General features: G+C 64.6%; 46 protein-coding genes, 3 tRNA genes and 1 pseudogene. 17 read left to right on the forward strand and 33 right to left on the reverse strand.

Annotated elements, in window-relative coordinates; all coding sequences use genetic code 11:
- Both GTP44_RS22665 and GTP44_RS22670 read right to left on the reverse strand, forming a co-directional pair.
- A pseudogene (locus tag GTP44_RS22665) lies at window positions 1-646 on the reverse strand (hypothetical protein); the annotation flags it as partial.
- Between the two features lie 184 nt (window positions 647-830).
- A complete protein-coding gene (locus GTP44_RS22670) occupies window positions 831-2,171 on the reverse strand; it encodes a sigma-54 dependent transcriptional regulator (RefSeq protein WP_161021204.1) in 1,341 nt (446 codons plus the stop codon).
- 142 nt (window positions 2,172-2,313) lie between these two features.
- Here GTP44_RS22670 and GTP44_RS22675 point away from each other — a divergent pair, with 142 nt between their 5' ends.
- Window positions 2,314-2,931 (forward strand): 1-acyl-sn-glycerol-3-phosphate acyltransferase, encoded by a 618-nt coding sequence (locus GTP44_RS22675; RefSeq protein ID WP_160989745.1) that lies wholly within the window; start codon window positions 2,314-2,316, stop codon window positions 2,929-2,931.
- A gap of 6 nt (window positions 2,932-2,937) precedes the next feature.
- Here GTP44_RS22675 and GTP44_RS22680 read toward each other — a convergent pair whose 3' ends face one another.
- The 9 genes from GTP44_RS22680 to GTP44_RS22720 are packed head-to-tail and all read right to left on the reverse strand — an operon-like array spanning window position 2,938 to window position 8,919.
- The gene (locus tag GTP44_RS22680) at window positions 2,938-3,486 is read right to left on the reverse strand and encodes a HupE/UreJ family protein (protein ID WP_161021205.1); all 549 of its coding nucleotides are present in this window, start codon (window positions 3,484-3,486) and stop codon (window positions 2,938-2,940) included.
- 10 nt (window positions 3,487-3,496) lie between these two features.
- The gene (gene ureG / locus GTP44_RS22685) at window positions 3,497-4,111 is read right to left on the reverse strand and encodes an urease accessory protein UreG (protein ID WP_160989743.1); all 615 of its coding nucleotides are present in this window, start codon (window positions 4,109-4,111) and stop codon (window positions 3,497-3,499) included.
- A gap of 9 nt (window positions 4,112-4,120) precedes the next feature.
- Window positions 4,121-4,801 carry an urease accessory protein UreF gene (locus GTP44_RS22690; protein WP_161021206.1) on the reverse strand — a complete coding sequence of 227 codons (681 nt, stop codon included), beginning with the start codon at window positions 4,799-4,801 and terminating at the stop codon, window positions 4,121-4,123.
- Entirely contained in the window at window positions 4,802-5,323 is a 522-nt protein-coding gene (gene ureE / locus GTP44_RS22695) for an urease accessory protein UreE (protein WP_161021207.1), read from the reverse strand.
- A 36-nt stretch (window positions 5,324-5,359) separates the two neighbouring features.
- On the reverse strand, window positions 5,360-7,060 hold the full coding sequence (ureC, locus tag GTP44_RS22700; RefSeq protein ID WP_161021208.1) for an urease subunit alpha: 1,701 nt from the start codon (window positions 7,058-7,060) through the stop codon (window positions 5,360-5,362).
- Window position 7,061: 1 nt separating this feature from the next.
- On the reverse strand, window positions 7,062-7,370 hold the full coding sequence (locus GTP44_RS22705) for an urease subunit beta (protein WP_160989740.1): 309 nt from the start codon (window positions 7,368-7,370) through the stop codon (window positions 7,062-7,064).
- An 11-nt stretch (window positions 7,371-7,381) separates the two neighbouring features.
- On the reverse strand, window positions 7,382-7,684 hold the full coding sequence (locus GTP44_RS22710; protein ID WP_160989739.1) for an urease subunit gamma: 303 nt from the start codon (window positions 7,682-7,684) through the stop codon (window positions 7,382-7,384).
- A gap of 15 nt (window positions 7,685-7,699) precedes the next feature.
- On the reverse strand, window positions 7,700-8,569 hold the full coding sequence (locus GTP44_RS22715; RefSeq protein ID WP_161021209.1) for an urease accessory protein UreD: 870 nt from the start codon (window positions 8,567-8,569) through the stop codon (window positions 7,700-7,702).
- 14 nt (window positions 8,570-8,583) lie between these two features.
- Window positions 8,584-8,919: a hypothetical protein gene (locus GTP44_RS22720; protein ID WP_161021210.1), complete on the reverse strand. Its 336-nt coding sequence runs from the start codon at window positions 8,917-8,919 to the stop codon at window positions 8,584-8,586.
- On the opposite strand from GTP44_RS22720, the gene GTP44_RS22725 reads away from it, so the two are divergent.
- Both GTP44_RS22725 and GTP44_RS22730 read left to right on the forward strand, forming a co-directional pair.
- Window positions 8,903-9,412, forward strand: coding sequence for a Csu type fimbrial protein (locus GTP44_RS22725; RefSeq protein ID WP_161021211.1), 510 nt, complete (start codon window positions 8,903-8,905; stop codon window positions 9,410-9,412). The two genes, GTP44_RS22720 and GTP44_RS22725, sit on opposite strands and share 17 nt — an antisense overlap.
- A 242-nt stretch (window positions 9,413-9,654) precedes the next feature.
- Window positions 9,655-10,548, forward strand: a complete 894-nt coding sequence (locus tag GTP44_RS22730) for an NAD-dependent epimerase/dehydratase family protein (RefSeq protein WP_161021212.1) — start codon at window positions 9,655-9,657, stop codon at window positions 10,546-10,548.
- A gap of 5 nt (window positions 10,549-10,553) precedes the next feature.
- Here the strand turns inward: GTP44_RS22730 and GTP44_RS22735 are convergent, their stop codons facing one another.
- From GTP44_RS22735 to GTP44_RS22765, 7 genes are all read right to left on the reverse strand, one after another.
- The gene (locus tag GTP44_RS22735) at window positions 10,554-11,864 is read right to left on the reverse strand and encodes a DUF945 family protein (RefSeq protein ID WP_161021213.1); all 1,311 of its coding nucleotides are present in this window, start codon (window positions 11,862-11,864) and stop codon (window positions 10,554-10,556) included.
- 7 nt (window positions 11,865-11,871) lie between these two features.
- The gene (locus GTP44_RS22740) at window positions 11,872-13,650 is read right to left on the reverse strand and encodes a DUF885 domain-containing protein (RefSeq protein ID WP_161021214.1); all 1,779 of its coding nucleotides are present in this window, start codon (window positions 13,648-13,650) and stop codon (window positions 11,872-11,874) included.
- Between the two features lie 22 nt (window positions 13,651-13,672).
- On the reverse strand, window positions 13,673-15,856 hold the full coding sequence (locus GTP44_RS22745; protein ID WP_161021215.1) for a two-component system response regulator: 2,184 nt from the start codon (window positions 15,854-15,856) through the stop codon (window positions 13,673-13,675).
- Between the two features lie 56 nt (window positions 15,857-15,912).
- Complete coding sequence (locus tag GTP44_RS22750; protein ID WP_229257039.1) at window positions 15,913-18,444, reverse strand: ATP-binding protein; 2,532 nt, start codon at window positions 18,442-18,444, stop codon at window positions 15,913-15,915.
- Between the two features lie 111 nt (window positions 18,445-18,555).
- A complete protein-coding gene (locus GTP44_RS22755; RefSeq protein ID WP_161021217.1) occupies window positions 18,556-20,208 on the reverse strand; it encodes a SulP family inorganic anion transporter in 1,653 nt (550 codons plus the stop codon).
- A gap of 98 nt (window positions 20,209-20,306) precedes the next feature.
- Window positions 20,307-22,634, reverse strand: a complete 2,328-nt coding sequence (locus GTP44_RS22760) for a glycoside hydrolase family 95 protein (RefSeq protein ID WP_202424194.1) — start codon at window positions 22,632-22,634, stop codon at window positions 20,307-20,309.
- Between the two features lie 175 nt (window positions 22,635-22,809).
- On the reverse strand, window positions 22,810-24,303 hold the full coding sequence (locus tag GTP44_RS22765) for a GGDEF domain-containing protein (RefSeq protein WP_161021218.1): 1,494 nt from the start codon (window positions 24,301-24,303) through the stop codon (window positions 22,810-22,812).
- Window positions 24,304-24,466: 163 nt separating this feature from the next.
- On the opposite strand from GTP44_RS22765, the gene GTP44_RS22770 reads away from it, so the two are divergent.
- The gene (locus GTP44_RS22770; RefSeq protein WP_161021219.1) at window positions 24,467-25,306 is read left to right on the forward strand and encodes an SDR family oxidoreductase; all 840 of its coding nucleotides are present in this window, start codon (window positions 24,467-24,469) and stop codon (window positions 25,304-25,306) included.
- Between the two features lie 3 nt (window positions 25,307-25,309).
- Window positions 25,310-26,203, forward strand: a complete 894-nt coding sequence (ku, locus tag GTP44_RS22775; RefSeq protein ID WP_161021220.1) for a non-homologous end joining protein Ku — start codon at window positions 25,310-25,312, stop codon at window positions 26,201-26,203.
- Window positions 26,204-26,215: 12 nt separating this feature from the next.
- Here the strand turns inward: ku and ligD are convergent, their stop codons facing one another.
- Window positions 26,216-28,690: a DNA ligase D gene (gene ligD, locus GTP44_RS22780; protein WP_161021221.1), complete on the reverse strand. Its 2,475-nt coding sequence runs from the start codon at window positions 28,688-28,690 to the stop codon at window positions 26,216-26,218.
- A 154-nt stretch (window positions 28,691-28,844) separates the two neighbouring features.
- Between ligD and GTP44_RS22785 the strand changes: the two genes are divergently transcribed.
- The gene (locus tag GTP44_RS22785) at window positions 28,845-29,141 is read left to right on the forward strand and encodes a hypothetical protein (protein WP_161021222.1); all 297 of its coding nucleotides are present in this window, start codon (window positions 28,845-28,847) and stop codon (window positions 29,139-29,141) included.
- A gap of 69 nt (window positions 29,142-29,210) precedes the next feature.
- Here GTP44_RS22785 and GTP44_RS22790 read toward each other — a convergent pair whose 3' ends face one another.
- The 5 genes from GTP44_RS22790 to GTP44_RS22810 all read right to left on the reverse strand — a co-directional run bounded on the left by GTP44_RS22790 (window position 29,211) and on the right by GTP44_RS22810 (window position 36,380).
- The gene (locus tag GTP44_RS22790) at window positions 29,211-30,731 is read right to left on the reverse strand and encodes an efflux transporter outer membrane subunit (RefSeq protein WP_161021223.1); all 1,521 of its coding nucleotides are present in this window, start codon (window positions 30,729-30,731) and stop codon (window positions 29,211-29,213) included.
- Between the two features lies 1 nt (window position 30,732).
- Window positions 30,733-33,921, reverse strand: coding sequence for an efflux RND transporter permease subunit (locus GTP44_RS22795; RefSeq protein WP_161021224.1), 3,189 nt, complete (start codon window positions 33,919-33,921; stop codon window positions 30,733-30,735).
- 6 nt (window positions 33,922-33,927) lie between these two features.
- Entirely contained in the window at window positions 33,928-35,166 is a 1,239-nt protein-coding gene (locus GTP44_RS22800; RefSeq protein WP_161021225.1) for an efflux RND transporter periplasmic adaptor subunit, read from the reverse strand.
- A 141-nt stretch (window positions 35,167-35,307) separates the two neighbouring features.
- The gene (locus GTP44_RS22805) at window positions 35,308-36,174 is read right to left on the reverse strand and encodes an alpha/beta hydrolase (RefSeq protein ID WP_161021226.1); all 867 of its coding nucleotides are present in this window, start codon (window positions 36,172-36,174) and stop codon (window positions 35,308-35,310) included.
- The gene (locus tag GTP44_RS22810) at window positions 36,171-36,380 is read right to left on the reverse strand and encodes a hypothetical protein (protein ID WP_161021227.1); all 210 of its coding nucleotides are present in this window, start codon (window positions 36,378-36,380) and stop codon (window positions 36,171-36,173) included. Before GTP44_RS22810 ends, GTP44_RS22805 begins: the two co-directional genes overlap by 4 nt.
- A 134-nt stretch (window positions 36,381-36,514) precedes the next feature.
- Between GTP44_RS22810 and GTP44_RS22815 the strand changes: the two genes are divergently transcribed.
- Window positions 36,515-37,462, forward strand: a complete 948-nt coding sequence (locus GTP44_RS22815; protein WP_161021228.1) for a LysR family transcriptional regulator — start codon at window positions 36,515-36,517, stop codon at window positions 37,460-37,462.
- Entirely contained in the window at window positions 37,459-38,430 is a 972-nt protein-coding gene (locus tag GTP44_RS22820) for a D-2-hydroxyacid dehydrogenase (RefSeq protein ID WP_161021229.1), read from the forward strand. The genes GTP44_RS22815 and GTP44_RS22820 overlap by 4 nt, the downstream gene beginning before the upstream one ends.
- 1 nt (window position 38,431) lies before the next feature.
- Here the strand turns inward: GTP44_RS22820 and GTP44_RS22825 are convergent, their stop codons facing one another.
- The 6 genes from GTP44_RS22825 to GTP44_RS22850 form a co-directional block, all read right to left on the reverse strand.
- Window positions 38,432-38,896: an FKBP-type peptidyl-prolyl cis-trans isomerase gene (locus GTP44_RS22825; protein ID WP_160989719.1), complete on the reverse strand. Its 465-nt coding sequence runs from the start codon at window positions 38,894-38,896 to the stop codon at window positions 38,432-38,434.
- Window positions 38,897-38,943: 47 nt separating this feature from the next.
- Complete coding sequence (locus GTP44_RS22830) at window positions 38,944-39,276, reverse strand: VOC family protein (protein ID WP_161021230.1); 333 nt, start codon at window positions 39,274-39,276, stop codon at window positions 38,944-38,946.
- A 150-nt stretch (window positions 39,277-39,426) separates the two neighbouring features.
- A tRNA-Arg gene (locus GTP44_RS22835) sits at window positions 39,427-39,503 on the reverse strand.
- A gap of 69 nt (window positions 39,504-39,572) precedes the next feature.
- A tRNA-Arg gene (locus GTP44_RS22840) sits at window positions 39,573-39,649 on the reverse strand.
- A 67-nt stretch (window positions 39,650-39,716) separates the two neighbouring features.
- A tRNA-Arg gene (locus GTP44_RS22845) sits at window positions 39,717-39,793 on the reverse strand.
- A gap of 205 nt (window positions 39,794-39,998) precedes the next feature.
- On the reverse strand, window positions 39,999-40,304 hold the full coding sequence (locus tag GTP44_RS22850) for a hypothetical protein (RefSeq protein ID WP_229257040.1): 306 nt from the start codon (window positions 40,302-40,304) through the stop codon (window positions 39,999-40,001).
- Between the two features lie 134 nt (window positions 40,305-40,438).
- Here GTP44_RS22850 and GTP44_RS22855 point away from each other — a divergent pair, with 134 nt between their 5' ends.
- From GTP44_RS22855 to GTP44_RS22865, 3 genes are all read left to right on the forward strand, one after another.
- Complete coding sequence (locus tag GTP44_RS22855; protein WP_161021231.1) at window positions 40,439-41,257, forward strand: response regulator; 819 nt, start codon at window positions 40,439-40,441, stop codon at window positions 41,255-41,257.
- A 66-nt stretch (window positions 41,258-41,323) separates the two neighbouring features.
- A complete protein-coding gene (locus tag GTP44_RS22860; RefSeq protein ID WP_161021232.1) occupies window positions 41,324-43,516 on the forward strand; it encodes an ATP-binding protein in 2,193 nt (730 codons plus the stop codon).
- 244 nt (window positions 43,517-43,760) lie between these two features.
- A complete protein-coding gene (locus GTP44_RS22865; RefSeq protein WP_161021233.1) occupies window positions 43,761-44,738 on the forward strand; it encodes a diguanylate cyclase domain-containing protein in 978 nt (325 codons plus the stop codon).
- Between the two features lie 52 nt (window positions 44,739-44,790).
- On the opposite strand, the gene GTP44_RS22870 is transcribed toward GTP44_RS22865, so the two are convergent.
- Window positions 44,791-45,210, reverse strand: coding sequence for a hypothetical protein (locus tag GTP44_RS22870; protein WP_160989715.1), 420 nt, complete (start codon window positions 45,208-45,210; stop codon window positions 44,791-44,793).
- Between the two features lie 177 nt (window positions 45,211-45,387).
- Here GTP44_RS22870 and GTP44_RS22875 point away from each other — a divergent pair, with 177 nt between their 5' ends.
- Both GTP44_RS22875 and GTP44_RS22880 read left to right on the forward strand, forming a co-directional pair.
- Window positions 45,388-47,001, forward strand: a complete 1,614-nt coding sequence (locus tag GTP44_RS22875) for a response regulator (RefSeq protein WP_161021234.1) — start codon at window positions 45,388-45,390, stop codon at window positions 46,999-47,001.
- Between the two features lie 105 nt (window positions 47,002-47,106).
- Window positions 47,107-47,835, forward strand: a complete 729-nt coding sequence (locus GTP44_RS22880; RefSeq protein ID WP_160989713.1) for a sensor histidine kinase — start codon at window positions 47,107-47,109, stop codon at window positions 47,833-47,835.
- On the opposite strand, the gene GTP44_RS22885 is transcribed toward GTP44_RS22880, so the two are convergent.
- Both GTP44_RS22885 and GTP44_RS22890 read right to left on the reverse strand, forming a co-directional pair.
- Window positions 47,822-49,123 (reverse strand): NAD(P)/FAD-dependent oxidoreductase, encoded by a 1,302-nt coding sequence (locus GTP44_RS22885; RefSeq protein WP_161021235.1) that lies wholly within the window; start codon window positions 49,121-49,123, stop codon window positions 47,822-47,824. The genes GTP44_RS22880 and GTP44_RS22885 overlap by 14 nt on opposite strands.
- Window positions 49,124-49,155: 32 nt before the next feature.
- Window positions 49,156-49,620 carry a hypothetical protein gene (locus tag GTP44_RS22890; protein WP_161021236.1) on the reverse strand — a complete coding sequence of 155 codons (465 nt, stop codon included), beginning with the start codon at window positions 49,618-49,620 and terminating at the stop codon, window positions 49,156-49,158.
- A gap of 138 nt (window positions 49,621-49,758) precedes the next feature.
- On the opposite strand from GTP44_RS22890, the gene GTP44_RS22895 reads away from it, so the two are divergent.
- From GTP44_RS22895 to GTP44_RS22910, 4 genes are read left to right on the forward strand one after another with little or no spacing between them, the layout of a single operon-like run.
- The gene (locus GTP44_RS22895) at window positions 49,759-50,193 is read left to right on the forward strand and encodes a MarR family winged helix-turn-helix transcriptional regulator (RefSeq protein ID WP_160989710.1); all 435 of its coding nucleotides are present in this window, start codon (window positions 49,759-49,761) and stop codon (window positions 50,191-50,193) included.
- On the forward strand, window positions 50,190-51,728 hold the full coding sequence (locus tag GTP44_RS22900) for an MDR family MFS transporter (RefSeq protein ID WP_161021237.1): 1,539 nt from the start codon (window positions 50,190-50,192) through the stop codon (window positions 51,726-51,728). Before GTP44_RS22895 ends, GTP44_RS22900 begins: the two co-directional genes overlap by 4 nt.
- Before the next feature lie 10 nt (window positions 51,729-51,738).
- On the forward strand, window positions 51,739-53,184 hold the full coding sequence (locus GTP44_RS22905; RefSeq protein ID WP_229257041.1) for an efflux transporter outer membrane subunit: 1,446 nt from the start codon (window positions 51,739-51,741) through the stop codon (window positions 53,182-53,184).
- 9 nt (window positions 53,185-53,193) lie between these two features.
- Complete coding sequence (locus tag GTP44_RS22910; protein ID WP_161021238.1) at window positions 53,194-54,342, forward strand: HlyD family secretion protein; 1,149 nt, start codon at window positions 53,194-53,196, stop codon at window positions 54,340-54,342.
- The last annotated feature ends 131 nt before the right edge of the window (window positions 54,343-54,473 follow it).

Raw genomic sequence — 54,473 nt, forward strand, 5'->3', positions numbered from 1 at the left:
GGCCACGGTGGAGCAGATCGAAGTAATCAAGGGCGCGGCGGCGGCGCTGTACGGACGCGGCTTTGCCGGCGACCCGTTCACCTGCGTCGGCGAGCAGCCCGGCGCCACCCGCGCCGCCGCTACCACCGCTACTGCCGCCGGCATACGGCGAGCCATTGGACGCGCTGCCGTTGGTGGCGTAGCCGCCCGCTCCACCGCTGCCGCCGGCGCCGCTGCCGGACGAGCCGCCAACGCCGCCAACGCCGGTCGCATGACCGCCGGTGGCCGTGCCACCGGCGCCGCCCACACCGGCGCCACCGGTGCTGTTGCCGCTGTTGCTGGCGGCGTTGCCGATGTAGTCGACCCAGTTATCACGCACGGTGCCGGTCAGCGCGCTGTTGGCATTGGCGCTGGAGGTGTTGAACGCGTTGCTGAAGTTCGACGTCGCCGTGCCGCCGTTGTTGGCCGCCACGCCGGCCAGCGCGCTGGCGCTGGCGGCGCCGGTGCTGTTGTTATTGTTGTTCGCGGTGTGGGTGCTGCCGTCCAGCGAGGCGCTCGCCGTGTCGTTGGCGCTGACGCCAGCGCCGGTTTGCGAAACCGAGTTTTGCGCGTGAGCCTGCGCACCAAAGGCCAGCGCGATAGCCGCGCCGATCAGGATTTTTTTCATAATTGCTCCTACCTTGCAAAGAAAGTGAATGTAACCGGGGGCCGATCCTCCGGTCTCACTTCTTCCGCAAGCTTGGTGCCATGCGCGCCAAGCTATTGATCCGCAAGGCTTCCGCGCCGTGGCGCCGCCTGTCCTGCCGGCCGGCGCGACGCCCGCCGTCACGCCGCTGTGACAGCGCCACCGCTCATTCACTCTGGCCGTTGGTGTAACTGGCGCGCGACGCTCCATCGATGCCATGCTTGGCCAGCAGCCGGTAAAGCGTCATGCGCGATACGCCGAGGTCGCGCGCGGCCAGCGTGATGTTGCGGCCGGCGCGCAGCAGGCTGGCGTCGATGGCGTCGCGCTCGGCGCGGATGCGGGCGTCGTCCAGTTGCAGCGGCGCGCTGGCCGGCGCGGCCGACACCAGGCCCAGGTCGTGCGGCAGGATCAGGCGGCCCTCGGCCATCACCATGGCGCGCCGCACGCGGTTGATCAACTCGCGCACATTGCCGGGCCAGTCATGCTCGCGGATCGCCTGCGCGGCGCGGCCGCTGAAGCCTTTCACGCGCGGCGCGCGCTCGCTGGAGAACGTGCGGAAGAAATGCTCGGCCAGCGGCAGCAGGTCGTCCTTGCGTTCGCGCAGCGACGGCACATCCAGCGCCAGCACATTGAGGCGGTAGTACAGGTCTTCGCGAAAGACGCCGCGCCGCACCGCCTGCGCCAGGTCGACGTGCGAGGCGGCGATGACGCGCGCGTCGACCGCGATGCTGCGCGTGCCACCCACGCGGTAGATGGTGTGTTCCTGCAGGAAGCGCAGCAGGTTGGCCTGCAACTCCATCGGCAGGTCGCCGATTTCATCGAGGAAGATCGAGCCGCCCTGCGCGCTTTCGATCAGGCCGCGCTTGTCGCGCGCCGCGCCGGTAAAGGCGCCGCGTTCGTGGCCGAATAACTCGGACTGGATCAGTTGCGCCGGAATCGCGCCGCAGTTGATCGGCACAAACGGCCCCTTGCGGCGCGGCGACTGCGCGTGCACCGCCTGCGCCGCCAGCTCCTTGCCGCTGCCGCTCTCGCCCCAGATCAGCACCGGCGCGCTGGCCGCCGCCACCTTGACGATCTGCCGCCGCAAGCGCGTGATGGCGGCGCTCTGGCCGGTGAGCGTGACCTCGTCGCCGCCCTGCGGCGGCGCCGGCCCGGCACGCAGCGCGGCCATGCCGAGCGCGTGGCCCACGGCCTGCCGCAGCCGCTGATGATCGAGCGGCCAGGTGTGGTAGTCGTCACAGTGATCGCGCAGCAACTGGCACCACGCCGGCTGTTCCAGCAGCGACGGCGGCATCACGGCGATCCAGTGCGGGGCAAAATGATCGAGCAGCAAGGCGTTGAGATCGGCGCAGCTGTCGGTGTCCCGCACCAGCAGCAGGCCGACGGCGCAGGCGTGCGCCTTTAAATGACGGCACGCCTCGGCCAGTCTCTCCGTCCGCACCACCTGCCAGTGCGCCGGCAAGCCCGGCTCGCCGACGCCCACGCAGAGTATCGATTTCGTCGTCATGCTCGTTGGACGGGAAATGATGAGGAAAGTTCAAAGCTTGCCCCACCGCCAAGGCCAATATAGAATGCGCGCAGCTTTTTTGACCAGCTCGCTACAAGGCTGTCAATAGTGCAAATTATATAAGACCACAGGGTATAGTGAGATGACTGATGACGAACTGAAGCCGGCGGCGCTGCCCACCTGGCGCCGGCGCCTGCCGCTACAGATATTGAATCTGTTCGGCTGGCGTTTCCTGTACCGCCCGCTGCCCGGCCCGCGCGGCATCGTGGTGGTGTATCCGCATACCTCGAACTGGGACTTCGTCATCGGTCTGATGTGCAAATGGGCGATGCACCTGCCGTTCCGCTGGCTGGCCAAGGACTCGCTGTTCAAATCGCCGCTGGGCGGCTGGTTCCGGGCGATGGGGGGCGAGCCGGTCGACCGCAGCGCGCCGCAGGGCATGATCCGCTCGCAGGCCGAGCGCATGAACGCCGCCGACTGGTACTGGCTGGCCATCACGCCCGAAGCCTCGCGTGCCTATCGGCCCAACTGGAAGACCGGCTTCTACCATCTGGCGCTGGAAGCCGGGGTGCCACTGTGCCTGGTGTATATCGATTACCCGAACAAGACGCTGGGCATGGTCGACCATCTGCACCTGAGCGGCGACCAAGAGGCCGACATGGCCGCCATCCGCGCCATCTACGACGGCCACCACGGCCTGTATCCAAAAAACGAAGCGCCCATCGTGCTGCAGGAACGCCGCAGCGAAGAGCGCAACTAGGCGGTTTTACGCCGTCGCCGTCAGCATCACGCCGGTGGCGGCGATCGCCACACCGGACGCCTTCACCGCCAGCGCAGGGCTGACGCGGGCCAGCAGATTCCCGCCATACACCAGCAGCAGGCTGGCGGCCAGCAGGCCGCCGGCGCTGACCGCCTGCGGCAGTTCCTGACCATGCGCGTTACCGTGCAGGATGGCGAACACACTGACCATCACCGTGCCGGCGGCCGCCGGCAGCCGCGTGGCCGCCACCAGCAACACGCCCATCAACGCCACCGTCAATGCGATGCCAGTCTCCAGACCGGGAATGTGCAGTCCCAGCGCGCCGCTCGCCATGCCGATCAACAGCATGCCGATGAAGGTGGCCGGCAGCCATTGGGCGTTCGGCTGGCGCACGCTCCATGCGCCCACGGCCAGCATCGCCAGCAGATGATCCAGTCCGGTGAACGGGTGCATAAAGCCGGCCAGGAAGCCGTGCGTGTGCGCACTGTCGCCGGTGTGGGCGAAGGCGGCGCCGCTGGCGGCGGCCAGCGTCAATGCGGTGAGGGTCTTTTTCATGGTTGCTCCTTTACTGGTCCAGCAAGCCTTGTTGGCGGATGTAGTCGATGACGGCGCTGACGCCGTCGCCGCTGCGCAGATTGGTGAAGATGAACGGACGGCTGCCGCGCTGCTGTTTGGCGTCGCGCGCCATCACGTCCAAGTCCGCGCCGACGTGCGGCGCCAGGTCGGTCTTGTTGATGATCAGCAGATCGGAGCGGGTGATGCCGGGACCGCCCTTGCGCGGAATCTTCTCGCCGCCGGCGACGTCGATCACGTAGATGGTCAGGTCGGACAGCTCGGGACTGAAGGTGGCGGCCAGGTTGTCGCCGCCGGATTCCACCAGAATCAGGTCCAGGTTGGGGAAGTCGGCCTGCATGCGGGCGATGGCTTCGAGGTTGATCGAGGCGTCTTCGCGGATCGCCGTGTGCGGGCAGCCGCCGGTTTCCACGCCCATCAGGCGCTCGGCCGGCAACGCGTCGGCGCGCAGCAGGATCTCCATGTCCTCCTTGGTGTAGATGTCATTGGTGATGACGGCCATGTCGTAATGGTCGCGCATGCCCTTGCACAGCATTTCGCACAGGGCGGTCTTGCCCGAACCGACGGGGCCGCCGATGCCGACGCGGAGTGGATTGGATGGTGTCATAGTGCTCTTTCAGGATCGGTATAAACGGCTGTATTGAACTTCGTGCTGCATCGACAGCAGCGACAGGCCCGGCGCCCAGTTGCACATGTCGTCATCGCCGACGGTTTGCGCATGCCGGGCGGCGGCTTCGATCTCGGCGCGCAGCGACAGCAGCATGCGCTGGCCGGCCACCTGCCCCAGCGGCACCGACTTGACGCACACCAGCACCTGGTTCTCGGCCCAGGCGAACAGCATGGCCAGCAGCGCGGCGTGGTGCGGGATGTTCAACGCGGCGACGGCGCAGGCGAAGGCGGTGGGCAGCGCGACCTCGGTTTCGCCTTGCAGGTGGGCCAGCGTGTCGGCATCGGTAATGCCCAGCTCCGCGACCAGTTTGGTGAGCGAGTAGCCCATCTGGATGGTCTCGGCGCGGAATTCGCCGCTGTCGCGCGAGGCGATGAATCTTTCGTTCCAGTCGCTGACGGCGCGCCAGTCGCGGCGCGTCCAGGCGTGCATCAGGCGCCAGGCGATGGGCGCTTCCCACTGCGCCACCACCTCGTGCAGGTGGCGGATGATCCAGGCGCGCGCGGTATCGGCGTTGCGCACCTCGCCGCGCTCCAGCGCCGCTTCCAGCCCCTGCGAATAGCTGTACGCGCCGATCGGCAGCGCCGGACTGGCGAATTGCAGCAGATGGAGCAGCGCGGCAGCTTGCATTTACTTCGGATCGCCCGGACGGTGAATCTTCTGGCGCAGCGGGATAGGCGCCAGCGGACCCAGTCCGTGGTCGTGATGGTGTCCATGGCCGCCGCCGTAGGCGCCAGACTCCGGCTCGAACGCTGACAGCTGCTCCACCACCGTCGCGCCCAGGCCGGCCAGCATCTCCTTCAACACCGCATCGGCGCGGATGCGCAGGAAGCCGTCGCCCACCTGCGCCTGCGTGTGACGATTCCCGAGATGGAAGGCGCAGCGCAGCAGCGTGTGGGCATCGGCGCAGGTCACCTTGTAAGTCGGCTCCGGCGCGGCCACCACGCGAATCACGCGTTTGTCTTCACCGGTCAGCAGATCGCCATCGCGCAGCACCGTGCCACGCACGGTGAATACAGCGACCTCCTCGCCCGTATCCAAGGCCGCGCGCAGGCGGCACTTCTCGCGCAGTTCATAAGGCAGCACCAGTTGCGCGGCGACGTTGGCCGATACGGCATCGGCGTGCGCGACTTTAGTATGGAGTGTTAACATAATCGATAATCGATAATCTATAATCGGTCAGCAAAGTCAGAACAGGAAATAGCGCTGCGCCATCGGCAGCTTGACCGCGGCCTCGCAAACCAGCAATTCGCCATCGGCGCGCACTTCATAGGTTTCGGGATCGACATCCATCTTCGGCGCCAGGCCGTTATGGATCATGTCGGACTTGCGCAGCGTGCGCATGCCCTTCGCCACGATCAGCGTTTTATTCAACTTGAGCGCCTCGCCGATGCCGGCGTCATACGACGCCTGCGACACGAAGGTGAACGACTTCTTCAAGCCGCCGCCAAAGGCGCCGAACATCGGCCGGTAATGCACCGGCTGCGGCGTAGGAATCGATGCATTCGGATCGCCCATCAGCGCCGCCGCGATCATGCCGCCCTTGAGGATCGTCTGCGGCTTGACGCCGAAGAAGGCCGGCTTCCACAGCACCAGATCGGCGATCTTGCCCACCTCCACCGAACCCACCGCATGCGCGATGCCGTGCGTGATCGCCGGATTGATGGTGTACTTGGCGATGTAACGCTTGACGCGGAAGTTATCGTTGCGCGACGAATCCGGCGCCAGCGGCCCGCGCTGCTCCTTCATCTTGTGCGCCGTCTGCCAGGTGCGCATGATCACTTCGCCCACGCGGCCCATGGCCTGCGAATCGGACGACATCATCGAAATCGCGCCGATATCGTGCAGGATATCCTCGGCGGCGATGGTCTCGCGGCGGATGCGCGATTCGGCGAACGCCACGTCCTCGGTGATCGCCGCATCCAGGTGATGGCACACCATCAGCATGTCCAGATGCTCATCCAGCGTGTTGACCGTGAATGGCCGGGTGGGATTGGTCGACGACGGCAGCACATTGCCCTCGCCCACCGCCGCGATGATGTCCGGCGCGTGGCCGCCGCCCGCGCCTTCGGTGTGGAAGGTGTGGATGGTGCGGTCCTTGAACGCCGCCAGCGTGTCGGCCAGGTAGCCGCCCTCGTTGAGCGTATCGCTGTGGATGGCGACCTGGATATCCATCTTGTCGGCCACCGTCAGGCAATTGTCGATGGCGGCCGGCGTGCTGCCCCAGTCTTCGTGCAGCTTCAAGCCGATGGCGCCGGCGCGCACCTGCTCCTCCAGCGGTTCCGGCAAACTGACATTGCCCTTGCCGAGGAAGCCCAGATTCATCGGAAACGCGTCGGCCGCCTGCAGCATCGCGTGCAGATGCCAAGGCCCCGGCGTGCAGGTGGTGGCCGAGGTGCCGGCCGACGGCCCGGTACCGCCGCCGATCATGGTCGTCACGCCGCTCATCAGCGCTTCCTCGATCTGCTGCGGGCAGATGAAGTGGATGTGCGTGTCGACGCCGCCGGCGGTGACGATCATGCCCTCGCCGGCGATAATCTCGGTCGCGCCGCCGATCGCCATCGTCACATTCGGCTGGATGTCCGGGTTGCCGGCCTTGCCGATGCCGGCGATCACGCCGTTCTTCAAGCCGATATCCGCCTTGACGATGCCCCAGTGGTCGACAATCACCGCGTTGGTGATCACCGTATCCATCACGTCCGCCGCCACGCGCTGCGACTGGCCCATGCCGTCGCGGATCACCTTGCCGCCGCCGAACTTCACTTCTTCGCCGTAGGTCGCGTAGTCCTTCTCGATTTCGATAAACAGTTCAGTGTCCGCCAGGCGGATGCGGTCACCGGTGGTCGGGCCGAACATCTCCGCGTAGGCGCGGCGCGAGATGGTCACCATATCAGCTCAGTTTCCCCATGACTTTACCGTTGAAGCCATACACTTCCTGATCGCCATCGAGCCGCACCAGTTCCACGGTGCGCTGCTGGCCCGGCTCAAAGCGCACGGCGGTGCCGGCGGCGATATTCAGGCGCATGCCGTAAGCCTTCCAGCGCTCCAGCTTGAGCACCGAGTTGACTTCAAAAAAATGGAAATGCGAGCCAATCTGCACCGGACGGTCGCCCTGATTGGTGACCACCACGGTGGTGGTCTGGCGGCCCTCGTTCAGGCCGATCTCGCCCTCTTCAAGCTTGTATTCACCTGGGATCATGATGAACTCCTTTATGGGATGGGGTGGTGGACAGTCACAAGCTTGCTCCCATCGGGGAACGTCGCTTCGACCTGGATGTCAGGGATCATTTCGGGGATACCCTCCATGACGTCGGCGCGCGTGAGTATGCGCGTGCCGTCGGACATCAGTTCTGCGACAGTTTTGCCGTCGCGGGCGCCTTCCATGATGGCGCAGGTAATCAGCGCCACCGCTTCCGGGTAGTTCAACTTCAATCCGCGCGCCTTGCGGCGTTCCGCCACCAGGCCTGCGGTAAAAATCAACAACTTGTCTTTTTCGCGTGGCGTCAGGTCCATGTATTGTGTGCTCTTTCAGGTTTGCCAGATGCGCGGCGTGACCGCCTCGCGCTGCAACAGGTGCGGGCGCAGACGGCGCCAAACGGTCAGCATCAGGCGGCGCGCGGTTTCGCTGTCGTCGCCGAGATGGCGCGCCACCAGCACGCCCCTGGTGTGCGTGACGCCGAAAACATGCTCGCCATCGGCGGCGATGTCGGCGCGTATTTGAATCAATAACTCGTTCAACACGGCGGCGGGCAGCGGCTTGCCGGCCGCGATCAGCGTGGCGCAGACGGTGTGGCCGTTCAGCGCCAGCGGACTATCGAGGCGGCCGCCGACCATATCGCCCTGCTCCCACCAGATCAGCCGCCCTTCGCGGCGGATGCTGCTGCGCTGGCGGATGCGGCCCGCGTTGAACACCTCGCCCGAACCGCGCCGGCCCATGCACAGAATCTCGCAACCGAGGAAGGTGGCGCCGGCGGCCAGTTCCACATGCTGCTCCAGCACCACGTTAGCGGTATCAAAAAAGATCGTCTCTTGCGGCAGCCATTCCAGCGCGGCGTTTTCGTTGACATGCAGGTGTGCCGACTGGCGCGACACCTTGCCGTTCGCCCGGTACCACTTGGCCGCGCCGGGTGTGGTGATGAAGGCGTGCGCGTTGTCGCCCACGCCGATGTCGATTTCCAGCTGGTCACCGCCCACCACGCCGCCCGGCGGATGGACGATGATGGCCTGGCACACTCGCGGACCTTCCGCGTACAGCGCCTTCTGCACGCGCAACGGACCGTAGTGCATCTTGTCCAGCAGCCGTGTGGTGCCGGCGTCATCAACAAAGCCTAGCGTGAGGCCGGCCCGCCAGGCGCTGTGGCTGGCGGCAGGGTCACGCGATACGGTGCAGTCGGGCATGATGGCAAGAATGTTTAAATAATGTGCTGTCCTATGCAATCAGCATGCCAGCCAAACACCACGCCGTGCGCGCCACAACGCACCAACATATCGCATCGCGCACCATTGCGGTGCGAATTATCACGGTCAGAACGCTTTTTCTGCTGGCGCGTGGCGGCTGTTGTAAAAAAGTGCCGTACGGAAAATAAATTTGCCGATTTCCACGCTGTCAAAAGTACTGCCACATCCGGCAAAAGCAGCGTTTGATTTGTTGAGTAATACTGGACTTCATTGGAGTTCGGAAACAAAAGTTGTTCAGAACGCGCCAACAACCAACCTCGACAGGAGAACATCATGAGAAGCAAAACCATCACCCGTGCCGCACTCGTCGCCGCTTTCGGCGCCGCCATGGTGCCGATGCTGAGCGGCGCAATCACCACCAAAACCCAGACCTTCGACGTCACCCTGAAAATCATCGCCGACTGCATCATCGCCACCAGCACGCTGGACTTCGGCCAGTCGCAGGGGGTACTGGCGACCGCCGTCAACCAGACCAGCCAGTTGCAGGTAACGTGCACCAACACCACGCCCTACAATATCGGTCTGAACGCCGGCACCGGCACCGGCTCCACCATCGGCGCGCGCGTCATGAGCGGCACCGGCGCCAACACCAGCACTGTCGCCTACAACCTGTACCAGACCGCCGGCGCCACCAACTGGGGTAACACGCCAGGCAGCGACACCAAATCCGGCACCGGCACCGGCAGCCTGCAAACCCTGACCGTGTATGGCACGATTCCAGCGCAATCCACGCCGCAGCCGGACACGTACAAATCGACCATCACCGCCACCGTTTATTTCTAAGCCTTACACCTCTTCCGCCGCCAGCCCCATAAGCAGCTGACGACGCGACCAGCAGTCCCTCCGGCGCCCAAGCCCGCGCTAAAGTTTCCCCTCATATTTTAAGTACCGCCCTGCCCCGAGCCACACCGTTTACTTCTGATTATTGAAGCCGGCGCAAGGGAGCTTTGCTCCGTGACCTATTGGCACGCGTTCGTCGCGTCCCCATACTGTCTGCATCAGAAACAGACATCAAGGAGCAGGACATGAAAGTATTCGTCACCGGTGCGGCCGGTTTTATCGGCGGCTCGATCGCCGCTGGTCTGGTCAAGGCCGGCCATGAAGTTGTTGGCCTGGTGCGCCAACCAGAACAACTGGAAGAAGTGAAGAAGATCGGCGTGACCGGCATACTCGGCGCGCTGGATGATCGTGCACTGCTGAGCGCGCAGGCACGCGCGGCCAACGCCGTCATCAACGCCGCCAGCAGCGACAACCGCGCGGCGGTCGAAGCGCTGATCGAGGGACTGGCCGGTTCGGGCAAGGTGTTGCTGCACACCAGCGGATCGAGCATCGTCGGCGACGCCTCGGGCGGCGCAGGCACGGACCAGATCTACCACGAAGATCAGCTTCCCGAACCCACCGCCGACAAGGCCGCCCGCGTGGCGATCGACAACCTGGTGCTGGACGCCGCCAACCACGGCGTGCGCTCGGCGGTGCTGTGCAATACGCTGATCTACGGCCACGGCGCGCTGCCGCGCGACTCGGTGCAGCTGCCACGGCTGCTGAAGCAGGCGCGCAAGAGCGGCATCGTCCGCCACGTCGGCCCCGGCCGCAATATCTGGTCGAATGTGCACATTGACGATGTGGTGGATTTGTACCTGCTGGCGCTGGACAAGACCGACGCCGGCGCCTTCTATTTCGTCGAAAGCGGCGAGGCGTCGTTCCGCGACATGAGCGGCGCGATCGCCACAGCCCTGGGCCTGGGCGAGCCGCAGGACTGGCCGCTGGAACAGGCCAAAGAAGCATGGGGCGACGAAATGGCTTCCTATGGCCTGGGTTCGAACAGCCGCGTGCGCGGCGCCCGCGCCCGCAAGCTGGGCTGGCAACCACACCGCCCGCCGGTGCTGGAGTGGATCGCCAACGACATGCTGACCGCGTAAGCTGACTACTCGGCAGCCGGTTCCGGCTGCCTTTCCGGTGCGATTGGCGGCTGCGCCGCCGGCGGCAGCACTTTGCGGCTGAAGGTTTTCATGTGGGCCGCCGCATCGATCTCCTTACCATTGACAATCAGCTTGCTGTCCCTGATTTCGATGGTCGAGCGCAGCACCTGCTTGTCCAGCACGGCGTAACCGTCGCTGACGGCCTTGCCGATCAGCTGTTCGGCATCCGGCGCGGCGGCGCCCCCGTCCTTGGAGGCGAACACGCGCGCAAGGTCTTTCACCAGCGCCACCGGCACGCGCACTTCAAAGCGCGCCACCATTTTCTTGGCCCACAAGGCAACATTGCTGAAGTCCGCCTCGACTAACTTCTGGAAGCCGATACTGCCTTTGATCGAAGCCGTATTCCCGCGATAGGAAGCGCTGATATCGTCAATCACCAGCGTGGCGCCGGCGGCCATGGCGCGCTTGCCGAAGTCGGTCATCAGCCCGGTCAGCGCCTTGGTCTGCGCTGCCTGCGACAGATGGCTGTTTTGCTGCGCGCGCATGCCCTTGTCCAGATCGGCCAAGGCCTTGGCCGGCAGGTTCGTCAGGCGGAACGCGACATTGGTGCGTTCGATTTTTTCATTGCCAAACACAATCGCATCGACCGTGGTGCGCGATGCCATTTCCGCCATCGCGCCGCGCCGTGTCACATCCGAGCGCAAGGTAATGCCGTCCAGCCGCACGATCTCCTTGCTGTCGCCTTCGGCCCGCATGGCGCGCGCGGTGACGACGCCGATTTTGACCACTGCGTCGCCATACGCCACACCGTCCGCGCCACGCCGCTGCTTGCCGCTGAAACCCATGTTGACCACGCTGAACGAGCTGCCCGGCGCCGTCACCAGCAGCGACGGCCACGAACCGGTGCTGGTGACGGCGCTGCCGGCCCTGTCGGTGGTGAAGTTGGCCACCGCCTCAGTCCAGCTGAACTCGGTGCCGTTGGCCTGCTTGTAACTGTGCGCCGCCATCTTGCCGACATAATCGACCTGGCCTTTGGCGCTGCCGGACACGCGCTCCAGCGGGAATGGGCGCTCGGTGCCGAAGAGCCGCTTCAGCCTGGGGCGCAACTCGGGCGAGAACGCGAATTTGGCGTAATTGTCGAGCTGCCTGGTGAAGTTGGGCTCGTCCGGCAAGGCCTTCAGTTCGCTGACCAACTGCGCCAGCACGGGGCCGAACTCGCCGGCGGGTTCGGGCGGCCTCGGTTTGACGGGGTTGGCGACGGCAGGCATGGCCAGCAGCGCGCCGGCCATGGCGGCGGCGAGTAAGGTCTTATTCATTTCCATCTCACTCCAGGTCAGGATACGGGCTTTTGCCGCCTTCGGCGATGAACTGGTCGATGCGCGCCTCCAGCACCGGCAGCGGCACCGAGCCCAGTTGCAACACGGTGTCGTGGAAATTGCGGATGTCGAATTTCTGCCCCAGCGCCTGTTCGGCTTTCTTGCGCGCCTTGAGGATGCTCATCTCGCCCAGATAGTAGGACAGCGCCTGGCCCGGCCACGAAATGTAGCGGTCCACCTCGGTTTCGATCTCGTGCGTGGACAGCGCGGTGTTCTCGCTCAGGTAGTCCTGCGCCTGCTTGCGGGTCCAGCCCTTGCTGTGGATGCCGGTGTCGACCACCAGACGCGACGCGCGCCAGGCCTGATAACTCAGCATGCCGAAGGTTTCATACGGTGTTTCGTACATGCCCATCTCGGCGCCCAGACGCTCGGTGTACAACGCCCAGCCCTCGCCGTAGGCGGAAATGTAGGCGTTGCGGAACGGCGGACGGCCCTTCTGCTCCATCGCGATCGGCATCTGGAAAGCGTGGCCCGGCGCCGATTCGTGCAGTGTCAGCGCCGGCATGCTGTACAGCGCGCGCGACGGCAGGTTGTAGGTGTTGACCAGGTAGACGCCCGGACCGCCACGGCCCGAGGTGTAGAACGGCGCCTGGTCATCCGGCACCGGAATGATGGCGAAGCGGCGGCGCGGCAGATAGCCGAAGTATTTCGAGACCTTGCCGTCGAACTTCTTGGCCACCCAGGCGGAGCGCATCAGCAGCTCTTCCGGGGTTTTGGCGTAGAACTGCGGATCGGTGCGCAGGAATCGCAGGAAGGCCGGCATATCGCCCTGGAATTTCACCTGCTTCATCACGTCCAGCATCTCGGTGCGGATCTTGGCCATTTCCTCCAGGCCGATATTGTGGATCTGGTCCGCCGTCAGCGAGGTGGTGGTGAATTCGACGATCTTCGACTGGTAGTAGGCTTTGCCATCCGGCAGACTCTCGGCCGCCAGTTCTTCGCGCGCGGCCGGCACATACTCTTCGCGCATGAACTTCAGCAGCGACTGGTGGGCCGGGATCACCGAGGTGGCGATCACTTTGGCCGCCTGCGCACGCAGCTCTTCCTTCAGCGCGTCCGGCATCGAGGCCGGCATGTCCTTGAACGGCGCGTAGAACACCGTGTCCTGCGGGGTTTTCGCATCGGTCACGGAGGTGATCGATGCATCGCGCCCCACCAGCGTGATCTTCGGCGGCGTGAAGCCACGCGCCATGCCGGCACGCATATTGACGATTTCGTCGTTAAAGTAGCGCGGCGTGTCGGCCAGTTGCTTGAGGTAGGCGCGGTACTCCTTTTCCTTGCTCATCGGACGGCGCGCGGTGTAGGTCATATTGGACCAGAAGGCGGTGTCGGCGTTCAGCGGCTTTTCGTATTCCTTGAACTGCTGCGCGGCGATGAAGGCGGCGATCTGCGACTTGTACACCTGGTAGTTGATGCGCTCCGGCGCCGACAGGCGGGATTCCTTGATGCCGTCCAGCTTCTTCATCACGCCCTGCCAATAGACCAGGCGCTTGTTCTGGGTGGCGGCGTCGATTTGCGGCAGCGAGGTCGATATACCGCTGTCGTCATCGTCCTCACCGTCCTCCTGTTTCTGGCTGGTGCGCCATTTCCATTCCTGCGTGTAGACCGCCTTCAACTGCGCATCCGACGGACCGGGCTTGGCCGCCGCCGGGGTGGCGGCGTGCGCCGCGCTTAAACACAACAACAGGCATGCGCCGGCGATGGCGGTGTTGAACTTCTTTTCCATAACGCTCCAGAGGACAGGTTGATTACATATCTAACAAGTTGCGGCCTTCCCGCACCAGCGCGGCAAAGCCTTCGGCATTCAGCGGACGGCTGTAGTAGTAGCCCTGCATCTCGTCGCACCCGCGATCGGTCAGGAATTGCACCTGTTCGCGCGTCTCCACGCCTTCCGCTATGACCCGCATATTCAAATTGTGTGCCAGCGAGATGACCGACAGCGCGATCGCCGCATCGGCGCTGTTGGTGGTCACATCGTCAACGAAGGATTTGTCGATTTTGAGCACGTCGATCGGGAAGCGTTTCAGGTAACTGAGGCTGGAATAGCCGGTGCCAAAGTCGTCCAGTGAGATGCCAACGCCAATGTCCTTCAGGCGGCGCAGCGCCGCCACCGCCTTGTCCGGATCGCCCATCACTGTGCCTTCGGTGATCTCCAGGCCCAGATATTCAGGCGCCACGCCGAATTTGCGCAGCGTCGCTTCCACATAGGGCACGGTGGCGTCGTTGGCGAACTGCCCCGCCGCCAGGTTGACCGCCACCTTGATTTTGCCCAGCCCCTGGTCCTGCCACACCTTCATTTGCGCGCACACGCTCTCCAGCACCCACTCGCCGATGCTGTTGACCAGGCCATATTCCTCGGCCAGCGGGATGAAGCGGTTGGGCGGCACTTTGCCCAGCACTGCACTATTCCAGCGCAGCAGCGCCTCAGCACCGACCACGGCGCCCGTTTTCAGGCATACCTGCGGCTGATAATGGACCTCGAACTCCGCGCGCGCGATGGCCCCGCGCAGCTGGCTCTGAATCGCCAGCTTGTCGCGGATTTCGGCGTCCATACGTTCGGTGAAGATGGCGTAGTTGTCACGGCCGATTTCCTTGGCGCGGAACAGCGCCGTGTCGGCGTTGCGCACCAGTTCATCGAAGCTGTCGCCGTCACTCAGGCTGACGGCGATGCCGATGCTCGACGTGACGGTGATCTGCCGGCCATCGATCATCAGCTCCTTGCGCAAGCCAGCCAGGATGTTCTGCGCCAGCGCCATGGTGGCGCTCAATTGCGGATCGTCGGCGACGATGATCTGAAACTCGTCGCCGCCCTGGCGCGTCACGGTGTCGCCCTCGCGCACGGTCTCGCTCAGGTAACGGGAGACCACTTGCAGCGCCTTGTCGCCCATGTCGTGGCCATACGAGTCGTTGATGCTCTTGAAGCGGTCCAGGTCCAGGCACATGACGGCCACGCAGCGGCCCTCGCGGCTGGCGGCGCTAAGCGTCTGCGCAAAGCGCTGGCGCGCCAGCAGCCGGTTCGGCAGGCCGGTCAGGGCGTCGTGGTTGGACAGGAAATCGATCAGGTGCTGCTCGGCCTTGCGTTCCGTGATGTCCATGAACACGGCCACGTGGTTCATCACATGGCCGCTCTCGTCGCGCACCACCGAGGCGCTGAGCAGGCCCGGATAGATGTCGCCGTTCTTGCGGCGCGCCATGATCTCGCCCGACCAGTGGCCGGTCTTCATCACCGACTGCAGCATGGCGTCGAGGGCACTGGCGTCGTGGGCGCCGGCGTGCAGCATGCCGATGCTCTGCGCCAGTACCTCGGCGGCGCTGTAGCCGGAAATCTGCGTGAAGGCGGGGTTGGTGGCGACGATGCGCCCCGTGCGGTCGGTGACGACGATGGCGTCCTGGGTCGCCTCGAACACCTTGCTGGCCAGGCGCAGGAATTCCTCGTTGGCGCGGCGCTGCTCGACTTCCTTCGCCAGTTCGGCGGTGCGTTCGGCCACGCGTTGTTCCAGCAACGCGCGTTCATCGGCCAGCGCCTTCTGCGCGCGCCCCAGGCGCACATGGGCGTCGGTGCGGGCCAGGATTTCCTCGGTCTGGAACGGCTTGGCGATGAAGTCCACCGCGCCAAGCGCGAAGCCGCGCACCTTGTCGTCGGTGTCGTGCTGGGCGGACAGGAAGATCACCGGCACCTGGCACAGCGCCGGCGTGGCCTTCAGCCGGCGGCACACCTCAAAGCCGTCGATGCCGGGCATGCGGATGTCCAGCAGGATCAGCTCCGGCGGCCGCGATTGCGCGGTCCACAGGGCCAGCTCGCCGTTGGGGGCCTGACGCACATAGTAGCCGGCCTCCGTCAGCAGGTCGCTCAGCAGCTTGAGCGAGGCCGGCGTGTCTTCCACGATCAGCACTTCGCCCTTGGTGTGTTGTTCCGACAAATCCCGGTGCATGTAAAAATCTCTCGCCAAGTCAACTACTCTGGATTGCGTCCACTATCATATACCGCTCAGGCCAGAGGCTCCAGTTCATTCCCCGCCTGGTCCAGCAAAGCGCACAATTGCGGATACTGATGCAACTGCACCAGATGCCCGATGCCGGCCACCACGTCGGCCAGCGCCGGCGGCAACGGCTCCAGCAACGCCGCCACGCGCGCCAGATTCAGCTCCTGCAGGGCGGTCTTCAATTCGGCGCGCAGCGCCGGCACCAGTCGCCGCAGATCGCGGCTTGCCAGCGGCGCCGGCGCCATCTGGCGCGCGGCCATGCGGTGACGACGCACGAATTGCAGGTTCAGTTGCTGCTCCAGCACCGCGTACAACTGCTCCTGCTCGACCGGCTTGCGCATGAACTCATCGGCGCCGGCGGCCAATGCGTCCTCGCGCTCCTCGGCGAAAGCCGACGCGGTCAGCATCACGATGGCCGGCTGCGGGCCGTCCCGGTTGGCGCGGATCTGACGCGTGGCGCCGATGCCATCCAGCCCCGGCATGCGCCAGTCCATGAACACCAGGTCCGGCAGCCACACTTCAATCATGGCCAGCGCCTGCAAGCCATCGCCGACCACCGCCACATCAAAGCCGAGTGGCTTGAGCAGGCTTTCCATCAGCGCGCCGCTATCGGCATTGTCGTCCGCCACCAGCACGCGGCGCTGCTGCTGCGGCGCCAGTGGGCTGACTTCATCGCGGCGCACGGCGGGCGCCTCATCCGCCACCTGCGCCATCACGGCGAAGAAGAAGGTGGCGCCCTTGCCCGGCGCCGATTGCAGCGCCAGCGTGCCGCCCATCAGCTGCACGAACTCGCGCGAGATGGTCAGGCCCAGACCCGTCCCCTCCTTCGCGCCCGGCCCGTCGGCCTGGATGAACGGCTCGAACACGCGCGCCTGATCCTCTTCCTTCATGCCGGGACCATTGTCGATGACGGCAAACGCCAGCTCGCACTGGCTGCCGCGCGAAAGGCCGCGCACCTTCAGCGTGACCTTGCCCTGCGCGGCGAATTTGACCGCGTTGGACATCAGGTTCAACAGCACCTGACGCAGCTTGGTGCCGTCCACCCGCGCACTGGCCGGCAGGCCGACGCTGTCCAGCACCAGCTCCACGTTGTTCTGCATCGCGCGCATGCTGACCATGTCCATCACTTCCTGCAGCATGTCGTTCAGGTTGACCACTTCCGTTTGCAGCACGACGCGGCCGGCCTCGATCTTGGACAATTCGAGAATATCGTTGATCAACGTGAGCAGGTGCTGGCCGGAGCGGTGGATGATGGCCAGGTTGCGCTTCTCCTCCGGCAGCATGTTCTTCGAATCGGCCATCAGGCGCGAGAAACCGATGACGGAATTGAGCGGCGTGCGCAACTCGTGGCTCATATTGGCCAGGAAGGTCGACTTGGCGTGGTTGGCCGTCTGCGCCTGGCGCACCGCCACCGACAGCGCGTTGGTGCGCTCGGCAACCAGTTCCTCCAGATGGATGCGGTGGCGGCGCAGCTCCTGCTCCGCCACGCGGCTGGCGGTGACGTCGTAGTTGACGCCGACCATGCGCATGGCGTGGCCGTCGCTGTCGCGGAAGGTCATGCCATCGGCCTTTATGTAATGGACCGAGCCGTCCGGCCAGATCAGGCGATACTCGACGTCGAATTCGGCGGTGCCGTTGAGCGCCTGCTGCAACAGCATGCTGGTCGGCACGGCGTCGTCCGGGTGCACCATGCCGCGCCAGGCCTCGAACGGGTTATCCAGCTTGCGTCCCTCCATGCCATGCAGGCGGTACATCTGTTCGTCCCACACCATCTGGCCGCTGACGATGTTCCAGTCCCAGATGCCGATCGCCGCCGCGCTGGAGGCGATCTGCAGGCGCTCCTCGCTGGCGTGCATGGCCACGTAGCGACTTTCCATCAGCCGCACCATCTCGCGGATGGAGGCGTTCAGCGTTTTGAGTTCGCCGGTGTACCAGTCGCGCGGCGGCGAGGCGCCCGGATTCTGGCCGGCCTTCACACTGGCCGCATAGCGTTCGATATTGGTCAGCGGCTTGAAGATCAGTTGCCACAGCAGCAGGTAGAGGCTGAGCACCAGCGTCACGTCCAGCACGAAAATCAGGCCAGCGATGGTGTACAGGCGCTGGCGCAGTTGCTCGACCAGCAGTGCCGGCGAGGCGTAAACGGTGATGGTGCCGATATGCTGGCCAAGCGCCACAATCGGCCGCTGCTCGGCCAGCAGCTCGGGGTCGGACGGCAGGCGGTCGGCCAGCACCAATTGCGCCTGCGCGTTCCGGACCAGGATGAAAGGACGATTGCCGGCCAGCGGCGTCACCGCGCTGGCGTACAGGTCGCGGTTGCTCAACCCGCTTTTCATGATGGTGACGATTTGCGTCTCGTCGAAATTCCAGGCCGGCAGCGCCACGGCGACGGCCAGTTCATCGGCGCTGCTGGCCAGCGTGGTGCGCAGTTGCTCCCAGCGCTGCGCCCGTTCCAGCTGATAGAAATACAGGGCGAACGTGGTCAGAACCAGAGTTACGACGGCGGTCAACGTCACACTGACGAAGACTGCGATAGACATTTTTCCTGCACGGCGGGCAAGTCGGGCCAACATCGGAAACCATTATGGGGGTTGATCTGAACTGTTACCACTCAGATCATAGGTTCAAAATGCAAGCAAGTCCATGACTATTTATAGTAAGGCAACATCCTTTGTTTGGTGCAATTGATCTGAGGCATTTGCAGTGCTCAAAAACAGCGTGCCGTTCAATTGCCGCAACAGGCTGCTGTGGCGCAGCCGGTCCATGACCGGGCCCTTGACCTCGGCCAGATGCAGGCCGATGCCGCGCTGTTTCAGGCTCTGGTTCAGTTCCGACAGCGCCAGCAGCGCGGTGGTGTCGATCGAGTTGACCGCCGACATCACCAGCACCAGGTCGTGCGCGCTGCGGTGGGTGGCCAGTTCGCACTCGATACGCTCGTTGATCGCCTCCACGTTGCCGAAGAACAGATTGGCGTCGATGCGCAACATCAGCACCTCCGGCCGGGTTTCGGCCGGATAACGCTCGATGTTGCGGAAATGCTCGGTGCCGGCGATGCGGCCGAGCACCGCGATGTGCGGCCGGCTGGCGCGCCAGATCAGCGTGCCCATCGACAGCGCCACGCCAATGACCACGCCCGCCTCCACGCCCAGCACCAGCACGCCGAGGCAGGTGGCGGCCCAGGCCAGCGCGTCGCCGCGGTCATAGTCCCAGGCGGTGCGCAGGATGTCCAGTTCCAGCATGCCCAGCACGGCGACGATGATGGTGGCGGCCAGCACCGGCATCGGCAGCAGCGACAGCCAGCCAGTCGGCAGCAGCAGCGCGCAAGCCAACAGCGCGGCGGTGATCAGGCTGGCCAGCGGCGTGTTGGCGCCTGCCGCGAAATTGACGGCGGAACGAGACAGGCTGCCGGTCACCGGAAAGCCGCCGGACAGCGCGCTGGCCACATTGGCGGCGCCCAGCCCCATCAGTTCGTGATTGCTGACCAGCTTTTCGTTGCGCTTTTGCGCCAGCGCCTGGGCGCCGGACATCGACAGCAGAAACACCATGAAGCCGATCAGCAAGCCCGGTTGCAGCAAGGCGCCCCAGTGCTGGCTGGAGGTCGCCAGGTTCAGGTGCGGCAGGCCGGCCGCCACCGCGCCGGTGGTGCGCACGCCCATACCGGCCAGGCTGGTGAGGGACATCAGCGCGATGCCGCCCACCACCACCGCCATCGGCGCCAGCTTGGCGCCGATATCGGCCACCACCGGCGGCAAGCCGCAGCGCTTAAGCCATCCGGCCAGATACTGGCGCGCCAGCACCAGCAGCAGCAGCGAACCGACGCCCAGCGCCGCGCTGGGCGTGTGCGGATGCGGCGGCGCCGCGCCCAGCAGCGTCGGCAATTGGTCGTAGGCGATGACGAGGGCCGAGCCGACGGTGAAGCCGCTCATCACCGGACGCGAGAAGAAATTGGCCAGGAAGCCCATGCGCAGCAGGCCGCACAGCAGCAGCACCGCGCCGGACACCAGCGCCAGCTGCGCCGCCAGCACGCCGGCCAGCGCCGAGCCGGCCGGCGCCAGCGGGCCGATGACGGCGGCGGTCATCAGCGAAATGATGGCCATCGGGCCGACCGACTGGGTCATGCTGCTACCGAACAGCGCGTAGACGATGGGCGGCAGGATGCTGGCGTAAATGCCCACCACCGGCGACAGTCCCGCCACAATCGCATAGGCCATGCCTTGGGGGATCATCATCATCGCCACCACCAGCCCGGCGCTGATGTCGCCGGGAAGCTGGTCGCGCCGGTAGTGTTTCAGCCATTGCAGCATTGTTGTTCCAGAGGTACAGAAAGGCGGTAGTTTATCCCAAATACGTTTACCGAATTAACTTATCCGAAAAACACATAAGGAAAGCACACCGCCAGCCGTCACATTGTGGCGCGTCCCCGGGCATCGAGCGTCAGCTCGGTCAGACGGTCGGCGTAGCGGACCTTGATCTTGTGGCCAGGCTTGCCGCGCACCAGCAACTGGCGCAGTTTGCCCTCTGACCAGTCGAGGTCCAGCTCGACGCCGCCGCGAGCGCGGACGCCGCGCACGGCGCCCTCCGGCCACGCTTGCGGCAGCGCCGCCAGCAGGTGGATTTCGCCGCCCCACGACTGCACCAGCATTTCCAGAATCGCCGCCGCGCCGCCGAAGTTGCCATCAATCTGGAACGGCGGGTGCGCGTCGAACATGTTCGGGTACGTGCGTTCGGGGCCGAGCAGGCCTTGTAGAATGCTGTGGGCGCGATCGCCCTCGCCCATGCGCGTCCACAGCGCCAGCCGCCAGGCGGTGGCCCAGCCGGTCGATTTGTCGCCGCGCGTGTTGAGCGTAACCTTGGCGGCGGCGATCAGCGCCGGCGTGTCGCGCACGTTGATTTGCGCGCTCGGGTAGACCGCGTACAGGTGCGAGACGTGACGGTGATTCTGCTCCGGCGCGCCGACGTCCCAGTCTTCCAGCCACTCCTGCAACTGCCCTTGCGCGCCGATGCGGTCGGCCGGCAGGCGCGCGCGCCTGGCTTCCAGTTCGGCGGCGAAGGCGGCGTCGGTCTCGCCCAGCAGCGCGTGGGCTTGCTGCGCCCAGCCGAACAGGTCGCGCAGGATCTGGCGGTCCATCGCCGGCCCGGCGCAGGTTGCCACGCCTTTGTGATGCATGTTCTCCGGCGAGATCGACGGCGACGTCACCAGCCCCCGGCCCTGCGGGTCCTCGACCAGCGTGTCGACGAAGAACAGCGACGCGCCTTTGAGCAGCGGATAGATGCGCCGCAGGTAGGCGGCATCCGGGTGGTAGTCGTAGTGGTCCCACAGGGCCTGGCACAGCCACGCGCCGCCGCAAGGCCACATGCCCCACAGCGGCCCGTCGATCGGCGCGGCCGCGCGCCACAGGTCCGTGTTGTGATGCGCCATCCAGCCGCGCGCGCCGTAGCTTTCGCGGGCGGTCACGGCGCCGGTCACGCTCAGGTCCTCCACCATGCGCAGCAGCGGTTCGACGCACTCGCCGATGTTGGCCGATTCGGCCGGCCAGTAATTCATCTGCGTGTTGATGTTGATGGTGTACTTGCCGCCCCACGGTGGATTGACGCCTTCGTTCCACAGGCCTTGCAGATTGGCCGGCTGGCTGCCCGGCCGCGACGACGACAGCAGCAGATAACGGCCGTACTGCACGTACAGCGCGGCCAGTCCGGCATCCGGCTGCTGCTCGGCGACAGCGATACGCTGGTCGGTCGGGCGCGGATCGGCGACGCCGGAACCCAGCCGCAGCGACAGGCGACGGAACAGCATCTGGTGCGCATGCACATGCGCGCTGCGTAGGCGCGCATAAGGTTTGGCGGCGGCCGCCGCCGTCTGCGCACGCACCACCTGCACCGGATCGCCGCTGACATCGGCGTAGCTGACATAGCTGGTGGCGGCGGCCACCAGCAGCGTCACGGTGGTCGCGCCGCGCACCTCGATGCGGTCCTGGCGCGGCGTGATCGTGCCGTCGCCCAGGGCCTGCACGCGCACCGCGTAGCGCAAGGCGGAAGGGATGCCCTCGGCGGACTCGTTGCGGCCCTCGATCAGCAGCGCGTCGGCGCCATCGGGCTTCACCGACAGACCGGACGGGCGTTCGTCGGCGCGCAGCGGCTCGCGGTAGTCCCAGGACATGTTCGCCGTGGCGCCATCGGCGCCATACCTGGCTTTCATCGGGTGGCGGTAGCCAAGATCAAAATTGAGCGTGCCATTGGTGGCGGTCAGGCGGATCGCGACCACCTGATCCGGCACGCTGGCGAACACCTCGCGCTTGTACTGTGTTTTGCCGTCGCTGAAACGGGTGGCAGCGATGGCCGTGTCCAGGTCCAGCCAGCGGCGGTAGGCGGTGCCGGCGCCCACGCCCTGAAAATCCAGCAGCAGGTCGCCGGCGGCGCCGTAAGGCATCTGCTGTTTCGGCACGCCCATCATGGACGACGAAATCAGCTCGGCGGCCTCGGCGAACTTCGCCTGGTCGATCAGCGCCCGCACCTGCGGCAGCGCCGCCAGCGAACGCGGATTATTCGGATCATACGGACCGCCGGCAAACAGCGTGTCCTCATTGAGCTGGATGCGCTCCTGCGCGATGCGCCCGAAGCTCATGGCGCCAAGCCGGCCATTCCCGACCGGCAGCGCCTCGACCCACTGCGCCGCCACCTGCTGGTACCACAGCGATAAACTCTCCTGCGCGCCGCGCGTGGTGGCCTGCACGGCAGCCCGTGCCAAACCGGGAAAGGCCGCAGCCAGTCCCGCCGTTATCATAAAACCGCGTCGTGTCGTCTCCATGGGCCCTATTCTGCGCGAAGCCGGGCGACTTCTCAATTACGAAATTCACCAAGTCTGGCGCGAAATTGTACCTCCCGCGTCAGCGTTCATGCTAGGTATTTCAGAGCTGCGCCAGTTCGATGCAGTTGCGGCCGGCGCGCTTGGCGCGGTGCAGCGCCGTGTCGAGGCGAGTCAGCACCGACGCGCCGACTTCCTCCGGCCCCACCTGCGCCACACCCAGGCTGACGCTGACCGTGGCGCCATGGCCATGGCCGGCCAACGGCAGATCGGCGTCGCTGATCGCGGCGCGCAGCTTTTCCGCCAGCCGCAGCGCCTCGTTGCAGGTGGTGTGGGTCGCCACGATCAGGAACTCGTCGCCGCGCATGCGCGCCAGCGTGTCCGAGGTGCGCAGGCTGCCGGCGACCATTTCCACGATCTTGCGCAGCGCCCCCTCGCCCACCGCCGATCCATACAAATCGTTGGTCGAGTCGAAGCTGCCGACACCCAGCGACAGCACCGCCAGCGGCAGGCCATAGCGGCGCGCGCGGCGGATTTCGTTGTCCAGCGCGTCCTCGCCGGCGCGGCGGTTGGCGGCGCCGGTGGCCGCGTCCACGGTGCTTATCTGCGCCAACTGCCCGCACAACGCGTCGTTCTGGTGCCGCAACTCGCTCATGCACAGCGCATAGCTGATAAATTGCGCCATGCTGGCGAAGCACGCGAACTGCTCGCGCGAGAAGGCGATGTGGCGGTCAAACATCAGGCACACGGCGCCCATCTCCGGGCCGCCTGCCTCGGCGCGCAGCGGCAGCGCCAGCACCATGCGCACGTTACGGTCGTGCAGCGCCATCGCCAGCTCCGGATCGCCGGCCTTCTCCGGCGCGTCCAGCAGCACCATCTCGCCGCGCGAAGCGGCCATCAGCGGCGGAAAGAAGTCGCGCAGCGGCGATTGCAGCAGCCGGTCGCCTCGCCGCAGCAAGCGCGCCAGATCCAGATGATTGCGCGCCTCCTGCGCCACCAGTTGCAGATCGCCGCGCGCTTTCATGTGCAGCAAGGCGGTGTGACGCACACCGGGGAAGTTACACAGCGCCAGGCAGATTTTCGACGCCATCACCGACACCACGTCGATGCCGGCCAGCGCGCGCTGCAGGCTGCGTTGCACGGCCAGCAGATCGCGCAATTCCTTTTCCTTGTCCAGCAGATGCCGCTGCGCGACCGCGCCCGGATCGTCCGACTCGGCCAGAGCCTGGCGCACCGCGTGCTGCAACTCGTGGTCCAGCATCGGGCAGAGGCGATAGTCGAAAGGGCCATAGGCCATCAGCTCGGGCAACCACGCACTGTGCTCGTAAGCGCACAACAGCAGGACGCGTGCGCCGGCCCGGCCGCGTATCAGCGGGCCGAGGCCCGTCAGGTTATTCAGATGCTCAAAACCGTTCAGGTCCAGAATCAGCAGATCGGCCTCGCGCGTGGCGAGGGCGGTCATGGTGGCGTCTACATGCTCGCACAGCGCCAGTTGGGAAAACATCTGACCGCAACAGGCCTGGAATTCGGCGCGGCGCTCGGCACTGGGATTGTAAAAGACCCCCGTGCTGATCGCCCGGCTGTAAACGTCCGACATAATAGTACTCCCTAGCAATAATTGTTTTATTTTGGCGTCTGCCGTTAGTGTGCCACAAAGTATCTAATTAGCAATCTTTTTGCAATATTTATATGTGTGTCCGCGCACGGTCATGGCGGCGCACGCGTCCAATACTGTTCGCTCAGGACTCAGGGAGGACGCCATGACACAATCGGAAAACAAGGCCGACCAGGGGTCGGCCAGCCTGCAGCGCGACATTCAGCAGCGCCAGGACCAGATGGATCAGCAAGGCCCGCGCGCCAGCACCCGCGGCAAAAACAGCGAGGCGGTGCAGACCAGCGATCATCCGTATCCCGCCACGCCCATGCCGGCGCAACACCTCGACAAACCGGGGCTGGAAGCGCAGATGCGGCAGAAACCGGAATTTCTCGCCCCTGACTACTGCGGCAGCGGCAAGCTGGCCGGCATGGCGGCGCTGATCACCGGTGGCGATTCCGGCATCGGCCGCGCGGTGGCGCATCAGGCGCATGAGCGTTTTGGCCGGCTGGATATCCTGGTCAACAATGCCGCCTTCCAGGAACACGCCGACAAGCTGACCAACCTGACCGAAGAGCGCTTCGACCTGACCATGAAGACCAATGTGTACGGCTACTTCCATATGGCCAAGGTGGTGCTGCCGTATCTGCGGCGCGGCGCGTCGATCATTAATACCGGTTCGGTCACCGGGCTGCAAGGTTCCGGGCATCTGCTGGACTACTCCACCACCAAGGGGGCGATTCACGCCTTCACCAAGTCCCTGGCGTCGAACCTGCTGGATCAGGGCATCCGGGTCAACGCGGTGGCGCCGGGACCGGTGTGGACGCCGTTGAATCCCGCCGATGCGTCGCCGGAAAAAATCACCCGCTTCGGCGCGGACACGGATATGAAGCGCCCTGCCCAGCCGCAGGAGCTGTCGCCATCGTATGTGTTTCTGGCCGCGCCTTGCTGCGCCAGCTATATCACCGGCATTGTGCTGCCGGTGACCGGTTCGGTGGGCGGCTGAGCCATGGCTGCGCGCGCGTTGTGGAAAGGGGCGATCAGCTTCGGGCTGGTCTACATTCCGGTCGAGATGTACACGGCGGTGCAGGAGCACGACCTTGATCTGACGATGCTGGACCGCCGCGCCTTTGCGCCGATCGGCTACAAGCGCTATAACAAGAAGACCGGCAAGGAAGTGACCTGGGACGATATCGTCAAGGGTTACGAATATGAGGACAACGAGTATGTGGTGCTGTCGGACGAGGACCTGAAGCGCGCCAACGTGGAGGCGACGCAGACGATCGATATCGTCGCCTTTGTCGATGCCGCCGAAGTGCCGCTGACGTACTACGAAACGCCCTACTACCTGGCGCCCGCGCGCGGCGGCAACAAGGTCTATGCGCTGCTGCGCGAGACGTTGCGCCAGGCCGGCAAGATCGGCATCGCCACGGTGGTGATGCGCACCAAGCAGCATCTGTGCGCGCTGGTCTGCGTGGAGGACAAGATCGTCCTCAACACGCTGCGTTACGCGACCGAGATCCGCATCGCGGAAGAACTCAAGCTGCCGCCGGCGACCTTGAAGGCGGCCGGCATCAGCGACAAGGAACTGAAGATGGCGCTGTCGCTGGTGGAGGGCATGAGCGAGGAATGGAAGCCGGAGCAATATCACGACAGCTACAAGGAGGACGTGATGGCGATGGTGAAGAAGAAAATCAAGGCCGGCCAGACCAAGACCCTCACCGAGCCGGATAAGGAGAGCCCAGCGCCCAAGCCATCCAATGTGGTCGATTTGGTGGCGCTGTTGCAGGACAGCCTGGGTAAGCGCGGTGGCAAGGCCGCGCCGTCAAAGTCGCGCGCCAAGCCGGCGAGCAAACCGGCAGCGGCCAAGCGCAAGCCGGCAGCTCCACGCAAAGCCGCCTGATGGCGGTGGCATTCAATCCTGGCCTGGCTTGAAGCCCATGCGCTTCATCGCTGGCGCCAGGCCTTTGGCGGATTTGGCGTAGTCATCCCAAGGGGTGTTGCCGACGTCGAGCCGGGCGTGGACGTTGGCGACGGTCCACTGATCAGCGCTTCGCAGGCCGTCCAGTTCATCCCACGTGATCGGCACCGAGATGCCGAGGCCCGGCCGGGTGCGCGCCGACCAGGCGCACACGGTGGTGGCGCCGCGCCCGTTGCGCAGGTAGTCGATGAAGATCTTGCCGACGCGGTTGCGCGGCCCGCTCTTGACGACAAACCGCTCCGGTATCGTCTGCGCCATATGCGCGACGATGGCTTGCGAGAAGGCTTTCACGTCATCCCAGCCGTAGCCCGGCTTGACCGGCACCACCACGTGCAGGCCTTTACCGCCGCTGGTCTTCAGAAAGGCCGGTAGTTCAAGCTCCGTGAGGAAGGCGCGCATCAGTTGCGCCGCTTCCTTGACCTGATCCCAGGTGACGTTCTTGCCGGGGTCAAGGTCAAAGACCATGCGGGTGGGCTTTTCGTAGGTGGTGGCGCTGGCGTTTTGCGTGTGCAGCTCGACCACGTTCATCTGCGCGGCGGAGAGCAGTCCTTCTTCGGTCGGCACTTCCAGCATCGGTGGATGGTCCGGGTCCAGCGATGGCTTCAGCTGTTTCACGCCCGGCATGCGCGAGACCTCGGCGTGCTTCTGGAAGAACAGCTCTCCGCCCACGCCCTCCGGTGCGCGCACCAGCGAAACCGGCCGCCCTTTCAGATGCGGCAGCATCAGCGACGACACCAGCGCGTAGTAGCGTATCAGCGTGATCTTGGTGGCGCCGCTTTGTTTGTCGATCACGCGGTCTGGATTGGTGACCTTCAGCGATTTGGGCAGTTTGCCCTCGATGGTAGTGTGCATGTCTGGTTTCTCCTTGACGTGTTGCGGCGTCTCGCGCGTGATGCCGGCCGCGCGCTTGTCCTTGCGCAGCCCCTGGAATACGGCGTGACGGATCGAGCCGGAATGCGTCCATTCACCAAAGCTGACTTCCGCCACCAGCGTGGGCTTGAGCCAATGGGCTTTCTTGTCGATGTCGCGGCTGGGGGCGAACGGGCTTTTATCGGCAACAAGCCTTTCCATTTTGCTTGTCAGGTCTTGCAGCGAAGCGGCATTGAAGCCGCTGCCGACATTGCCGGCGTATTGCAGCTTGCCGTCCTTGTCGTGGGTCCCCAGCAGCAGAGAGCCAAAGCCGGTGCGCGAGCCTTGCGGGTCGGTGTAGCCGCCGATGACGAATTCCTGCCGCTGGCCGCATTTGAGTTTGATCCAGGTGCCGGCGCGGCGCGCGGTGTAGCGCGAGTCCTTGCGCTTGCCGATGATGCCCTCAAGGCCCATCTGACAGGCGGCGGCGATCATGTCCTGCGGTGGCGCGTTGAGCGCGGTGCTGAAGCGGACGTTTTCCGATGCGCGTCCGGCCATGATCTCCCGCAGCAGGACGCGGCGCTGTTCCAGCGGCAGATCGCGCAGGTCGCGGCCTTTGTGGAACGGGACGTCGAACAGGAAGTAGACGATGTCACCGGGATTGTCTTCATCGAAGGCGTTTTGTAGCAGGCCGAAATCCGGCCGACCGTTTTCGTCGTGGACGACGATTTCGCCGTCATACCAGCCGGGCGGGAATTTGAGCTTCGCCAGTTGCTTGCGCAGCGGTTGCAGCTTGTGCGTCCAGTCGTTGCCGTTGCGGGTGATGAGGCGAATATCTGCTCCATCGATCCGTGCCAGCAAGCGGTAGCCGTCAAACTTAACCTCGAACAGCCAGTCCCCGGCCGATGCCGGCGGGGCATCGACCAGTGTGGCCAGTTGCGGCGATAGCGTTTCCGGCATCTCGGCCTTGGGTGCATCTTTCAACGCCGGCGCCGGTGATGCAGCGGTGGGCAGCGGTAGCGCCTTGACGCTGTCCGGCATTTCATCGACTACGCTGAATTCTTCCGCCGCACGCGCGTATTCGTCGTTCTCCTTGATGAGCAGCCAGGGCTCCTGCTTCTCGCCTTTTCCCTTTATGCGCACCAGCACCCAGCGGCCATGCATTTTGTGGCCGTGGATTTCGAACTTCAGATTGCCGTCCTTGAGGGCCTTGTGCGGATCGTCCAGCGGACGCCAAATACCCTTGTCCCAGATGATTACTTTGCCGGCGCCGTACTGCTTCGGTGGAATGATGCCTTCGAAGTCGTTATAGGAAATCGGATGATCTTCGACGTGCACCGCCATGCGCTTGTCGTGCGTGTCGTAGCTGGGGCCTTTGGGCACAGCCCAACTCATCATCACACCGTCCAGCTCCAGCCGGAAGTCGTAATGCAGGCGCGAGGCCCAGTGCTTCTGAATGACAAACGCCAGCGCCTCGCTGCCCACCTCGCCGCCCTCGACGGGTTCCGGCGTGATGGTGAAGTTGCGTTTGGCCTTGTAGGTCTTGAGCGAATCTTTCATCTCGTCAGACTATGCCCGTCCATGCCGTAGAACCGTGCGGTGGCGAACATGTAAGCGATTGTAAAGACCGTCAACGCACGGGTTCTGGCTCGCGTTTTTTGCTCAGAGACGCGGGAATTGTCCCGGGCCTGGAAACTGAAAAAAGGATGGAATCATGAAAAAAGTAATCGCTACCCTGATCGCTGGCCTGTTCGCAACCGCTGCATTCGCGCAGACTCCAGCTCCGGCAACTGCCAAGGCCGACGCCAAAGAAGCCAAGACCGCGGCTAAAGCTGAAGCCAAAACCGCCAAGGCCGAAGCCGAAGCGAAAAAAGATGTGGCCGTAGCCAAGGCTGATGAGAAAGCCGAGAAGGCCGATGCACATGCCAAAGCCACCAAGACCAAGGCCAAGGCACACGCCAGGGCAGAGAAAGAAGCGGCGACCACCACCGCTCCAGCCACCACCAAATAACCTCGTCGTTCCGGAGCAAGCCGAAAAAAAAGCGGGCCTTTCGGCCCGCTTTTCTGCGTTACTTCAGCATCACTGCTGCGCGACCACCGGTGCGGTACCGGGGGCGCCGGCGCCATCCCAGCCGCCGCCCAGCGCGCGGATCAATCCAACCGTGGTCACGGCGCGATTGCCTCGCAACTGCACCGCGCTACGCTCCACCGCCGCCAGATTGCGCTGCGCGTCCAGCAGATCCAGGTAACTGGAACGCCCCGCCGTATAAAGCTTCTGCGCCAGATCGGCCGAACGGCGCGCGGAAACCACCGCGTCGTCAATCTGCGCCGTCTGGCCGGCCAGAATGCGCAGCCCCGCCAGATTGTCTTCCACTTCCGCGAACGCCGTCAGCACACTCTGACGATACGTACCAACCGACTCCTCCAGCGCCGCCTCGCTGCGCGTGATGTTGGCCCGATTGCGCCCACCATCGATCACCGGCAGCGACAAGGCCGCGCCCAGCAACCACGAACGGCTGCTCCACTTGAACACATCCGCCACCGTGTTACCCGAGACGCCGCCCGCATTCGCGTTCAGCACCAGCGATGGGAACATCGCCGAACGGGCCACGCCGATACGGGCGTTGGCCGCTTCCATCGCGCGCTGTGCGGCGGCAATGTCCGGACGGCGCTCCAGCAGCGTCGATGGCAGGCCGGCGGGAATCACCGGCAGCAGCGTGCTGTCCAGCAGCGGACTGTTACCCGCCGTGTAGCTGGCCGCCGGCTTGCCCAGCAGGACCGCCAGCGCATGCTCGGTGGTCACGCGCTGACGCTGCAGACCAATCGCCTCGGCCCGCGCCGTCGCCAGCTCGGTCTTGGCGCGCGACAGATCAAATTCGCCGATGTCGCCCAGGTCGAAACGACGCTGGTTGACCTTGACGTTTTCCTCGCGGGTCTGCACCGTGCGGTTCAGCGTTTCCAGCTCGGCGTCGGTGGCGCGCAGACGGAAGTAGGTCTGCGCCACGTCGGCCTGCACGGCCAGCAGCACTGAGCGGTAATTCGCCTCGACCGAAGCGGCATCGCCACGCGCCGCCGCCACGTTCGACGAAACGCGGCCGAACAGGTCAACCTCGTAGCTCGCCGACAGACCGGCGTTGAAAACCTTGGCCGGATCAACCGGCGTGCCCGCCGGCAGGCCGGCTTCGGTCGGCGACTGGCGCACACGCTGCGCGCCGGCGTTGACGCCGACTTGCGGAATGCGGTCCGCCTCCGCCACACCGGCAATGGCGCGTGCCTGCTTGACACGCGCCGCCGCCACCGCCAGATTGGCGTTGGCGCGGGTAGCTTCGTTGATCAGCTCATTCAGCGCCGGATCATTGAACGCCAGCCACCACTCGCCGCGCGGTTGCGCTTCGGCGGCTTGCGCCTGTTTCCAGGTACTGCCGTCGGCGGCGGTTTTCACCGCCGCCGCATCCGGCGATTGCGATTCCTTGAACGCGGTCGGCACGTCCATCGCGGGTTGCTTGAACTCCGGCGCCGCGCATGCGGTCATCAGCAAGGCCGCCAGGATGGGCGCCACGCCCTTGGCGATCATCTGCAGTTTGTTGATCGAGGTAGCCATATCAATGAGTCCCTTCCAGTTTGGCCGGCGCGGCATCGGCCACGGCGGCTGGTTTTTTCTTCTCCATGCGCACCGCCAGGGTACGCAGCAGCACGTAGAACACCGGCGTCAGGAACAGGCCGAAGAAGGTCACGCCCAGCATGCCGGCAAACACCGCCACACCCATCGCATGACGCATTTCCGAACCGGCGCCGTGCGAGAACACCAGCGGCAGCACACCCATGATGAAGGCGATCGACGTCATCAGAATCGGACGCAGACGCAGACGGCAGGCTTCCAGCGCGGCTTCCACGATCGAGCGGCCATGGTGTTCCAGCTCCCGCGCAAACTCCACGATCAGAATCGCATTCTTCGACGCCAGTCCCACCAGCACGAACAGCGCGATCTGGGTGAAGACATTGTTGTCGCCGTGGGTCAGCTTGACGCCGATCAGCGCGCACAGGATCGACATCGGCACGATCAGGATCACCGCCAGCGGCAGGGTCCAGCTTTCGTACTGCGCGGCCAGCACCAGGAACACCAGCAGCACGCACAGTGGGAACACGTAGATCATCGTGTTACCGGACAGGATGTCCTGATACACCAGTTCCGTCCATTCGTAGCCAATACCCTTCGGCAGCACCTCGTTGACGATCTTGGTCATTTCAGCCTGCGCTTCGCCGGACGACACGCCCGGCGCCGGTGCGCCGTTGATTTCGGCGGCCACGTAGGCGTTGTAGCGTTGAACGCGATCCGGGCCATAGCTGTCCTTCACACGCATCAGCGACGACAGCGGAATCATTTCGCCCTTGTCGTTGCGGACCTTCAACTGGGCGATGTCCTCGGCGTGTGAACGGAACTGCTGGTCAGCCTGCACCCGCACCTGGTAGGTACGGCCGAACTGATTGAAGTCATTCACGTACAGCGAGCCCAGATTGATCTGCAAGGTCTGGTAGATCGTATTCAGCGGCACGCCCAGTTGCTTGGCTTTTTGGCGGTCGATGTCCGCGTACAGCTGCGGCACGTTGATCTGGTAGCTGGAGAAAACGCCGGCCAGTTTCGGGTTCTGCCAGGCCTTCATCTGCACCGCTTGCACAGCTTTGTACAGTTCATCGTAGCCACGGTTGTCGCGGTCTTCGATCATCAGCTTGAAACCGCCGGTGGTGCCCAAGCCATTGACTGGCGGTGGTGGCAGCACCATCACGAACGCGCCTTCAATCGCGCCCATGCGCTTGTTGATTTCAGCGGCAATCGCTTCCGCCGAGGTTTCCTTGGTGTTGCGCTTGTCGAACGGCGCCAGGCCGACGAACACGATACCGGCGTTCGGCGCGTTGGTGAAACCGTTGATCGACAGGCCAGGGAACGAGATCGAGTTGTCCACGCCAGGGATATCCTTGGCGATGTCCGACATCTTGCGGATCACGGCGTCGGTACGATCCAGCGAGGCGGCGTCCGGCAATTGCGCGAAGCCGATCAGGTACTGCTTGTCCTGCGCCGGCACGAAGCCCGGTGGCACCACCTTGAACATGAAGGCGGCGGCCACACCCAGGATGGCGTACACGATCAGCGACGAGCCTTTGCGTTTCAACACGCCGGTCACGCCGGTTTCATAGCTGTGCGATGCGCGGCTGAAGAAGCGGTTGAACCAGCCGAAGAAGCGGCCAAACACTTTGTCCATGCCACGGGTCAGCGCGTCTTTCGGCGCGTCGTGTGGTTTCAGCAGGGCCGCCGACAGGGCCGGGGCCAGCGTCAGCGAGCTGAATGCCGAGATCACGGTCGAAATGGCGATGGTCAGCGCGAACTGCTTGTAGAACTGCCCGGACAGACCGGAGACGAAAGCGATCGGCACGAACACGGCGCACAGCACCAGCGCGATCGCGATGATCGGACCACTCACCTCTTTCATCGCCTGGATGGTGGCGTCGCGCGGATTCAGACCGTCGTGAATATTGCGCTCGACGTTTTCCACCACTACGATCGCATCATCGACCACGATACCGATGGCCAGCACAAGGCCGAACAGCGACAGCGTGTTGATCGAGAAGCCAAAGGCCAGCATCACGGCGAAGGTACCGACCACCGAGACCGGAACGGCCAGCAGCGGAATCACCGATGCGCGCCAGGTTTGCAGGAAGATGATCACCACCAGTGCCACCAGGATGATCGCCTCAAGCAGGGTGTGAATCACGGCGTTAATCGACTCCCGCACGAATTGGGTCGGGTCGTATACAACACTGTATTCGACGCCTTCCGGGAAATCTTTGGACAGGCGGGCCATGGTGGCGCGCACGTCCGAGGACAGTTGCAGCGCGTTGGCGTTAGGCGCTTCGAAAATCGGAATCGCGACCGCCGATTTGTTGTTCAGCAGCGAGCGCAGCGCATAGGAGTTACCGCCCATTTCCATGCGCGCCACGTCTTTCAGCAGCGTGACCGCGCCATCGGCGTTGGTCTTCAGGATGATGTTGCCGAATTCCTCTTCCGATTGCAGACGGCCTTGCGTATTCACGGTGAGCTGGAAGTCCGCGTTCTTGGCCGGGCCCTGGCCGATCACACCGGCCGCCACCTGCACGTTCTGCTCGCGGATCGCGTCGACCACGTCGCCGGCGGTCAGGCCGCGCTGCGCCACTTTCTGCGGATCGAGCCAGATACGCATCGCGTAGTCGCCGGAACCGAACAGCTGCACCTCGCCCATGCCGGGCAGGCGCGCCAGCTGGTCCTTGATGTTGAGCACCGCGTAATTGCGCAGATACAGGTCGTCGTAACGGCCGTTCGGCGAATTCAGGTGGACCACCATGGTCAGGTTAGGCGACGACTTGACGGTCGTCACGCCGATCTGGCGCACCTCTTCCGGCAAGCGTGGCAGCGCGCGCTGAACGCGGTTCTGCACTTGCGTTTCGGCCTGCTCGACATTGGTGCCGATCTTGAAGGTGACGGTCAGCGCCAGCGCGCCGTCCGAGGTGTTTTGCGAGGACATGTACAACATGTTCTCGACGCCGTTGATCTGCTCCTCCAGCGGCGCGGCCACGGTTTCGGCGATGATCTTCGGATTCGCGCCCGGATACTGCGCGCGTACCACCACCGACGGTGGCACCACGTCCGGGTACTCCGAGATCGGCAGCTTGAAGATGGAAATCAAGCCGGCGACAAAAATAATGATCGACAGTACCGCCGCAAAAATCGGCTTGTCGACGAAAAATCGAGAGATATTCATGGTTAATTATTCCTTGCTGGTGCCGGTGTTTTTGCTGTTGGCGGCGGCGACTTTCTGATCTTTTTTGGCGGCCAGTTCGGCAGCCAGCGGATCGGCGTCCATGGCAATGATGTTCGGCGTGATCGGCGCGCCTGGCTTCACACGCTGCAGGCCGTTGACGACGATTTTCTCGCCCGGCTTCAGGCCATCGCGCACGATGCGCAGGCCGTCGACTTGCTGACCAAGCAGCACCGGACGGTATTCCGCCTTGTTGTCCTTGCCAACCACGAACACGAACTTGCGGTTCTGATCGGTGCTGACGGCGCGCTCGTTGATCAGCAACGTCTGCCTGGCGCCGGTGCTGCCTTCCAGTTGCACACGGGCGAACAGACCGGGCACCAGCGCGCCGTCGCTGTTCGGCAAGATGGCACGCATGCGCACCGAGCCGCTGCGCGGGTCGAGCTGGTTGTCGACGAATTCCAGCTTGCCCTCATGCGGGAAGCCGGTTTCGTTGGCCAGACCGATTTTCACGATGGCAGGTTTGCCTTGGTGGGCGGCGGCGCCGACGCGCAGATAGGTGTCTTCGTCGCCATCGAACGAGGCGTAGATCTTGTCCAGCGAAACCACCGAAGTCAGCACGGCGCTCTGGTCGACCAGGTTGCCCAGCGTGATTTCCGCTTTCGACACGCGGCCGTTGATCGGCGAGGTCACCTGCGTGTAGCTCAGGTTCAGTTTCGCGGTGTCGTACTGGGCCTGGGCGGCGCGGGCATCGGCGTCCAGCTGCTTGTAGCCGGAGGCCGAGGCGTCGTATTCACGCTGGGCGATGGCTTTGTCGGCCAGCAGCTTTTCGGCGCGGACCAGTTCCACCTTGGCCAGATCGGCCTTGGCGCGCGCCGAGTTGGCGGCGGCTTCGGCACGGCTGGCTTCCGCCTGGAACGGCCGTTGGTCGATCACGAACAGCACGTCGCCCTTCTTCACCTGCGAACCCGGCTTGAAGTTGATGGCGGTGATGAAGCCGCTGACGCGCGGACGGATCTGCACCTGGTCGATGGCTTCCAGACGACCCGAGAACTCCTGCGTCTCGACCAGGGTTTTCTCGACGACCGTTGCCGCCGACACCGGCGGACCGCCGGCGGCGGCAGGCGCCTCGGCGGCTTTGCTGTTCGCTTCACCGCAGCCGGAGAGGGAGATTGCGGCCAGGCCCGCCAGTGCCATAGCGGCGGCCAGCGGCCGGGCTACAGCAGTCATTGATTTAATGGTTTTCATCTTAATTCCTTTTTGTATGAAAATAATTAATGGAAAGGGCGGCACCGGGCGGTCTCAACGAAATCGAGAAAACACGGTACTAGCGCCCCGCCGGCAAGCCGGTGGGGACGTGACTCTTACTGCTGAAGGTTGTGGGGAATCCTAGGCGGCTGGCGGCGTCTCGGACCGTTCCAGTCCAGCGATGAAGCTGGCAATTTCTCCCAGCGCTTGACATCGGCAAGCGCATTCGTTGCGTGCCTCGGCATCTTTCAGAGGCGCCGGCTGCATGCGCCGGACGGTGGTGGTAACGCCGCAGGACATCAGCTTGGCGCCGTATTGTTCCGCTTCGTCGCGCAGCGGATCGTCTTCGGTCGACAGGATCAAGGCGGGAGGCAAATGCTTCAACCGGCTCGATTGCAGCGGCGATGCATACGGGTGGGTACGGTCGGCGGCGTTGGGCAGGTAGCCGCGATACGCCTCGGCGCATTTATCGGCCACTTCCAGCAGCTCCGGCTCGGCCTGGATCTCGCGCATCGAGCAGGTGGTCAGGCCCGGGTCCAGCATCGGCATGATGAGGATCTGGCCGGCCAGCCCCGGACCGCCGCGGTCGCGCGACATCAGCGCGCAGACGGCTGCCAGGTTGGCGCCCGCTTCAATGCCGGAGACCAGCAGCCGCTTGCCGTTCCAGCCCAGTTTGGCCTTGTGCTTCTTGGCCCACACCAGTACCGCGTGCGCATCCTCCACCGCAGCCGGGAACGGTTTGTCGGTGGCCAGCGTGTAGGCCGAAGCCAGCACCGCGACGTGCCGGCTGTCGTCCGCCAAGTGGCGCAGGAACAGGTCCGCATCTTCCAGGTCGCCGCCGACAAAACCGCCGGCATGGAAGAAGACCAACAGCGTGTCGCGCTTGGCGCCGACATCGCCGCTGGTGTAGAGGCGGGCCGCCAGCGGACCTTCCGCGCCCTGGACTTCCAGGCTGCGGATTTTCAGTTGGTCCGATAACACTGGCAGGGCCTCTACTGGCTGGTTCATTGTCGCACCGTTCCCGATTGGTTGGAGGACCACATGGTAGCAGGATCGCAGGCCTGATCGCCGCTAGCGACCAGCGTCAGTGCGCGAACGCCGCTGACCTCCGCCTTCGCGGCCTGAGAATAGGCGTCGGTATAAACCACGCCAGCCAGTGCCACCGACGTCAGCGCCAGCGCGACCATTGCAAAAATTACATCCCGATATTGCATGATAGGTCCTCCTTTCTTTGTCTTTACTTTGTCAATACGTTTGTGCAGTACAGCAATCTTAAACTTGATCTACAATCTAATAAATAAGGCAAAGTCGAATTGATTGTTCAGAATCCTGAACAATGGGACCAAAGATGAATAAACTTCAAGCGATGGAAGTGTTTGTGCAGGTGGTGGACGCCGGTGGCTTCACGCGCGCCGCCGACAACATGAAACTACCCAAGGCCACCGTCTCGACGCTGATCCAGTCGCTGGAGACGTCGCTGGCGGTCAAACTGTTGCACCGGACTACGCGCCACGTCAGCGTGACGGCCGACGGCGCGGCGTACTATGAGCGCTGCCTGCGCATCCTGGCGGACGTGCGCGAGGCGGAGGAATCGCTGTCGCGCACCCGGCTCAGTCCTTCCGGGCGGCTGCGGGTGGACGCGCCGACCTCGCTGGCCAGCGAGGTGATCGTGCCCGCGCTGCCGGACTTTTTCAGCCACTATCCCGACATTCAGCTGGAGCTGGGCTGCAGCGACCGGACGGTTGATCTGGTCGAGGAAGGCGTGGACTGCGCGATCCGCGGCGGCACGCTGGGCGATTCCAGCCTGATCGCGCGACGGGTCGGCATTCTGCACTTCATCACCTGCGCCGCGCCGGGCTACCTGGCGCGCCACGGCCGGCCGGCGCATCCGAACGAATTGCTGCAGCATCGCTGCGTCAACTATTTTTCCGCCCGCACCGGTAAAATGTTCGACTGGGATTTTACCCGCGACGGCGAACGGGTGCAGGTCGCCCTGCCCGGCTCGATCGCGCTGAATGACAGCAACGCCTACCTGGCGGCCGGCATCGCCGGGCTGGGCATTGTGCAGACGCCGAACTTCCTGATGGCGCCCATGATCAAGGACGGCCGCCTCGCATCGATACTCGACGACTGGACCAGCGATCCGCTGCCGGTGCACGTGGTGTATCCGCAGAACCGCCACCTGTCGGCCAAGGTGCGCGTGTTTGTCGAATGGGTCGCCGAATTGTTTTCCAACCATCCGGGCATGCGTCTGCCGAAGGCGACGCGCGCCCCTACTCTTGAGGTTGCACCATGACCGCAACACACCGCATCGTCTTCCTTGATCGCGACAGCCTGATCGCCAATGTCCGCCGGCCCGCGTTTGCGCACACGTGGACCGAGCACGACGCCACCCGCGCCGGCGAGGCGGTGGCGCGCCTGCGCGACGCGCGCGCGACGATCGCCATCACCAACAAGGTGCCGCTGTCAGCCGAAGATCTGGCGCAACTGCCGGACCTGAAGCTGATCGCCGTGGCCGCCACCGGCACCAACATCATCGACCTGGCGGCGGCCACGCGGCGCGGCATCGTGGTGACCAATATCCGCAACTACGCGGTGCACACGCTGCCCGAGCACACCTTCGCGCTGATCCTGGCGCTGCGCCGCCAACTGGTGGCCTACCGCGCCGATATCGAGGCCGGCTTGTGGCAGAAGTCGGAGCGTTTCTGCCTGTTCGGCCATCCGGTGTCGGACCTCGCCGGCAGCCGCCTGGGCCTGCTTGGCTACGGCGTGCTGGGCAAGGCGACCGCGCAGATCGCGCGCGCCTTCGGCATGGAGGTGATCGTGCACAACCGCTCGCCGCTGCCCGACGCGGCGGCCGACGGCGTGCGCGAAGCCAGCTTTGACGAGGTGCTGGAGACGTCGGACGTGGTCAGCCTGCATCTGCCGCTGACCGAGCAAACCCGCAATATGATCAGCGCCAAGGAAATGATCCGCATGAAGCGCAACGCGCTGCTGATCAACACCGCGCGCGGCGGCCTGGTGGATGAAGTGGCATTGGCGGACGCGCTGCGCAGCGGCCTGATCGCCGGCGCCGGCGTCGATGTGCTGGTGACGGAGCCGCCACCAGCGGATAACGTGCTGCTCAATCTGCGTCTGCCCAACTTCATCCTGACGCCGCACTCGGCGTGGGCCAGCACACAGGCGATGCAGACGCTGGCCGATCAGTTAATCGACAACATCGAAGCGTGGGCCGCCGGTGCGCCACGCAACGTGGTGACCTGAGTTATTTGACGTCCAGCAGCTCGACGTCGAAAATCAGCGTGGCGTTGGGCGGAATCGGGCCCGCGCCGCGTTCGCCGTAGCCCATGTTGGCCGGCACGATCAGCGTGCGCTTGCCACCGACCTTCATGCCCTGCACGCCCTCGTCCCAGCCGGGAATGACCTGGCCGGCGCCGAGGCGGAAGCTGAACGGCTCGCGGCCCACCGACGAATCGAACTGCGCGCCGTGTTGTTGCGGCGAATTCGGCTCATACAGCCAGCCGGTGTAGTGGACCACGGCGGTGGTGCCGGCGACGGCTTCCTTGCCGGCACCGGCCACGCTGTCGATTTTCTGCAGCGGCAGCGCGACGGCGGCGCTGGCGGCAGGGGTCTGGGCCGGCGCGGCTTCAGGCGCCTTGGCGCGGTCGCAGGCAACCAGGGTCAGCGCCAGCGTCAGGCTGATGGCGCCGGTGGAGAGCAGATGTTTCATGGAATTCTTTCGTGTTGATGAGGTGCGCAGCTTACACGATATTGACCTCATCCACGCGCAAATGCACGGATGCGCAGCACGTCTTCGGCGTTGCGCGCCAGGTGAATCAGGGCCACGCCGGCAAAGCCGGAACCGGTGGCCGTGGGCGACAGCGCGTCGCTGGCGAAATCCTCGCGATTGATCAGGCAGATGGCGTAGCCGCCCATGTTGAATTTGACGAAGCCATCGTTGCCGGTTGGCGAGCGCGTCCAGCCCAACGCCTCATAGAATTGCGCCGAACGCGGCACATTTTGCACGCCCAGCAAAACCAGATGAATGCGCTGGCTCGGCGCCAGCGGAGTCATTGCGTCAAAGGTATGGCCAACCGGCTGAGCCAGCATCGATGCTCCTCAGTGTGCGCGTATGTAACGCTGAAACATCGCATACTGAACCGAAAATTGCAACGCCATACATGAAAGCACGACCGTCAGCACCAGGCCACAAAACAAAAGGGCCTGAAGATTTCTCTTCAGGCCCTTCTGCTTACAATATGGTGCGGCTGGCAGGAATCGAACCCACGACCCCTTGGTTCGTAGCCAAGTACTCTATCCAGCTGAGCTACAGCCGCGTAAAACGCTGATACAACTAAACTTTACTACTTCCACCCAAGCACCTCCCGGTGCTGAAGCGACAAAACTGGTGCGGCTGGCAGGAATCGAACCCACGACCCCTTGGTTCGTAGCCAAGTACTCTATCCAGCTGAGCTACAGCCGCAAAAACAACATCATAACATCAGTTACTTTTTAGCACCAGCACCTTCCGGTGCTGATCCTCATAATTCTGGTGCGGCTGGCAGGAATCGAACCCACGACCCCTTGGTTCGTAGCCAAGTACTCTATCCAGCTGAGCTACAGCCGCAACGTGCCGGCATTATAAAGCATCAATTTCGTTTTGCAAAGCGCGACATTTTCTGTCTTTTAGTTGGTTTGACACACGATATGCCGAATCAACTCGCTTCGAAAACTGCTTTACTGCAAGCCTCCCAAACAGCGTGCCGTTTGAAAGAAGCAGCATTATAGGGACACTCCTGTTGCTTGTCCAGCACTCTGTACGAGGCGGCAAACTAAGTGCCGAACTCGGCCGCCGCCTTGGCCGACCATAATGCTTCATTATAGGAGGGATAGGGATCGCCATAACAGTCGATATGACCGCCGGCGCCGATAAACTTGATCCACCACTCTTCCGCATTGCACAGAATGGCGATATCGCCCTCGCCGCAATGGGCCTCGATCGGCTCGCCCTGCTCCAGCACCACGATGTTCACCCTGCGGTGTTTAATTACCTTGGCCATCCCCGCCCCCTTATTCACGCCAGTGATTCCACACATTACGAATATAAATTTGCATTCTTTTGCGCATTGCAGCATCATGCACTTGTCTCCTCTATTCTCCTCCAAGGAAATAGATTTAGCCCGCTCCTGTAGCGGGCTTTTTTTTTACCGTGTACGATGCGTTCAGTTTTGCCTTTTCATAAGACAGTTAAAACAGAGACCACGCGCAACGAATGAATTCCCCAGCCGCCGTCACCCCGCCCGCTCCCGACTGGTCCGCCACCGCGCTAGGCGACCGCGCCACTTGGCCGGCCAGCCTGCAACTGACCGTCGATATTCTGCTCAACTCACCGCAAGCCATGCTGCTGGTGTGGGGGGCGGAGCAAATCATGGTCTACAACGAAGCCTACGCCAACCTGGCCGGCCTGCCCAGCCTGCGCGCGCCGGGCGGCCACGTGCCGGCGATGCAGCCGGCGGCCTGGAGCTGGAACAGCGCCGCGCTGGCGCCGGCCCGAGAAGGCCGCAGCGTCAGCTACCGAGGCGTCGATCTGCCGCTATGGCGCGACGGCCGCATCGAGCAACAGCGACTGGATCTGTACTACACGCCGGTACCAGGCGACAACGGCGTGGCCGGCATCCTGTGCACACTGGCCATCGCCCGCCCCGCCCCGGTGGCCGATAGCGGCCAGCCATTGCGCCTGCTGGTGGTGGAGGACAACACCGACGCCCGCTATCTGGTCTGCGAAACGCTGCGCGCACTCGGTCATAAAGTCGAATCCGTCGCCAGCGGCGAGGAAGCGTTGCCGCTGCTACAGCAACAGCGTTTCGACGTGCTGTTCACCGATGTCAGCCTGCCCGGCATGTCCGGCGTCGACCTGGCGCGCCAGGCCTTGCGGCAGGCGCCGCGACTGGCGCTGCTGTTCGCCTCAGGTTACGGCGACGAGCTGACCAGACATCTGGAATTTCCGTCGCAATCGTTGCAAAAACCTTATGACATTGAACAACTGCAATCCGTACTGGAACGAATTGCCGCCGAAGTGCGCGCTGGCTAACACTTGCCGCCGTTAAGGCGGCCAAACGTGCGAAGCCGGGGGTGGGGTTGGCGCTAAAATAAATCCATGACTGTGAAGAACGAGCCCACCGCACCTCCGCCGCTCGCGCCGGAGGCGCGCGATGCGTTGCTGCGCGCGACAGAAGCGTTGCGCCAGAGCCAGTTGGAGTTGCGCGCGCTCGCCAATTCCATGCCGCAACTGTCGTGGATCGCCGAGCAGGACGGCACCGTGGTCTGGTACAACCAGCGCTGGTACGACTACACCGGCACCACCCCGGAGCAGATGAGCGGCGACGGCTGGAAGCGGGCCTACGCGCCGGACTGCATCGGGGCGCTGGAAGCACACTGGGCGCAGTCGCGCCGCCACGGCACGCCGTTCGAGCTGGAGGTGCCGATCCGCGGCGCCGGCGGCGAGTACCGCTGGTTCCTGATGCGCGCCAACCCGGTGCACGGCCCGGATGGCAACGTGCTGCGCTGGTTCGGCACCAGCACCGACGTCGATCAGGTCAAGCGCGCGCAGAAAGCCTTGCGCGATGAAACCGCCATCCTGGAACTGTTCAATCACACCGGCATGATGCTGGCCTCGCAACGCGACCTTGGCCTGCTATTGCAGGAAATCACCGACGCCGCCACCCGTATCACCGGCGCGCGTTTTGGCGCGTTTTATCACAACCCCAACAGCGCCGGCGAGGCGATGGTGCCGCACACGCTGTCCAGCGGCGCGACCGACGCGTTCTCCCAGTTCGCCCAACCGCGCGCCACCGCGCTGTTCGACCCCGCCATGCACGGCCAAGGCACGGTGCGCTGCGACGATGTGCTAACAGATCCGCGCTACGGCGGCAACGCGCCGCACCACGACGTGCCGCACGACCTGTCGCTGGTGCGCAGCTACCTGGCGGTGCCGGTGGCGCTGCGCAGCGGCGTGGTGATCGGCTGCCTGATCTTCGGCCACCCGCAGCCAGGCATCTTCACCGAGCGCACCGAGCGCATCATCGCCGGCGTTGCCGCCCAAGCCGCCGTCGCCATCGACAATGCGCGGCTGTGCGAAGCCTCGCAGCGGGCCGCCGAGGAACGCGAGGTGCTGCTCGATTCCGAGCGCCAGGCGCGCGCCGAGGCCGAACGCACCAGTCATCTGAAGGATGAATTCCTGGCCACGCTGTCGCACGAGCTGCGCACACCGCTGACGGCCATCCTTGGCTGGGCGCAGGTGCTGCGCCGCGGCAGCCGCGACGAGGCCGCAATGCATCGCGGCCTGCAAACCATCGAGCGCAACGCGCGCGCGCAGTCGCGCCTGATCGAAGACTTGCTGGACATGGGCAGCATCACCTCCGGCCGCGTCAAGCTGGAGATGCAGCCGCTGGCGCCGGCCATGATCGCCGCCGCCGCCATCGAGTCGGTGCGCGCCGCCGCCGAGGCCAAGCAGATTCGCATCGAGCAGGACTTCGCCATCGCCCCCGGCATGGTGTCCGGCGACGCCAACCGCCTGCAGCAGGTGCTGTGGAATCTGCTCAGCAACGCGCTCAAGTTCACACCGCATGGCGGCACGGTGACGGTGGGCGTGCGGCGCGACGGCGACGACATCGCCATCAGTGTGCGCGACAACGGCATCGGCATCGCGCCGGGCTTCCTCGACCATGTATTCGAGCGCTTCCGCCAGGCCGACGCCAGCACGACCCGCCAGCACGGCGGCCTGGGCCTGGGATTGGCCATCGTCAAACACCTGGTGGAACAGCACGGCGGCACCATCAGCGCCAGCAGCGGCGGCGACGGCCAGGGCGCCTGCTTCACATTGCGCCTGCCGCGCCAGGACGCCCGGTCCGCCACACCCGCGGCGCCGGCGCCCGCCGTCAACCATGCTGCGGCGCATGATCTGCGCGGCCTGCGTGTGCTGGTGGTGGACAATGAGGTCGAAGCGCGCGAGCTAATCAAGCGCATCCTGGCCGGCTGCAACGCCGAGGTGCTGACCGCCGCCACCGCCACCGAGGCCATGGATTTGCTGCAATACGAACGGCCCGACCTGATGGTCAGCGATCTGGGCATGCAGGAGGTCGACGGCGACGGCCTGCTGGACCGTGTGCGCGCGCTCGGCCCGGCGCGCGGCGGCGACCTGCCGGCCATCGCGCTGACCGCGTTTGCCCGTTCGGAGGAGCGTATCAAGGCGCTGTCCAGCGGTTTCCTGGCCTACATCGCCAAGCCGATCGAGCCTGGCGAACTGATCGCCAAAGTGGCCGCCATGGGCGCCACCCGGCGCCATGCCTGAAATCGGTATCACAATGCTCACACCCGTTGCGAATTTTCCATGTGGAAATTTTTCCACTCCTACCTCACGACGCGGCAATGTCCTACAAGCAATCAGAACAAGTCTTGATACACTACCAAACAGCTGGAGCTTGCTGCTATTAATTTCCCCACAGAAATTTATTTCACTTGGGTGCGCCGCAGCACCAGCATTATGCGGTATTATCTAAATACTATTAAGAGTTAAACAGAACAGAGACCCCATCATGCCGAGCCGAGAAGAAATCCTGAACGCCAAAATCCTGGTGGTGGATGACAGCGCTGACAACGTCGAGCTGATGTTGGAGATTTTGCGCGAGGCCGGCTATACCGATGTGTCTTCGACCATGCTGCCGGAACAGGTGTGCCCGCTGCACCGCCAGCAATGCTACGACCTGATTTTGCTGGACCTGCAAATGCCCGGCCTGAATGGCTTCCAGGTGATGAAAGGGCTCAAGGAAATCGAACAGGGCGGTTACCTGCCGGTACTGGCGCTGACCGCCCAGCCCAGCTTCAAGATCGCCGCGCTGGAGGCCGGCGCGCGCGACTTCATCAGCAAGCCCTTCGACCTGCTGGAAGTCCACAAGCGCATCCACAACATGCTGGAAGTGCGCCTGCTGTACAAGGAACTGGCGCAGTACAGCCGCCAGCAGCAGGAGCTGGCGCTGCACGATCCGCTGACCGGCCTGCCCAACCGGCGGCTGCTGGAAGACCGCATCGCCACCGTGCTGCAGCATGCCACGCGTCAGCAGAACAAGGCCGCCGTCATGTATCTGGACCTGGACGGCTTCAAGGCCATCAACGACACCCATGGCCATGCCTGCGGCGACGAAATTCTCAAGCAGGTGGCGCGGCGCCTGGTTGGCTGCTCACGCAAGGAAGACACGGTGGCGCGGGTCGGCGGCGACGAATTCGTCATCGTCATGGGCGAAATCGCCACCGTGGCCGATACCCAGGAACCCGCCAACAAACTGATCGAGGCGGTCTCGCAGGCCTATGACGTCGACGGCCTCACGCTGCAATTGTCGACCAGCATCGGCGTCGGCATCTTCCCGGACGACGCCACCGAGGTCGCCGCGCTGATCGCCGCCGCCGACGGCGCGCTGTACGAAGCCAAGCGCGCCGGCAAGAACCGCTGCTGCACCGCGCAGGCGATGCGCCATCCGTCGGCCCAGCACCACACCATGTCGGCCACACTGGCCTGAGCATAAAAAAGGCGGGCTCGCGGCCCGCCGGTGTGTGACGCGGCGCGGCGGCTTAATGCGCGGCGGCCTTCTCCTTCAGCCCCTTCTGGGTGCATTCCTCAACCTTGGCAGCGTGCTGGTGATCATCATGGGCATCGACCACTTCCGGCGGCACTTCAATCCGCGTAATGCCGGCATCGACCGACACCGGATCGCTGGCCGGGAAGGTCATTTCGACGGCGTTGTCGAGCAAGGTTTCCTTGGCCTGCTCTTGCGGCGTTTCCTGCTCCAGCTCGGCCAGCGTGGTGATCGCCACCGCCCATTTGACAAACCCCAGATTGGCCAGGTCGCGCACGGTGTGCACATTGAAGGCCTGCGCCAACGCCTTGGCGTCCTTGGCGCTAATGCCGCGCAAGGCGCTGGTCGGCGCCGCGGCCAGCGCGCGGAAGCTGTGGCCGACATATTCTTTATCCACGACGGTATCGATATTCATGATGACATCCTTTTAGTTGAACGTTCGTTTTTACTATGCCAGCAGGGCCGTCGCCAGTCTGTGCGCAAGCGAACGCAGATCCCGCCGCCCTGCCGTCGGGTCCGATTGAATATGCCGTTTTGACATTCAATTACCCCCTTGTTATGATCGATTGACGCTTCCACGGCTGACCTCCCTGTGCCCAAACTAGACAAACCCAAGATTCTGGTCGTCAATGACGACGCCAACAGCCTGTTCGCGCTGACCAGCCTGCTAGCCCAATGGGCCGAGGAAGCGTCTTATGAAGTGCTGGCGGCGCGCTCCGGACAGGACGCCTTGCGCCAGGTGCTGATGCATGACTTCGCCGTGATCCTGTTGGACGTCAACATGCCCGGCATGGACGGCTTCGAGACCGCCGAGGCCATCCACGCCCGCGCCCGCTCGGCCGACATTCCGATCATCTTCATCACCGCCTTCCTCGCCGACGAGCTGGACCGGTTGAAGGCCTACCAGCACGGCGCGGTCGACTTCCTGTTCACGCCGGTGATCCCGCAAGTGCTGTACGCCAAAATCTCAGTGTTCGTGGCGCTGGCGATGAAGAACGAGGAACTGAAAAAGCAGGCGCGCCAGCTGAGCCAGCGCACCACCGAGCTGACCGCCACCAATCAGCGGCTGACGCGCGAAATCGAGGAGCGCAAGTCGATGGAGCGGCAGAATCACGCCAAGGATGAATTCCTGGCCATGCTCGGTCACGAGCTGCGCAATCCGCTCAGCGCCATCAGCAGCGCCGCTTCGCTGATCGGGCTGCCGGGCGTGTCGGAGGATGGCGTGCAGCGCGCCAAGAAGATCATCCAGCGCCAGAGCCAGCATCTGGGCCGCATCGTCGACGACCTGCTCGACCTGTCGCGCGCCATGTCCGGCAAGATTCTGCTCAACCGCGCGCCGCTCGACCTGTCAGCCCTGGTCGCGCAGACGCTGGACACCTACCGCGCCACCGGCCGCAGCGCCGATTACGAGCTGGTGCAGGATCTGGACGCCGGCTGGATCTTCGGCGACAGCACCCGGCTGGAACAGATCGCCAGCAACCTGCTTGATAACGCCCTCAAGTACACCCCGCAAGGCGGCCGCATCGAGGTGCGCACCTGGAGCGACAACGACGACGTGGTGCTGAGCGTGCGCGACAGCGGGGTTGGCATTTCCGCCGAGCTGCTGCCCCATGTATTCGACGTGTTCGTGCAGGGTACCAGCACACTGGACCGCTCACAGGGTGGGCTGGGCATTGGCCTGTCGCTGGTGCGCCGGCTGGCCGAGCTGCATGGCGGCAGCATCGAGGCGGAGAGTCCCGGCCCGCATCGCGGCAGCACCTTCACGCTGCGCCTGCCGCTGGTCGAACATCAGGTGGCCGCGCCGGCCCGGCAGCGCGCGCAGGACAACAAACCGCGCCTGCTGCTGATCGAAGACAACGACGACGGCCGCGAGATGATGACCATGATGCTCGGCGCTTACGGCTACGAGGTGACGGCGGCGGCCGACGGCCTGCTCGGGCTGAGCGCCGCGCAGGCCGGGCAGCCGGACCTGGCGCTGGTCGACATCGGCCTGCCCGGCATCGATGGCTACGAAGTGGCGCGCCGCCTGCGCGCCGATCCGGCCACGCGCGACATCAAGCTGATCGCCCTCACCGGCTACGGCCTGGCCGAGGACTTGCGGCGCGTGATGGAGGCCGGTTTCGACCGCCATCTGGTCAAGCCGGTCGACATCGAGCAGTTGATGGAAGTGATCGGCAGCTGCGCCCCGGTGGCGGTGCGGCAGTAGTGCGCCCACGGTGGCAAAGCTCGGGTATGATCGCGACAGACCGTCGTCCGTCCGCGTCGCTATTCAGCGCTATTCAGCGCTATTCAGATTAACAAGAGAACATCCATGTCCCTACCGGCACCGCAAGACCAACCCACTGCGCAGCAGGACGCCCTGCGTAGCGCCGACCTGAGCGAACTGCTCGGCCACGTCCACACCTGCTGGGACAACGAGCGCCGCTCCTTGTCGCGCCAGTTGCACGACAGCCTCGGCTCGTCGCTGACGGCGCTGACCATGCACCTCGGTTTGCTGATGCAAAAGCTGCCGCCCGACCAGGCGCTGCAGGACCGCGCCGGCCACATGAAAAAACTGCTGGGCCAGATCGTCGAGACCAACCGCCAGATGCAGCTCAAGCTGTGGAACGACAAGCTGGAGTTTCTCGGCGTGCGCGTCGCGCTCGATGAGCTGGTGACGCAGTTCGGCGAGCAGCACGGCATCACCGCCCGCTGCAGCCTGCCGGAGGAAGAACTCGACTGCCCGCGCAGCCACGGCATCGTGCTGCTGCACACGCTGGAGGAAGCGCTGCGCAATATCGCCCTGCACGCGCAGGCGAGCGAAGTCGATGTCATCGTCGACGACAACGAGGATGAGGTGATGCTGACGGTGAAGGACAACGGTGTCGGCCTCAGTGGGCCGGTGCCGGCCGGCCAGTCGGCCGGCAAGTTCGGTCTGCGCATGGCGCGCGAGCGCGCCGCCTACCTGGGTGGCACGCTGACGCTGGCGGCGGGCGTCGATGGCGGTGTCACACTCACCATGATCCTGCCGAAGCCGCCACCGCCAACTAATGCAGCTTGACCAGCGGCGTGCTGCGCTTGATCAGGAAGCGCGCCAGCGCCAGCACGCCGGTGCGCACCGTGCCCAGCACGGCCTTGTGGTGCATCAGGTGCAGGCTGACATACATCATGCGCGCCACAAAGCCGTCGACGAACCAGCTTAAGCCCTTCAGCGAACCCATCAGGCTGCCGACCGAGGTGGTCTGACCGAACGACACCAGCGAGCCGTAGTCGCGATACACATACGGCTTGCTCTGCGGCGCCTGGTGCTTGTGCTGGCGCAGGAAGGTCTCGACCAGGTAATCGGCCATCTGGTGCGCGGCTTGCGCGCGCGGCGGCACCAGCTTGCCGTCCGGCCCGACGCAGGCGGCGCAGTCGCCCAGCGCGTAAATGCCGGTGCAGCCCTTGACCGCCAGCGTGCCATCCACATCCAGCTGACCCGACTTGGTGGTGGGCAGCCCCAGCTGCCGCAGGAAATCCGGTGCCTTGATGCCGGCCGCCCAGACCACGATCTGCGCCGGATAGACGGTGTCGCCGGCGGTCACGCTGGCGCCGTCGATGGCGGTGACGCGGGTGTCGGTGACCACGCTGACGGCGCGCTCGCGCAGCAGCTCCAGCGCGGCGGCCGAGACTTTTTCCGGCAGCGGCGCCAGAATGCGCGGCGCGCCCTCCAGCAAGGTGATGCGCACATCACGCTCGGCCTGCAACTGGCGGAAACCATAGGTGGCATAGACGTCGCTGGCCTCGCGCAGCTCGGCGGCCAGCTCGACCCCGGTGGCGCCGCCGCCGATGATGACCACGTCCACGCCGGCATCCGGCTGCACGCTCTTCTTCAGCTCCGCCAATGTCAGCAGCTTGAGCAGCGTCAGGCGGAAGCGTTCAGCGTCCTCGGTGGCGTTCAGCGAAATGGTGTGCTCGGCGGCGCCGGGCACGCCGAAATAATTGGACGTGCTGCCGACCGCCATCACCAGTTGCTCGAAGCGAATCTGGCGTTCCGGCAGGATCTGTTCCTTGTGCTCGTCGCCGCTGTCAATCGCGCCGACCGCCAGCACGCGCCGCTCGGCGTCCAGCGCCAGCATCGGGCCATAAACGAAGGTGAAATGGTTGTCGTGCGCCAGCATTTGATACGACAGGCCCTCCTGGTGCACATCCAGCGTGCCGGCCGCCACCTCGTGCAGCGACGGCTTCCAGATGTGGAACAGACGACAATCGACCAGCATCACGGCCTGCGGCCCCAGCTTGCGGCCCAGTTTACAGGCCAGTTCCAGCCCTCCGGCTCCGCCGCCAACAATAACGATTTGACTTTGCAATAGCTTCTCCTGTGGCGGCGGATGCCGCCGGGTTATCGGTCGCGCCCGTGGCCGTTGCCATGGCCATTGCCGTGGCCTCTGCCCGGTCCGCGGTCGTCACGGCGGTCGTCATAACGGTCGTCGCGGCGGTCGTCACGGTCGTGACGCGGGCCGCCATGACGTTCACGGTAGCGCGGCACGTATTGTTGGTTATACCAGCCATCCTGGACGAAATACACTCGCTGACCGCAGGCGTGATACGCCCGGCAATGTTTCTTCCAATTTTTCGCGTGCCCAGGCGGCACGTGCAGGTAGATCGGCGCGGCCTCGACATAGCGCACCGGCCGCTCGATGATCACCGGCTGCGGATAGATCAGTTGCGGCGCCGGATAACTATTACCGATATCGATGCGCCCATAAAAACCGGGTTGGCCCACGCTGACCGAGACAGCGGTATTGGAGGCCAACGCGGAAGCAGACAGCGCCAGCAGGCTGGCGGCGAGGAACATGGCTTTCATGATGAGTCTCTACTAGAAGAGCGAACTTGCTCACCATCCAGCATAGTAAACTGTTTGAAGAATGTCTGTGCGCTGTCGAACATATCTTACCTGTGCTAAACTAATAGTTCGATACCTAATGTTTAGTCTTGAAATCATATGCTCTCGATAGAAGAACGATTCTCCGCCGCCCTGCACGGTTCCGCCCGCGCCTGGCGGCTGGCGATCGACCGCCGCCTCAAGCACCTGGGACTGAGCCAGGCCAGTTGGATGGCCATTGCCCTGACCGCCAAGGAAACCGAACCGCCGTCGCAAACCCGGCTGGCCGCGCGCGCCGGCGTGGAAGACCCGACCATGGTGGCCACCGTCGATCGCCTGGTCAAAGCCGGCTACATGGTGCGCACGCCATCCGAGACCGACCGCCGCGTCAAGCTGCTGAGCCTGACGCCGGCCGGTCAGGAGGTCTATCAGTCGGTGTGGCAGGAAGCGCAAGCGGTGCGCCGTGAGCTGCTGGGCCACGTCGATCCCGACATGCTGCGCAACGTCACCCACTTTCTCGAAGCTATTCAGGCCAATATCGAGTCGCTGCCATGAGCTCCGCCACCGCTCCGTCTGCCGCCACCGACGACGGCCTCAACCGCCGCATGATCACGGTGTCCATCATGCTGGCCACCGTGATCCAGGCGCTCGACGGCACCATCGCCAACGTCGCGCTGCCGCACATGCAGGGCAGCCTGTCGGCCTCGCAGGACCAGATCACCTGGGTGCTGACCTCCTTCATCGTCGCCGCCGCCATCGCCACGCCGCTGACCGGCTGGCTGTGCGACCGCTACGGCCTGAAGAACATTTTCCTCACCTCGGTGGCCGGCTTCACCATCGCCTCGGTGCTATGCGGCCTGGCCGGTTCGCTCAGCCAGATCGTCATCGCCCGCCTGCTGCAAGGCGTCTTCGGCGCGGCGCTGGTGCCGCTGTCGCAGGCCACGCTGCTGGACATCAACCCGCGCGAAAAGCATGGCTCGGCCATGGCGGTCTGGGGCATGGGCGTGATGATCGGGCCGATTCTCGGCCCCACCCTGGGCGGCTGGCTGACCGACAGCTACAACTGGCGCTGGGTATTCTTCATCAACGTGCCGATCGGCGCGATCGCCTTCTACGGCATCTGGCGCTACATCCGCAAGAGCGACGCGCCGCGCAAAATGCGCTTCGACGCCTTCGGCTTCGCCACACTGAGCCTGGCCATCGGCGCGCTGCAAATGCTGCTCGACCGCGGCGAGCAGAACGACTGGTTCAACGCCACCGAAACCTGGGTGGAAGCCATCATCCTGGCGCTGAGCTTCGCCTGGTTTGTCGCGCACACGGCCACCCGTCCCGCCGGCAAATCCTTTTTCGATTACCGGCTGCTGCGCAATGCCAACTACGTCAGTGGCCTGTTGTTTATCTTCGTGGTGGGCGTGGTGCTGTTCGCCACGCGGGCGCTGACCCCGACCATGCTGCAAGGGCTGATGGGCTATCCGGCCAAGATCGCCGGCCTGGTCACCGCGCCCAGCGGCCTCGGCACCATGCTCGCGATGATGTTCGTCGGCCGGCTGGTCGGCAAGATCGATCTGCGCGTGCTGCTGGGGACCGGCTTTCTGATCACCGCCTTCTCGCTGTGGCAGATGTCACGCTACACGCTGGTGCTGTCGCAGAGCGACATCATCTGGCCGGGCGTGATCCAGGGCCTGGGCCTGGGCATCGTGTTCGTGCCACTGAGCGCGGCGACGTTCGCCACGCTGACGCCGGCGTTGCGCGCCGAAGGCACGGCGATCTACAGCCTGGTGCGTAACATCGGCAGCTCGATCGGCATCGCGCTGGTGCAAACGCTGCTGGTGCGTAACACGCAGACCGTGCACGCGTCGCTGACGGAACACATCACCGCCACCAATCCGGCGCTGCTGGACAACCTGGCCACGCCGGAGGCCGCCGCCGCGCTGAACAACGAGATCACGCGCCAGGCGTCGATGATCGCCTACGTCGACGATTTCTGGCTGATGTTTATTTTGACGCTGTGCGTGATACCGCTGCTGGTGCTGGTCAAGCCACCGGCCAGGAGCGCGCCGGTGGACACCGCCCACGCGGCAATGGATTAAGGACCGACACATGAAAGCACGATTACACCCCGCCCTGGCGAGCATGGCCATGGCGATCACCCTGGCGCTGGCCGGCTGCGCCAGCATCGCGCCGGACACGCACCCGCTGCCCAAGCGCGACATCGCCAGCGCCGAACTCTCGGCCGGCATCAAGCTGGCGCAGGAAGGCTGGCCGGAGGCCCAGTGGTGGACCGCCTACCATGACGACCAGCTCAACGCCATCGTCAAGCAGGCGCTGGCCGGCGGGCCGTCGCTGGACGTGGCGGCGGCGCACATCGGCAGCGCGCGCGCCACGCTGTCGCGCACGCTGGCGGACCTCGGTCTGGAAAGCGCGCTGTACGCCAACGCCAACCGCCAGCGCTACTCGGGCACCGGCCTGTTCCCGGCGCCGATCGGCGGCAGCTGGTTCACCACCGAAACGTTGCGCCTCGACCTGCACTACAACTTCGACTGGTGGGGCAAGAACCGCGCGCAGGTGGCCGCCGCCGTCGGCGAGCTCAATGTTGGCCGCGCCGCCTACGCCGAAGCCGAGCAGGCGCTGGCCGCGTCGATCACGCAAAGCTACTTCCGTCTGCAAGGCGCATGGGCGCGGCTGGCGAACACCGAACAACTGGCGGCCACGCAAGCGGCGCTGGTGCAGGACAAGGCCAAGCGCATCGCGCGCGGCCTGGCGAACGCCGACGAACAGCGCGCCGCCGAAGCGGAGCTAAGCCTGATCCGCAAGCAGCAGGCGCAACTCACGTCGGACATCGCGCATGAACGCGAAGCGCTGCGCGCGCTGGCCGGCGCCGACAACACCGCGCTGGCGACGCTGAAGCCGGTGGCGCTGACGGCCACGCCGCACAAGCTGCCGGCCCGCCTCGGCCTCGAACTGCTGGCGCGCCGCCCGGACCTGCAGGCCGCGCGCTGGCAAGTGGAAGCCTCGCTGAGCAAGATCGACGCCGCCAAGGCCGCGTTCTACCCGGACATCAACCTGACCGGCTCGATCGGCCTGGATACGATCAAGGTCGAAAACCTGCTGCAGGCGGCCAGCCGCACCGCCTACCTGGGCCCGACGCTGACGCTGCCGCTGTTCGACAGCCGTCGCCTGGACGCGCAACTGGACGGCGCCCGCACCAACCGCAACGAACGCATCGCCGAATACAACCAGACCATCGTCGCAGCGGTGCGCGAGGTGGCGCAGGGCGGCGCACAACTGCAAGGGATCGAACAGCAGATCACGCAACAGACGGCGGCCACGGCGGCGGCGCGCGCGCAACTGGCATCGGCACAGGCGCGGCTCGACCACGGCCTGGCCAACAACAGCAGCCTGCTGACCGCGCGCCAGGCGCTGCTCAAGCAGCAGGACGCCGACCTCTATCTGCAACAAGTACAACTGCTGGCCGAAGTCGCGCTGACCAACGCGCTGGGCGGCGGCTATCACGAACAAGCGCCACTGGCGACTGCCTCCCAATAGGACCCCATCATGAGCACCGACACCACCCAACCGAACGAAAAAAAACGCAAAGTCTTGCTGGCCGGGATCACGCTGGCCTTCATCGCCGCCGGCATCGCCTACGCGGCGTACTACCAGATCGTGCTATCGAAAGTGCAGGAGACCGACAACGCCTACGTCGGCGGCAACCTGGTCAACCTGTCATCGCAAGTGAACGGCAACGTCACCGCCATCCGCGCCGACGAAACGCAGATGGTGCAAGCGGACGCGCCGCTGATCGAGCTGGACGGCACCGACGCCGACATCGCCCTGCGGCAGGCCGACGCCAGGCTGGGCGCCGCCGTGCGCCAGCAGCGCCAGCGCTACGCCGACGTGGCGCAGTACGACGCCACCATCGCGCTGCGCAAGCTGCAACTGAAGAACGCCGAAGACGACCTGGCGCGCCGCAAGCCGCTAGCGGCCGACCACACCGTCTCCGGCGAAGAAGTCGACCACGCGCGCCAGGCCGTTGAAGACGCCCGCGCCGCGATCGCCGTCGCCGTGAAGCAGGAAGAAGCGGCCAAGGCCGGCGTCAGCGGCGTGAGCATCGCGCAACACCCGGCGGTGCAGGCGGCCAAGGCCGACTACGTCCAAGCCTGGGTGGCGGCGCGCCGCAACACCATTCTGGCGCCGGTGTCGGGCTACGTGGCCAAGCGCAGCGTGCAGATCGGCGCGCGCGCGACGCCGGGCGCCGCGCTGATGGCGATCGTGCCGCTGGACCAGCTATGGGTGGACGCCAACTTCAAGGAATCGGAACTGAAGAACATCCGCGTCGGCCAGCCGGCCAAGGTGGAAGCCGACATGTACGGCAGCAAGGTCGAATTCCACGGCCGCGTGGTCGGCTTGTCGGCCGGCACCGGCAGCGCCTTCTCGCTGCTGCCGGCGCAGAACGCCAGCGGCAACTGGATCAAAGTCGTGCAGCGTCTGCCGGTACGCATCGCGCTGGACCCGAAAGAACTGCAAGCGCACCCGTTGCGGATCGGCCTGTCGACCACCGTCTCGGTCGACATCAGCAAGACTGATGGCCAGGTGCTCGGCGCCGCGATGCCGCAGAAGCCGGTCTACACCACGCAAGCGCTGACGCAGCCACTGCAACAAGCCGCCACCGCCGCCGACGCCATCATCGCCAGCAACATGTAAACCCGGTGTCAGGTCTGACAATCGCACACGGGCTCAACTGCTACGCAGTTGAGCCCGTGTGCGATTGTCAGACCTCGTATATTGAATCTACCGCGCCATCGCCGGATAATGTGGAGGTGGCAACGGTCAGG

This window comes from Duganella lactea, assembly GCF_009857505.1.
GTDB classification, from domain to species: Bacteria; Pseudomonadota; Gammaproteobacteria; order Burkholderiales; family Burkholderiaceae_D; genus Rugamonas; species Rugamonas lactea.

Bases quoted from the DNA above. Each gene is read 5' to 3' on its own strand.
- GTP44_RS22900 (WP_161021237.1), top strand. From the start codon at position 50,190: ATGAGCTCCGCCACCGCTCCGTCTGCCGCCACCGACGACGGCCTCAAC.
- GTP44_RS22815 (WP_161021228.1), top strand. From the start codon at position 36,515: ATGAATAAACTTCAAGCGATGGAAGTGTTTGTGCAGGTGGTGGACGCC.
- GTP44_RS22795 (WP_161021224.1), bottom strand. From the start codon at position 33,921: ATGAATATCTCTCGATTTTTCGTCGACAAGCCGATTTTTGCGGCGGTA.
- GTP44_RS22675 (WP_160989745.1), top strand. From the start codon at position 2,314: ATGACTGATGACGAACTGAAGCCGGCGGCGCTGCCCACCTGGCGCCGG.
- GTP44_RS22870 (WP_160989715.1), bottom strand. From the start codon at position 45,210: ATGAATATCGATACCGTCGTGGATAAAGAATATGTCGGCCACAGCTTC.
- GTP44_RS22720 (WP_161021210.1), bottom strand. From the start codon at position 8,919: ATGGTTTTGCTTCTCATGATGTTCTCCTGTCGAGGTTGGTTGTTGGCG.
- GTP44_RS22765 (WP_161021218.1), bottom strand. From the start codon at position 24,303: ATGTCGGACGTTTACAGCCGGGCGATCAGCACGGGGGTCTTTTACAAT.
- GTP44_RS22785 (WP_161021222.1), top strand. From the start codon at position 28,845: ATGAAAAAAGTAATCGCTACCCTGATCGCTGGCCTGTTCGCAACCGCT.
- GTP44_RS22755 (WP_161021217.1), bottom strand. From the start codon at position 20,208: ATGCTGCAATGGCTGAAACACTACCGGCGCGACCAGCTTCCCGGCGAC.
- ku (WP_161021220.1), top strand. From the start codon at position 25,310: ATGGCTGCGCGCGCGTTGTGGAAAGGGGCGATCAGCTTCGGGCTGGTC.
- ureC (WP_161021208.1), bottom strand. From the start codon at position 7,060: ATGGTGACCATCTCGCGCCGCGCCTACGCGGAGATGTTCGGCCCGACC.
- GTP44_RS22860 (WP_161021232.1), top strand. From the start codon at position 41,324: ATGACTGTGAAGAACGAGCCCACCGCACCTCCGCCGCTCGCGCCGGAG.
- GTP44_RS22710 (WP_160989739.1), bottom strand. From the start codon at position 7,684: ATGGACCTGACGCCACGCGAAAAAGACAAGTTGTTGATTTTTACCGCA.
- GTP44_RS22855 (WP_161021231.1), top strand. From the start codon at position 40,439: ATGAATTCCCCAGCCGCCGTCACCCCGCCCGCTCCCGACTGGTCCGCC.
- GTP44_RS22705 (WP_160989740.1), bottom strand. From the start codon at position 7,370: ATGATCCCAGGTGAATACAAGCTTGAAGAGGGCGAGATCGGCCTGAAC.
- GTP44_RS22745 (WP_161021215.1), bottom strand. From the start codon at position 15,856: ATGCACCGGGATTTGTCGGAACAACACACCAAGGGCGAAGTGCTGATC.
- GTP44_RS22850 (WP_229257040.1), bottom strand. From the start codon at position 40,304: ATGATGCTGCAATGCGCAAAAGAATGCAAATTTATATTCGTAATGTGT.
- GTP44_RS22730 (WP_161021212.1), top strand. From the start codon at position 9,655: ATGAAAGTATTCGTCACCGGTGCGGCCGGTTTTATCGGCGGCTCGATC.
- GTP44_RS22750 (WP_229257039.1), bottom strand. From the start codon at position 18,444: ATGTCTATCGCAGTCTTCGTCAGTGTGACGTTGACCGCCGTCGTAACT.
- GTP44_RS22800 (WP_161021225.1), bottom strand. From the start codon at position 35,166: ATGAAAACCATTAAATCAATGACTGCTGTAGCCCGGCCGCTGGCCGCC.
- GTP44_RS22690 (WP_161021206.1), bottom strand. From the start codon at position 4,801: ATGCAAGCTGCCGCGCTGCTCCATCTGCTGCAATTCGCCAGTCCGGCG.
- GTP44_RS22715 (WP_161021209.1), bottom strand. From the start codon at position 8,569: ATGCCCGACTGCACCGTATCGCGTGACCCTGCCGCCAGCCACAGCGCC.
- GTP44_RS22830 (WP_161021230.1), bottom strand. From the start codon at position 39,276: ATGCTGGCTCAGCCGGTTGGCCATACCTTTGACGCAATGACTCCGCTG.
- GTP44_RS22670 (WP_161021204.1), bottom strand. From the start codon at position 2,171: ATGACGACGAAATCGATACTCTGCGTGGGCGTCGGCGAGCCGGGCTTG.
- GTP44_RS22810 (WP_161021227.1), bottom strand. From the start codon at position 36,380: ATGCAATATCGGGATGTAATTTTTGCAATGGTCGCGCTGGCGCTGACG.
- GTP44_RS22805 (WP_161021226.1), bottom strand. From the start codon at position 36,174: ATGAACCAGCCAGTAGAGGCCCTGCCAGTGTTATCGGACCAACTGAAA.
- GTP44_RS22740 (WP_161021214.1), bottom strand. From the start codon at position 13,650: ATGGAAAAGAAGTTCAACACCGCCATCGCCGGCGCATGCCTGTTGTTG.
- ligD (WP_161021221.1), bottom strand. From the start codon at position 28,690: ATGAAAGATTCGCTCAAGACCTACAAGGCCAAACGCAACTTCACCATC.
- GTP44_RS22865 (WP_161021233.1), top strand. From the start codon at position 43,761: ATGCCGAGCCGAGAAGAAATCCTGAACGCCAAAATCCTGGTGGTGGAT.
- GTP44_RS22880 (WP_160989713.1), top strand. From the start codon at position 47,107: ATGTCCCTACCGGCACCGCAAGACCAACCCACTGCGCAGCAGGACGCC.
- GTP44_RS22910 (WP_161021238.1), top strand. From the start codon at position 53,194: ATGAGCACCGACACCACCCAACCGAACGAAAAAAAACGCAAAGTCTTG.
- ureE (WP_161021207.1), bottom strand. From the start codon at position 5,323: ATGTTAACACTCCATACTAAAGTCGCGCACGCCGATGCCGTATCGGCC.
- GTP44_RS22790 (WP_161021223.1), bottom strand. From the start codon at position 30,731: ATGGCTACCTCGATCAACAAACTGCAGATGATCGCCAAGGGCGTGGCG.
- ureG (WP_160989743.1), bottom strand. From the start codon at position 4,111: ATGACACCATCCAATCCACTCCGCGTCGGCATCGGCGGCCCCGTCGGT.
- GTP44_RS22890 (WP_161021236.1), bottom strand. From the start codon at position 49,620: ATGAAAGCCATGTTCCTCGCCGCCAGCCTGCTGGCGCTGTCTGCTTCC.
- GTP44_RS22820 (WP_161021229.1), top strand. From the start codon at position 37,459: ATGACCGCAACACACCGCATCGTCTTCCTTGATCGCGACAGCCTGATC.
- GTP44_RS22735 (WP_161021213.1), bottom strand. From the start codon at position 11,864: ATGAATAAGACCTTACTCGCCGCCGCCATGGCCGGCGCGCTGCTGGCC.
- GTP44_RS22905 (WP_229257041.1), top strand. From the start codon at position 51,739: ATGAAAGCACGATTACACCCCGCCCTGGCGAGCATGGCCATGGCGATC.
- GTP44_RS22825 (WP_160989719.1), bottom strand. From the start codon at position 38,896: ATGAAACATCTGCTCTCCACCGGCGCCATCAGCCTGACGCTGGCGCTG.
- GTP44_RS22895 (WP_160989710.1), top strand. From the start codon at position 49,759: ATGCTCTCGATAGAAGAACGATTCTCCGCCGCCCTGCACGGTTCCGCC.
- GTP44_RS22725 (WP_161021211.1), top strand. From the start codon at position 8,903: ATGAGAAGCAAAACCATCACCCGTGCCGCACTCGTCGCCGCTTTCGGC.
- GTP44_RS22770 (WP_161021219.1), top strand. From the start codon at position 24,467: ATGACACAATCGGAAAACAAGGCCGACCAGGGGTCGGCCAGCCTGCAG.
- GTP44_RS22680 (WP_161021205.1), bottom strand. From the start codon at position 3,486: ATGAAAAAGACCCTCACCGCATTGACGCTGGCCGCCGCCAGCGGCGCC.